The sequence below is a fragment of the Shewanella sp. NIFS-20-20 genome (assembly GCF_019209865.1).
GTDB lineage: Bacteria > Pseudomonadota > Gammaproteobacteria > Enterobacterales > Shewanellaceae > Shewanella.
Genome location: NZ_JAHUTT010000036.1, coordinates 1 through 41,374, shown reverse-complemented (window position 1 = coordinate 41,374; position 41,374 = coordinate 1). Strand labels below are relative to the sequence as shown.

The following is a 41,374-nucleotide window of genomic DNA, read 5'->3' as shown; positions in this document are numbered from 1 at the left end:
TGGTTATATTGCTTCCAGTTGCTGATTTTGTACTTTGCCTTACCCATCATCGTCACCCATCTCAAAGTTCTAATGATCTGATCGTGGTTCTGATGATTAGTTCAATGATTTAGGAAACAACGCCCTTTTTGAGGACAATCTAGCGCGGAACTCATCGTGGAGAGGGTGGTAGCACCTAATGAAGACTCCGAATACATTAGCGCAAACCAACCTCGTTATCGGAAATATCATTTGCAATAACGAGGCGGACCATACATTTTTATGGCTGATTTGTGCCTTTGTAGAGTTAACTGCTAGGCTAATTTAGTCTATGGGTTTAAAAAAGGTGAGTGATTATCTGCTCCGGCGATGAGATAGACAGTGCCCTGATCCATGCGGTTGCCTAGTGAGGCCGTATTTCTGTGATAAAGGAGAGCAATATGTTAGGTGAGAGCCACGCGCTAAATCTTGAATTTCCGCAATACCAAGACCTAATCGAAGAACTTAAACAAAATCTAGATGGGTTTGCTGCGTTAACTAAGCGTTATAATACCCTCGATCATAAAATCCGCAGTTTAGAATTGTCCAATGTCCCCACCTCAGATGCCCACTTTGTCGAATTAAAGGCCGAACGGGTTCTACTCAAAGATGAACTCTTTGGTATTTTACAATCAAAGGCGCCTTAGCCCTGCTCGAGGGGAGTGATTCGTTAGATTAACAATGGGCCGCTTGGCCCATTGTTTTATGCGGGCGAACTTTGTAGGCTCGCTCGTTGGGGGATCATCAGTGAGTAAATCACAGGAACCCAAATTAACGAAATTAAGGTAGTAAGTAAGGTGCCGCCGGCAATCGCGATTGCAAAGGGAGGCCAAAAGCCTCCGCCAGCGATAATCAGTGGCAAAAAGCCACCGATGGTGGTGATGGTGGTTGAGGCAATATGGCGACCACAGCTACTCACTGCCACTATGGTGCTGTCACAATTGAGCTGGGCGCTATCTATCTCTTGCAGCTCTGCCAAGATGACGATGGCGGCATTAATGGCCAATCCCATTAGCCCCAGTAAACCGACGATAACGGTAAAGCCAAACGGGTAACCAAACACATACACACACAATAAACCGAGACCGGCTGATTGCACCGCGCTTAACAGGATAATCAAGGTCAAGCGGAATGAATTAAACGATAACACTAAAGTGGCCAGTAAGGCGGTGATAACCAGAATTATGCTGGAAAGTAGATTGCCGACCGCTTCATTACGTTTAGCGCTCTCACCCCCAATTTCGATGTGGTAGCCGCTAGGCAACACTAAGGCATCTAACTCATGCTTAATATCCGTTAGGACCTTCGCCGGTAAGGTGCCTGTGGTGATATAGGCTTCGACGGTATTAATTCTATGGCCATCTCGCCGTGGGATGGCGCCGCGGCTCACCTTAATATCCATGCTCGCCAAGGCGCTTAGCGGAATATTGGAGCCTTGCGCTGAGTTGAGATTGAGATCCATCAAGGCGCGTTCATCGGTACGGGTTTGTTGTTCGACCCGCACACGCACTGGTAATGACTCGCTGGTTTCCAGCACGCTGCCGCCAAGGACACCCGTGGTGGCCATTTGGATTTGGCCCGCAATGGTTGAAAGATCTAAGCCACTGAGTAAACTCGCATCTTCATTGATATCTAACCACAACTTTGGCGCACCGGCGCTCAAGGTCGTGCGGCTATGCAGTACATTAGGGTGCTGGGCTAAGAGATAACGAACGTCATCCCCAATGGCGGTTAAGGTATCGAGATTCGGGCCAAAGATCCGCATTTCTATCGGCGCATTAAATGGTGGGCCTTGCTCTAATTTTCTAACCAATATCATGGCATTGGGATAATGTTGGTCGAGTTGTTGCTGCAACAGCGGAATGAGTCGATTGGCCTGCTGATAATCGGCCACCTTCACCATGGCTTGTGCATAGTTGGCCGCACCATTTTGACGCTGCGTGAGGTTGTAATAAAACGATGGCGTATTGCCGCCCACCAACCAGTCAAGCCGTAAAATGTCAGGGTTTGCGCGTAATTCGCTATCGATGGCTTGAATATCTAGACTGCTGGCCGCCACACTATGGTGGGCCGGAAAATACACTTCAATATGGAACATATCGCGATCTGACGGCGGGAAAAATTGTTCCGTCATTTGGCCAGCGGCCCAAAACCCTGATAAAGGCAACATGCCAATGACCACGCCCGCTAACAAAGGGCGTTTAAGGGCGACATTCAGACTGTGGCGAAATGCACGGCTTAACCAAGGCAAATCAATGCCGCGCTGGTACCAATGGCTTTGCTGTCCATGACTGCCAAACCGTCCGGCTAGCCCGGCAATTAAGGTGTGTGAGATCAAGTAGGAACCCAGCAAGGCAAAGATCACCGAAATGGCAATGCCACCAACAAACTCGCCAGCCGCTCCAGGCATCAGCACTATGGGGGCAAAGGCCAGCATGGTGGTAATGGTCGAGCCCGCCAAGGGCACCCATAAATGGCTTAAGGTATTGCGCACCGCTTCAATGGCGCTTTGACCTTCGCGGCGTCGCTGCGCGATAGCATCGACAATGACAATCGCATTGTCCACCATGATCCCGAGCGCCACCACCAATCCTGTGACAGACATTTGATGTATGGGTAAATTGACAATTTGCATGCACAGCAAGGTGAATAACGCGGTTAAAGGTAATGCTAGCGCCACGATCAACGCATTGCGAATGCCAAGGGTTAACAATAAGACCAATAGGATTAATACAAAACCTTGGATCAGGTTGACCACCAAATCCCCTAAACGTACCGTGGTGTATGATTCTTGTTCAAATAACCAGTCGATTTTGATATTACTTGGCAGTTGTTGCTCATACTCGCTCACTGTGCTTCTGACCGAGGATAACCAGTGATCAACCCGAGTATTATTGAGCATGCGCACCCCAAGCATGATGCCTTGTTCGCCATCGAGAAGGGCCAGATTATCTAACGGGGTTTTGACGGTGCGGCTGACCTTGGCGACATCGGCCAAGCGCACGACTTGCCCCGTGTCTGTGGTCTTTAAGGGCACTTGTTGGATGCGGGTGACTGAGTCGAGTTCGCCCGAGACTTCGATTAAGGCACGAAAATAATTATTGTTGATTTCGCCGGCAGCAACCTTGGGATCTGCTTGTTGCAAAATGGCGGCAACATGGCCCGAGGTGAGACCAATACGATTGAGCACATCGGCATTGAGCTCAACTAAAATTTCTTCACTCGGGGCGCCATATAAGCTCACAAAATCCGTGCCGCTTAGCAGGCGCAATCTATGTTGTAATTCTTTGCCATAGCGACTGAGAATCGCCACATTGTCGGTGTTAGTGGTCGAGTCTTGCCAACTAAAGCCTAAAATGGCGGTATTGGCATAGCCAAATTGATCATCCAAGGTGGCATGACCCGCCGCCGCAGGCAAAGCGTCGCTGGTGTCGGCGAGCAAATCACGGGCTCTTGACCACACAGGGTCGGTATTGATCACCGAATCTTTAAGCTCTAGCTGAATGACTGATATGCCCGGTCTTGATGTCGACTGCACCAGTTTGATTTCTTCCAGTCGGCGCAATTGATTTTCAATGACTTCGGTGACCAGTACCTCGACGCGTTCGGCAGAGGCGCCGGGATAGTGAGTGATAACCGAGGCAAAGCGGTTGGTGATATGAGGATCTTCCATCCGCGGTAATGTGCTTAATGCCCCTAATCCTGCCACTAATAACAGGGCGATTAATAAGCTGGCTAAGCGGCCATTTTCGACCAAGGATTTGACCATGGATCACCCCTTCATTGGCGTTGGGATGACCGCTTGGCCATTAACTAATTTATGTAGCCCTTGAGTCACAATGATGTCACCGGCATGCACGGCGCCGCTGATATAGGCTTTATCGGCTTGGCTGAATAATATCTGCACATCGCGGCGCTCAATGACTGATTGCCCTTGATTATCGACAATGGTTAAGACATTCCAGCGGCCTCGAATACCATCGGTGAGCGCGGCAATGGGGACCCAAAACCCAGGGGTAGCTGTCCAAGAGGGGTAACTTAAGTAGGCCAATTCCCCATTGTAGACCTTGGCGTTATGGGGTAAGGCAAATCTCAGTTCGACAGTGCGACTGACGGGATTAACTTGGGCACTGATCCCGGCTAATTCGGCGGCAAATACTTGCTCGCCCACCGTGAGTGTTAAGTTTTCACCGACCGTGAGCTTGGCGGCGACATCAATGGGCACGCCAATATAGGCCATTGGTTGGTCATGGCCGATTAAGGTAAATAACGGTGTGCCTTGGCTGACCACTTGGCCAAGGTTAGCTGACTTGTCGCTGACCACCGCATCAAAAGGCGCGAGGAGAGTGGATTTATTCAGTTGCAATTGGATCCGCTGTAAACTGGCGGTTTGTTGGCGTTTACTGGCTAAGAGTTTATTGGCTCGGCTTTGTAATTCATCGAATTGTTGTTCGGCAATAAATTGGGAGTTTTTCAATTCATTTGAACGGGAAACCGTGCGTTTGGCTAAATCAATGTCCACTTGATTTTGGGCGAGGGCGGCTTGCAACTCCCGTTCCATGGCTTCAAGCAAACTGGTATCTAAGCGTGCCAACACTTGCCCTTGTTTGACCTTGTCACCGCTGTCGACCGTTAACTGCTCAATTCGTCCGGCCAACTCAAAGCCGATGAGGGTGGTATTGGCAGCCCGGACAGAGCCGGTAAAACGTTGCTGTTGCTGAAAGCCTGGCGATAAGACGAGAGGTTGGCTGCTGACCGAGGTGGCAGCTTTGCTAATAGCCTCTGGCGCGGGTGGCTGGCAGCCGAGTAATAACAGGCTTACACTGATAATATATAACGCGCCAATCGTTGTTTTTATACTCATTGCTTGTCCTACCGCTCGGGTTGATGAGGTCAATCAATCTAACCGCACGAGTTGTTGCAAATTGGTTAACTAGACTTTGGAGTCTAGATTGACAAGACTGGACTGTCTAGTCTATTTTGTTAAAAAATTGTACGGCTTGAGTCTTGTTCGACATAGGGGATTGAATGATTGCAACCAGTCCGACGCGTAGTGATATGAAACGTCAACAAATCTTAGATGCGGCGATGACCCTGTTTTGCGTCCAAGGGTTTACTCAGACCAGCATGATTGAGGTGGCGAAACACGCTGATGTGTCTAAGCAAACGGTGTATGCCCATTTTGGCAGTAAAGATGAGTTATTTGTGGCAGCCATTGCGGCCAAATGCGCCATGCATCAGATCTCTGATTCGCTGCTTAGTGATGTCCATCAGGTTGAGAAGTGTATTCAAGGCTTTAGCCAAGCCTTTGCTGGGATGATCATCACTCCTGAAGCCATCGCGGTATTTAAAGCTTGCGTGGCGCAATCGGACAGTCACCCTGAAGTCTCAGCATTGTTTTATGACGCCGGCCCTAAACATGTGGTTGGCTTATTAAGCCAATATTTACAGCAGGTTAAGGCGTTAGGTTATTATGACTTTGGCGATTGCCATCATGCGGCAGTGCGTTTATGCCTGATGTTATTTGGCGAGCAAAAAATGCAAATGGAATTAGGGCTAGCCATTAGTGATACCGCCGAGCAACGGCAATGTTATGTCAGTCAAACCGCGCAGATGTTTTTACGGGCCTACCGCGTTAATTAGCCGGTAATAAAATGATCGAGATTGGCGCTTAACACGTATAAGCGCAAAACTAATTAGGGATAATTACCAATGAAATTGTGTCCACCTTGGCTTGGACTGGCGACTGTGCCGTTGATTTCCACCAGCTTGGCCATGCCGGCCATCGCCGCGGGCGCTCCAGAATATAGCCCTTTTAAGCTAACGGTCAGTAGTGTGACGACCCAAAAGGCTAGCGTTGGTGAAGACAGCTTGAAGCGGGGCACCTATCAGTTTGCTTTTAACGCCGGGATGCCACTATCTAAACAGTGGTCGATTGGTGCCAGTGTTGGCTATGACAGCCTTGATTACCGCTGGCAGACGCCGGACAGTGATCCACGGGTGTTGGCCAATAGCGTCGAAAGCTTTAGCAGTATTAACCGCTATAAACTGGGATTCTCTTTGATGTATCGCATGGATCAGCATTGGTTGTTTATGCTGGCACCAAAAATTCAGTACACGGCGGCCAATACGGCCAGCTTGTCTGATGCCAGAAGCTATGGGGTGGTGGCATCGGCCATGCACCGGTTCGATAGCGGCAATATGTTAGGGGTTGGCTTTGCCTATTTAAATGATATCGATGAGGTGCGCAGTATTCCCTATTTGGCCATTCGCTGGCAATTGGCCGACAATTGGACGCTGGCCAATCCGTTTGAGGCAGGGTTTAGCGGCCCGGCGGGATTGGAGTTAACCTATCAAGCCTCGCCTGAGTGGCAATTGGGATTGGGCAGCTCACGGCGTAGCCAGCGAATTTTACTGGCCGATGTCGATCAGCAAACCGTCGAGATTGAAGAATGGGTTTCTTTTTTGCGGGCGGGTTGGCAAATCAGTAAGCAAGTCAGAATTAACGGTTATCTCGGTTATTTTTTCAGTGGCGAGATGGAAGTGAATCAGCCTGCGGTTAACCTAGATATTGATAACCAAGGTGCGGGCGCGCTCTCGTTTGAGGTCAAGTTTTAAGCTTGAGATGAGCAAGGGCGGGCTGTCTCGTCCTAAACTCAGCTATATTAGCTGAGTTTAGGGCTAAAGATTACTCTCCTAACATGGCGTCTTTGAGGCTATCTTGGGCAGGCTCATCACCTAACCAAATCGCTAACAGCGCTTGGCCGAAGTCATCGCCGTGAATCGTGGCCAGTAATTGACCATTTTTATAACAGCTCACCCCTTCACCTTTAGTTACCATTAAGCTGAACTTATCACCAGGGACGATGGTGTCGCGAAATAGACTCATAAACTGCGTGATTCTGGTCGCCAGTGCCTCGGTATTGCCAGCGGTGGCTAAATCAAAGCCCTCGTTGATGGCATCTTTCATTTTGTCAGCGCTGATTAAGCTCGAAGTAATATCTAAGGTGATCATCACTTGCGGCTGCGAGCTAATGGCACTTAAGTCGTTGGCGGGGGCCATGACATAGAGGCTGCCGACATACAAATCCATAAAAAACTTACTGCGAACGCCAGCCCCATTGAGTGTTAGTTGCGTGTCGGCAACTTGCACTTGGGCTGGCAAATCAATGCCGGCAATTTCTTTGGCTTGGAGGTGTGGCGTGGCCAATAAACCCGCCACCAAGGTTAAGGATACGAGGGACTTCATAAACGCCTCTTGAGTTATTTGAGTCTTGTTGGAATAAGGCTAGCCGCGGCTGCCCATTTTATAATGACCGTTTTGTTCAAACATCACGGCTTGTTTTGATGACGGCGACACTAAGATTGGGCTGTCATCAAAAAAGAGGAAATTCTTCCAATGGCGGGCAAAAATGTCCCAACGGGTTTCGATGACTTGGTATTTTTCATAGCAAAAATACACCAGAGTATCATCAGGCCATTGAATAAAGTCGGCTAACATCTCGGGCAGTTGGGGTTCATCACTGTCCCAAGCTGACTGCCAAGCATCGGTTTTAGAAAATGCCTTGGGTTTCATTGGCCAATCGCCCTTGTGAAAATGCTCGGGGCTCACACTCTTGGCGCTAATGAATTGTTGCCATACCTGCATCGCACTTTTTTGGCTTAAAGGTTTTATCAGGGCTTTGTCCTGATCTGCGACGGGCATTTGATGGTGATTAAAAATCCATTTACGTGGGTATTCATCCAAAGGGATATAAGTATGAGTCAAACAAGGCTCCAAGTGTTGAGGTACGTTCGGTAATGTCTCACCGCAAAATCGATGCAAAAATACTGGGCGCTATTATACGCAGGCTTGGGGTGGAGTCCAAGCCTGCGCGGGTAGATATCAGCCGTTAGACAACTGAGACTGTGCTTGTTGCAATTGGGCTAAGCACTTTTGTATCAACGGATTGTCTGGATCTAAATTGGCAGCATGCAAAAACACATCGAGGGCACCTTGCACTTGGCCCAATTCAGCCAACATCTGCCCGAGCTTAATGTAGGTGATGACATCTTCTGGATACTTATCAAGGTAATCAAGATACGTATTGAGGGCTTGTTGATGTTTCCCTGCCAGCTTTTGGATGTGAGCCAATAAAGGTAAATAGAGGTGGCTCAAGCTCAGTAATTGGCTTAGGTATTCTTCGGCGGCCAATATTTGATGACTTTTTAAGGCCATCATCACCAATTGCTTGATTTCTATTTCTTCGCGGTATTGTGGCGCTAACTGCCTCAATACTTCAAAAGCTTGGGCGTAGTCTTGATTGATTTCGTGATAATAAGCCAAGCAGCGCGCTTGTAAGGTGAAGGCACGTTCATCCTTATCCTGATACCAGTCGAGTGCGCGATAGACTAAGTACAAGCCCTCGGCATTACCACTGGTGTATAAGTGATGGATTTTTTGCGGAGTTTGATTGAGCGATCTGACGATGAGTTTACCTTGATGATCGCGCTGCACTTGTTGCGCAAATTGGGCCTTGGTTGCGGCCTCAAGCATGGCAATGGCTTGTTGTTCTGCTGGGGTCAGCTGCTGTTGCCGGCTTGGCTGAGATGCCAGCCATAACACATAGCGCCGAGGTTGTTGCTGTTGTATCCATTGCTGGCTCAGCCAGACTAAATCAACCTTTGGATTATGTTCGGCTAAGCGGGTGAGTACCTTGTCATAGGACTGCTGACACAAGTGCAATAGCTCGTCACAGGTCGTCTTAATGGCGTGATAATAAATGCCTTGGCGCGCCACGATATCGGACTCTTGCCAGCTGTCTTGTTGGCTGGTGGTTAAAAATTGGCTGAAATGGCTGTAGCCATAAAACTTAATAAAGGCCATAAACAGCGAGTATTTATCATTGATAAGTTTCTCAATCTCATTGAGTTGCTGCTGGCTTGTTGGGGTAAATTGGTCGCCAATGGCAATGGCCCGTTTCGCGTGTTTGCTAATGGCTGCAAAATCCTGCTGCGCTTGAGTTAACTGTTGTTTTAGTGCCAGCAACGCATCTTTTGCTAATAAGTTGGGATGCTCTGTAATGATCTCGGCCAAGCGCGATTGCTTGTCATCGATGCCTGGCAAGACTATGTCTTCTTTCGGGACATAGCGAATGCCATCAATTTTGGCGGCGCTGGCGGCAAGATTGATCAATTGGGCGCCATTGAGATTCGCTGCCTGCTCAGCAAGCGATTGCATCGCCTCGAATAATTGCAAGGTGGTTTCTGCCAGTTTGCCTTCATAGGTGGTGACCCACTCTCCAATAAAGTCGAGCTTGGGACCTATGGTACCATGCACGCTTCCCGACGCATGACTGACGCCCATGGCGGAGTGGCATAAATCGACGCCAGTCAGCAAAATTTGCTGACAGCCCATTTCAACCGCTAAACGGATGGCGCTATTAGTCACGGTTGTGGCTACGGTCGGTACGTTGTCTTGCGGTTGCCAAGGTAATTGAGAGCCAGTATAAAAATGACTGTAAGGCCATTGCCCAACCAAAGATTCAACTCCGTGATCGGCATGGACAAGTATGCTGGTGGCCGGTAAGTCAAAAATCGGTTTACTGATTAAAAAGCTAATGGGCTGAGGATCGACCGTCAACACAAAGTCAATGTGTATACCAGCCGCTTGCACTTGCTTGGCAGCGCGCGACACCACCATCACCACTAATTGATGTTGATGCTCAGCAATCCAGTCAAGCGATTCATCTAAAGAGGGTCCACCGCCGATGACAATGGCGGTTTTGCCGACAAAGCGTTGCCGTAGCCGCGCGGCCGGGAAGCCATTATCCGCCATATTGAGAAATTGCTTTTCGATAAAGGACTTTTGTTTGTGGTTTTGAGCATGCCAAAAAAAGGCATGTTCAATCACTTGTTGGCAATGGGTTTTGAGATCTTGATAATCGCTGAAATAGGCGGTTGAGCAAGCCTGTGACTGCATCAGTTGAAACTGTTTTTTAGCCAGATAGACATCATATTCTATCTGGGCTAATTGCTCGGCTAATTGCTCGGGAGTAATAATGAGTAATTTATCGGCCACACTGGCGTCGATATCGATGGATAAGACATCTAATATTTGCGGATGTTCGACAAAAATATAGCGACTACCTTCGGCTAAGCCTTGTTCAAGGATATAATTGGCTAATAATCCTGAGTCAGTGCCCAAAATAACAAACAGCATATCTTTTTTAAGTAATGGCTGATATTGCTCAGTAAATATGCTTGCGGCACTTTGATGTTCAAACTGGTTACGATTTACCGCAGATAAATAGACTTCATCGAAAGCATTAATGCTGAAGTGCTGCAATACAGGGTTAGCCAATGACATGGTGTTCTCCACTGGAGGTGATTTATTTGAGTCAAAAAAATGACGTTATTTATTACGTAAACATGCTAGTCAAGTCGACTGGAACATCGCCAGCCTGGGCAATGACAGGCTGAGCTTTGGCACGAGTCACCAACAGAAGACGCCATGCGAGCGATTATAATGCAACATATGTGCCTGCTTGACCAAAGTGTGTTTTATCATTAGCTTAAGTATAGAAAATCGGCGTTTTTTTTGATTTATTTGTGGATGTCAACCATAAGTTGGATTGTACTTTAGTCATCTTGGTGACAGATTGGATTAAATTATGAACGTAATCTCAGCCATGACACACAATAGCGATTATTTTCTTCATCTTGGCACACTCTATGCTTTATTCTTACTATGGCCAATCAAACCTAGCTTGGTTGATTTCGATTCCAGAGGTTGAGAACTGCTTATGTTTAATAATAAATCAATTTTGATTACCGGTGGTACAGGCTCATTCGGGCAAATGTACACAAAAACACTTCTGGAAAACTATTCACCAAAACGATTAATTATCCTTTCTCGTGATGAACTCAAGCAATTTGAAATGCAACAAAGGTTCAATGCGCCTTGTATGCGTTATTTTATTGGCGATGTTCGCGACCGAGATAGATTAAATCAGGCCTTTAAAGGGGTTGATTATGTTATTCACGCCGCCGCATTAAAGCAGGTGCCCGCCGCGGAATACAATCCCATGGAATGCATTAAAACCAATATCAATGGTGCGGAGAATGTGATTCAAGCCGCGATCGCTAACGAAGTGGAAAAGGTGATTGCCTTATCCACTGACAAAGCGGCCAACCCGATTAATCTCTACGGCGCCACAAAATTAGCCTCAGATAAGTTATTCGTCGCTGCCAATAATATGGTGGGTAATGAACGGCCACGCTTTGCCGCTGTGCGCTATGGCAATGTGGTGGGCAGTCGTGGGAGTGTGGTGCCATTTTTTAAGCAGCATATTGCCAGCGGTGCCGATTTCTTGCCCATCACCCATGAAGACATGACCAGGTTTTGGATCACCTTGCAAGATGGGGTTGATTTTGTATTAAAGAATTTTGCGCGGATGCAGGGCGGAGAAATCTTTGTGCCTAAGATCCCATCGGTGCGGATAACCGACCTTGCCGCGGCCTATGGCCAAGCACTGGAGCAACGGATTGTTGGCATTCGCCCAGGGGAAAAAATGCATGAAATCATGTGTCCTGCCGATGATTCTCATCATACCGTCGAGTTTGATGATCACTATGTCATCACCCCGAGTATTAAGTTCTTCGGTAAAGAAATTGATTACACCATGAACCGGCTCGGTGAGCGCGGCCATCCCGTGGCCCAAGGCTTTGAATATCATTCGGGAAATAACCCTCATTTTCTTACTCAAGCCGAAATTTTGGCGCTGGATGACGGCCAATGATCCCCTATGGTCAGCAAGACATTAATCAGGCAGATCTTGATGCAGTGATGGCGGTGCTGACCTCTAGCCATCTTACTCAAGGGCCGCAGGTGCCGCAATTTGAGGCGGCCATTTGTGCGCTGACAGGAGCGAATTTTGCCGTGGCGGTTAATAGTGCCACTTCGGCGTTACATATTGCTTGCATCGCGTTAGGCGTCACGGCGGGGGATTGGGTGTGGACTTCTCCGATTACCTTTGTGGCCTCGGCCAATTGCGCCTTGTATTGTGGTGCCAACATTGATTTTGTCGATGTCGATAGGCATACGGGCAATATGTGCCCCGACGCATTAGCCCAAAAACTCGCGTGGGCTGCCAGTCACGGCACTTTACCGAAAGTGATTATTCCGGTGCATTTAGCCGGCCATAGCTGCGATATGCAGGCCATTGGCCAGTTAGCTAAACGCTATGGGGTTAAGGTGATTGAAGATGCCTCTCATGCGATTGGCGGCCGCTATCATTCCCGCATGATTGGCGCTTGCCAATACAGTGACATCTGTTTATTCAGTTTTCATCCGGTCAAGATTATCACCTCAGCCGAAGGCGGTATGGCTACCACCATGGATGCGGGGTTAGCGCAGGCGATGATGATGGCGCGCAGTCATGGTATCACCAAGGATGCGGAGCTGATGCAGCGCCCCGATGAAGGCGATTGGTATTATGAGCAGCACGGGCTGGGATTCAATTATCGCATGACCGACATGCAGGCAGCATTAGGGCGAAGTCAGTTAAGTCGGCTGCAAGAATTTGTCAGTCAACGTAATCAATTAGCGCAGCAGTACCACAGCTTACTCAGCGGTTTGCCATTGCAAACTGTGCGCCCTCTCCTAGGCAGTGTCAGTAGTTATCATCTGCAAATTGTGCGCTTGGATAATGCCGAGCGACGCCGTCAAGTCTTCGACGATATGCGTGCCTTAGGCATTCAAGTGCATGTGCATTATTTCCCAGTGTATTTGCAACCTTATTACCAAAAATTAGGCTTCAAAGCCGGTTTATGCCCGCAAGCAGAGCAATTTTATCAGCAGATCTTGACCTTGCCTTTATTCCCGCAATTGAGCGCGGAGCAACAAAATACTGTGGTTAACAGCCTCAAGCAGGTGTTGCAATGAGAGTCGCCATCATTCCGGCCCGAGGTGGCAGTAAGCGGATCCCCAACAAAAACATTAAAGACTTTTGTGGTAAGCCGATGTTGGCTCACGCCATTGACACGGCCCAGCGCAGCGGCTGTTTTGAGCGAGTGATCGTCTCGACCGACTGCCCGGAGATCGCAGCGATTGCGACCCACTATGGTGCTGATGTGCCATTTATGCGGCCGGCCTCGTTGGCCGATGATTATACCGGCACCACGGCCGTGGTGTGTCATGCCTTATCGTTTCTCGAGGCGCAAAATGTGACGGTGGATCTTTGCTGCTGTTTGTATGCTACCACCCCGTTATTACAAGCCGTCACATTACAGCAAGGCTTGGCGCAGTTAGCGGCCGATGCCAGTATAGATTTTGTCTTTAGTGCCTGCCATTTTAGCTTTCCTATCCAGCGGGCCTTGATCCAAACTGACTGCGGTGGAGTGGCCCCGTTTGATAGCGCAAGTATTGGCAAGCGCTCGCAAGATCTTACGCCAACCTATCATGATGCCGGCCAATTTTATTGGGGGCGACCAGCGGCCTTTTTGGATCCTGCGCGCTCAGTATTTGGCGCATCAGGACGCATGCTAGTGTTGCCCGCGCATAGAGTGCAAGATATCGATACGCTTGAGGATTGGTGCCGCGCCGAGCTGTTATATCAGCTATTACAACAAGACGAACCCCAGGGGGATGTCGAGTGAACATACTGATCCGCGCTGATGCCTCCGACACCTTAGGTTCTGGCCATGTGATGCGTTGTTTGACCTTAGCCGATGCTATCGCGGCGCATGCCGCGGTGTTGGCGGTCAGAGTCTCCATCAGTTTTATTTGTCGTAGCAGCCGCGGTCATTTACAACAGCTGATTCGTCAGCGTGGCTATCAGATCATTGCAATCGAGGAGTGTGTTGATCAGCGCCAAGATGCCGCAGCATGCCTTGCGGCCATTGACCAAGATTATGATTGTTTGATTGTGGATCATTATCAATTAGGCGCCGAATTTGAGGCGGCGCTGAGGTCACGTTGTCACACAGTGATGGTCATCGATGACTTGGCAAATCGCCCTCATCTAGCGGATATTTTGCTTGATCAAAATTTATTACCCGATGCGTCGCAGCGTTATCACAGCCTAGTGAGTGCTGAATGTGTGCTACTGCTTGGGCCTAAGTACACCTTATTGCGGGCTGAGTTCGATAGTGTCAATCGCCGCGCCAGCGCCGACTGTGAACGCTTATTGGTGTTCTTAGGTGGTAGCGATCCTGATAATCACACCGACAAGGTGTTAGCGGCCATCGCCCGTCTTGCCACGCCCATGCCAGTGGATGTGGTGCTTGGCCAACATAATCCATGGAACCAACAGCTGCTGGAGCGCTATGGGCACCATCCTTGGTTAACCGTGCATATTCAATGTGATTATATGGCCAAGTTAATGAGCGCTGCGCGCTTAAGCATCGGCGCCGGGGGCAGCAGTCATTGGGAACGCTGCGCGTGTGCCTTGCCCGCCATCGTGATGACCATCGCCGCCAATCAAGAGGCCACCACCGCCTATTTAGCTGAGCTTGGGGCCTGTATCAATATGGGCGATGCGGCGGCGGTATCGGCGGCGGCCTTAGTGGATGCCTTAGCGGCGCTGTGGGATGATCTGCCGCGGTTAGAGGCCATTAGCGCCCAAGCCAGTGAGTTAATCCCAGCTAAGGGCAGTGCGTTAGTGGCTTCGCAGCTAGTTGAATTTATTACTCAAGGGCGAGTCTTTGCCCCAGATATCGAGGTTGGAGAGCGTTATGTCTAAGCCGTCAGTAATGATGATAGGGGATCATCACATTGGAGCGGGTCATGCCCCATTTGTGATTGCCGAATTATCAGGAAATCATGGCCAATCTCTGGCCACGGCCAAAGAAATGATCAAAGTGGCGGCCGAGTGCGGTGCTCATGCCATCAAGTTACAAACCTATACTGCCGATACCATGACCTTAAATGTTCATCACGGTGAGTTTGTGATCAATGATGCCGATAACCTGTGGCAAGGTGAGTCTTTGCATGCGCTTTATCAAAAAGCCATGACACCATGGGAGTGGCATCAAGACTTGTTTGAGTATGCCGCCTCATTAGATTTAGTGGCCTTTAGTACGCCATTTGATATCAGTGCCGTCGAGTTTTTGGAAACCCTTGATGTGCCATGTTACAAGATAGCTTCGTTTGAAAATACCGATCATGGTCTGCTGCGCGCCGTCGCTCAGACTGGCAAACCTGTGATTATGTCGACAGGTATGGCGACCCAAGTGGAACTGGCCGAAGCGGTGGCAGTATTGCGCGAGGCGGGCTGCCAAGACTTGGTGTTGCTCAAGTGCACCAGTCATTACCCCGCCGATCCTATCGATGCCAATTTACTGACGATCCCGCATTTAGCGCAATTATTTCAATGCCAAGTCGGCTTATCGGATCATACCTTAGGTATCGGGGTGGCTATCGCAGCGACCGCCATTGGTGCCACTGTCCTTGAAAAGCATTTTGTGCTCAATCGCCATGACGGCGGTGTCGATGCTGATTTTTCCCTCGAACCGCAAGAGTTAAGCGCGCTAGTGACCGAAAGTCGCCGCGCGGCATTGGCCATGGGGCAGGTCAGTTATGGACCGGTGGGCCAAGAGCAAGACTCAGTTAAGTTTCGGCGGTCACTGTATATTGCCAAAGATATGAAAATTGGTGAGGTGTTTAGCGCCGCGAACATTCGCTCAGTGCGCCCAGGGCTCGGTTTAGCGCCTAAGCACCTTGATGCGTTTATTGGCCGCACCGTCAGCTGCGATGTCAGTGCGGGTACGGCATTAAGCTGGGATTTATTAGGGCGATGAGTCGCTATGTGATTGCCGCAGTGGGCGACTGGAATCGTGAGATATTCACTTCGTTTATCAACGAGATGCCAGGTGAATGGCGCTATGTTGATGCCCCGGAACAATTGAGTTATGCCTGGCTTAAAGATTGGCAACCCGATTATATTTTTTTCCCCCATTGGCGCTGGAAAGTGGCCAGTGACATAGTCGCGAAGTTTGAATGTGTGTGCTTTCATATGACCGACTTGCCCTATGGGCGGGGGGGCAGTCCGTTGCAGAATTTAATCTTAGCGGGGCAACAACACACTCAATTGACCGCCTTAAAGATGACCGATGAACTCGACGCTGGCCCTATTTATGCCAAAGTGCCGTTGGCGTTGGATGGCAGCGCCCATGCCATTTATCAAGCCTCATCAAGGCAGGTCATTACCCTTATCCAGCGGATTATCAGCCAGCAATTAACGGCGCAACCGCAGCAAGGCGAAGCCCATTATTTTCAGCGTCGAACCCCAGCGCAAAGTCAGTTGCCGAATGACTTGAATGCGGAGCAACTCTATGATTTCATTAGAATGCTTGATGCTCCTGGTTATCCACATGCCTATGTAGATATCGCGGGGTGGCGCTTAAGTTTGACCCAAGCAGAACGCGGCGATGACAGCATCGAAGCCCGAGTGGTGTTCACCAAGATAAAGGATGAGAGCGATGACGCATAAGGTATTAGTGGTAGCCGCGCATCCCGATGATGAAGTGCTGGGTTGTGCCGGCACCTTATTACGCCATCGACGCGATGGAGATCGGGTCGAATTACTCTTTATGACCAATGGTGTCGGCTCCCGTGATGTCGAACACAGTGAATCACAACTGCGCCAGCAAACGGCCTTAGCCGCGGCCCACAGCCTCGATTGCCCGCCACCGACCTTTTTAGATTTCGGTGATAATCAGATGGATGCAATGCCGCTGCTGACCGTGGTTAAGGCCATAGAAGCCAAGATTGCCAGTTATCAACCGGACATTATTTATACCCATTTTGGCGATGATTTGAATATTGATCATGCCGTGACCTATCGGGCGGTATTGACGGCTTGTCGCCCTCAGCCCGGTCATAGCGTGCAGGCGATTTATTGCTTTGAAGTGCCCAGTAGCACCGAGTGGGCCCTACAATCTCAGAGTGCATTTCGGCCGCAACGCTATGTGGATATTAGTGATTTTTCCGAGGCCATCGCCCGCGCGCAGGCGTGTTATCAACAAGAATTGCGCCCTTGGCCGCACAGTCGCTCAGTGGAGGCGATTAGCGCATTACGGCAATGGCGCGGGGCCTGCGTTGGCGTTCGTGCTGCCGAAGCCTTTATGGTCGAGCGGGAGATCGTATCATGAGCGCCGTTTGGCCGCCGCGCTTTGAGCGCTACGGGATTACGTTGCAGCCGATCACCGAGGCAGATCTTGAGATGGTGCGTTTGTGGCGCAATAGTCCTGAGATTAGCCAGCATATGCTCGATCAACGGCCAATCAGTCAAGCCCAGCAGCAAGCGTGGTTTGCCGGATTGTGTGGCGATGAACAGCGGGCCTATTGGGTCGCCTCATTTAAAGGTGAGCCGATTGGGGTCGCCTCCTTGGTTGCCATTGACCGCGAGCGTCGACAATGTGAACCGAGTATGTACATTTACCCCCAACACTACCGCAATAACATCGTGCCATTTTGTGTTGCTTTTGCGCTCAATGATATGGCTTTTTTTGAGCTAGGCATGGGCTTGTTAGTTGGCAAGGTGTTTCGCGAGAATGTCGCTTCGTTACGCTTTCATCTTAAGTGTGGCTATCAAGCGCAAGATGACCACCATGGTGAATTGATCCCGATGACATTAAGGGTGGTGGATTATCAAGCTGCGCGTGATCCATTGGCTCGATTTATCAGGTATTAGTTCAGTTAGGATAGACAACATGAATGGAATGTTAGCCGCAAAACAGGTGTTAATTACCGGTGCAACCCGTGGCATTGGCGCCGCCATTGCCACGACCTTTGCAGCGCAAGGTGCTCATCTGTATCTCAATGGTCGTCATTTACCCCAACTCGAAGCGTTAGCCCAAGAGCTGATAAACGACTATGGGGTTGAGGTCGAGTGTTTAGCCTTTGATGTCAGTGATGCCACTCAAGTCAAACAAGGCTTTCAGGCCTTATTTAAATTGACCAAACGTTTGGATGTGTTGGTCAATAATGCGGGGATTTTGGACGATGCGCTGCTGGCGATGGTTTCCAGCAGCCAAGTGCAACAAACCTTTGCCACCAATAGTTTTAGTGTGATTTATTGCAGTCAGTATGCCAGTCGATTAATGGCGCGCCATGGCGGTGGTAGCATCATCAATTTAGCCTCGATCATTGGCCGCGTAGGTAATGCCGGTCAAAGTGTCTATGGCGGCAGTAAAGCGGCCGTCATCGGCATCACTCAGTCGTTAGCCAAAGAGTTGGCGGCGCAGCAGATCCGCGTTAATGCCATTGCGCCCGGGTTTATTGATACGCCAATGACCGCTAACTTACCGGCCGATAAATACCAGCAACGACTCGATAGCATCGCGATGGGCCGTATTGGTTCGGCGCAAGATGTGGCCAATGTCGCTTTATTTTTAGCATCAGATTTATCCCAATACGTGACCGGCCAAACCTTAGGGGTTGATGGCGGCATGTTGATTTAATAGAGGAATTTTTAATGGATAACCCAACTTTAATCCAAGCATTTGCCACGGCATTAGCCCTTGATGCTAGCCAAATCACCGATGAGTTAACCTATAACAGCATCCCGCAGTGGGACTCGACAGCCCATATGATGTTGATCGCCGAAATTGAAGCTCAGTTCGATATTATGTTAGACACAGACGATATTATCGATATGAGTTCGGTGGCCAAAGCCAAGCAAATTTTAGCCAAGTATATCGATTAAGGTCGGCGGCGAATGAGCTTGTTAAACCGTATTTCGCAGCACATTAGTGATGGCCGAGGTCAGTCGATTGCTTGCTATTGTCAGGGTGAAGCTTTGACTTACCAAGCCTTAGCGGATGCGGTGGTTGAGCGTCAGGGGCAATTACAGCCGCAAGCGGCAGCGCGGCAGCTGTGTGCGCTTGCCTTGCAGGCGAATGTGGCCAACCTGATCACCTATTTAGCCTGCTTGGCGGCCAACATTCCGCTACTCTTGCTCGATAGCGAGCAAGCCCCAGCGCTGACGCAGAAATTGCTTCGCCAATATCAGGTGGCCTGGTGGTTAGATCGGGTTGAGCCTGGCGCCAATGCCGATAACGCATTGGTGCTTAAAGACGTGGCGCTGCCAATAGCGAGCGCGCTTGCTGCCCCCATTCGTGCCGATCTGGCATTGCTGATGAGCACTTCAGGCTCGACCGGTTCACCTAAGTGTGTGATGTTGTCTCAAGCCAACCTAGTCAGTAATGCCGAGTCTATTTGTCAGTATTTACCGATCACCGCCGCCCATTGCGCTATTACCAGTTTGCCGCTGCATTACAGTTATGGCTTATCGGTACTGAACTCCCATCTATGGTGTGGCGGCGCCATTGTACTGACACAAGAGCCATTAATGAGCCGTGAATTTTGGCGGTTGATGCAAGTGCATCAGGTCAATTCTTTAGCCGGCGTGCCTTTTAGTTATCAGATGCTCAAGACCTTGCGGATTGAGCGCATGTCACTGCCTAGTTTGCAGTACTTAACTCAAGCGGGTGGCAAGTTACCTGCGGCCTTGGTGGCGCATTTTACTCAGGTGGCTGCCACTGCCGGTTGGGAGTTGTACTTGATGTATGGCCAAACCGAAGCCACGGCGCGAATGGCGTATTTACCACCGGCGTTATTAGCTTGCCATGCTGATTGCATCGGTCAGGCTATTCCGGGCGGGCGTTTATGGCTTGAAGATGAGCAGGGACAAGAGATCACTGCCGCCAATGTGATGGGGGAGCTGCATTATCAAGGCGCCAATGTGATGTTAGGCTATGCCTTAGATGGCAATGATTTACTCGGTGATCAATATTGCTCGCAATTAGCGACTGGAGATCTGGCGCTCATGACGGCAGACGGCCTGTTTAAAATCGTGGGCCGCAAGAGTCGCTTCCTTAAGATCCGTGGCAAGCGTTTTGGGCTGGATCACATCGACAGTCAATTGCAGCAGATCAGCGCCGGCGCCATTGCCGTGACCGGACAAGACGAATTACTGATCATTGCCCATGAACACGCCAGTGATGCCGAGCTGATTACGGATTATTGCCACCAACTTGGCTTGCATCCGAGCTTGTTCGCTTGTCGTCATCTGCCGTCGCTACCTCGGCTTAGTAACGGTAAACTGGATTATCCAAGGATCAGGGCTGAGGGATTGGCATGAGTCTATTCAACGAGTTACCTTACGGGCTCAGTGCCTCAGTAAAGACTGAGGCTTTGTTGCAAGAGCTCAACGAATTAACCGCGCACCACCGAGCGCATTGCCCTGATTTTGCGCGGTTACTGCAATTACAGTGGCCACAATTAACCGTGGCCAAGAGTGTCGCCGAGTTGCCGTGGCTGAATGTGCGTTTGTTTAAACAATTCCAGTTGCAATCCGTGCCCCCTGAGCAGGTGTTTAAAACCTTGTATTCCAGTGGCACGACCGGCACGCCTTCTCGAATCGTGCTCGATGCCGAAACGGCGGCAATTCAGTCGCGGATTTTAGTCAAAGTGATGCAGCCTTGGTTAGGCAAACAACGCTTACCTATGCTGATCATCGACTGTCCTGCGACCGTCAAAGATAGGACCCATTTCAGTGCCCGCGGCGCAGGCATTCAGGGATTATCTTTTATGGGACGCCAGCATTGCTATGCCTTGAATGATGATATGAGCCTCAACTGGACGGCGATCACCGAGTTTTGTCAGCAGCATGGCTCTGGGCCGGTGTTGGTGTTTGGTTTTACCTTTATGGTGTGGCAACACTGGCTCAATGCCATGGCTGAGCGTGGCTTGACGCTGGATTTACCTCAAGGAATTTTATTGCACAGTGGTGGCTGGAAAAAACTCGAGCAAATCGCCGTGGATAATGCCAGCTTTAAAGCGCGGGTGACTGAGCTCACCGGCATGGCTCGCATTCATAATTTTTATGGCATGGTTGAACAGGTGGGGGCCATTTTTGTGGAATGCGAATATGGCTATTTGCACTGTCCAAGTTACGCCGATGTCTTAGTGAGAACGCCAGGTAGCTGGCAAGTGGCTGCTATGGGAGAAGGAGGGGTGTTGCAGTTACTGTCGAGCTTACCTAAAAGCTACCCCGGCCACAGCTTGCTCAGCGAGGATAGAGGCATTATTTATGGTGAGGATGATTGTGCTTGCGGTCGCCATGGCAAGTATTTTCATGTGCTTGGGCGCTTGGCTAAGGCCGAAGCGCGCGGTTGCAGCGATACCTTTAAGGCGGCAAGCCCGTCGGCCACTGCAACGAGCGGGGCGGAAAGCATGCCCCAAGAGTCACCATCGACTGGAGGTCGCGCATGAGTTGGCAGTGGATTAATCCGAGCGCAACATCTGGGGAAGCGGTCAGCGCATTTGCCAGTCAAGATATTGAATATTGTCATCAGTTAAGTCGCCGCTTACTAAGTTCAAAAGACATTAAGCAATTTCCCGATCTAGTGGCGTTAGGCTATTGGCTGAGACGCAGTAATATTGAACACTTGCTCGCGCCATACCAACAGGGTCCGTATCAGTGTCGGCCATTGGGGCGGGTATTTCACTCAACCCCAGCCAATGTCGACAGCATATTTGTTTACTCCAGCATATTAAGTTTGCTGTGTGGCAACCTTAATGTCATTCGTTTATCCAGTCGCAGTGGCGGCAGCAGTGAGCTGTTAGTGCAAGCCATGTTGGCACTTGCCGAGGAATTTGCGCCGCAAAATGCGCGAATGCAACTGGTTCGCTGTGATTATGATGCCCCTGAGCTATTGTCAGTGCTTAAGACAGCGGATGCGCGAGTGTTATGGGGCAGCGATGCCAGTATTGTTGCCCAGCGGCAACAGCCATTTACACCCCATGGCCGCGAGCTCAGTTTTGGTCATAAATTTTCGATATGTGCCCTTGATGCCAAGGCGGTAGCGGCGAGTCAGCCGCAGACTTTGTCCAAATTAGTTTATGATTTTATTAAAGATAATTACACCTTCGCCCAGCAAGCATGCAGCTCGGCCAAAGCCATCGCTTGGTGTGGCAGCTCGGCTGATATTACGGCAGCACACGCCAAGTTTTGGCCAGAGCTGTCGAGCCAAGTCGGGCAAAGTCCGACGCGCTCAGCCAGCGATCTCTATCAGGCCGAAGCCACGAGCCAAGCGCTGATCTTAGCCGATAACCACATCCATTCTTACCAGTCACAGGCCCATTTTATTCGTCTTGGCGCGACAGGATTAACTGAGCAACAGCTGCATCAACATGGCGGCAATGGCGTGTTTATTGAGTTAAGTCTAAATGATCTCAGTGAATTAACTCCTATGCTCACGCAGCAGCATCAAACCCTGAGTCATTGGGGCTTTGAGCCCCATCGTTTTCAGTGTTGGGCGGATGCCCAACTCCAGCTCGATAGAATAGTGGCGGTTGGTCAGAGCTTGCAATTTGATCCCCTCTGGGACGGTCAGGATTTAATCTATAGTTTTAGTCGCTTACGCCGGCGCTAATCAATATTTTGGCGGTCATTTTACCGAAATTGGTCTGATTTTTGCTTTATTTAGATAAACCGCAACCACCTGCCAGTATGTTGGCATTTTTATGGAATGGACATGACGTTATTAGCGAAGGGACAAGCGATATATATAGCCCCCGCCAACCCCGCCGGGCGGGCCTTAATGGCACGTTTATCTGGGCAATTTAGCGTCAGTGGTTTAGTCGATAATCTCAAGCAAGGAGACGGTATTTTCCCGCCAACTCAGGTGGTCGACGCTGGCGCCAAAATTGTTATCGCTGCCGGCGGATTTCAAGGCGCGGTGATCACCGGCTTGCTTGCCCAAGGTTTGACGGCCAAGAGTTTATTGATTGAAGATGAGGCCGGCCAATTACAGCCCTATCGGCGGCCATGGCTCGATCTCAACGCCCTGAGACGTAACACATACATTCGGCTATTGGGGTATTTGCGCCGCCTTCCTTGGCGGCTTAAGCGGGTGTATTACGCCGAAGCATTTGTCGATACCAATGTGATGTTGACGTTCGCGGCCCACCGCGCCCTTGATGCCAATGCAGCGGTGTTAGTGGTCGATAAAGACAGTGCTATTCCGTCTGGGCTCAGGGGATATTCGTTTGAGTCGCAGCCCCTGCGGGCCTTATGGCATATGGTGTTTGCGCGGTCATTTGTGATTGATCATGAATATCAATCACTGACGTTTACTACCTTAAGGCGCTCGGTGCCTGTGGTGCAGTTATGGCACGGTTTGCCGTATAAACAGATCACCGGCAATAGCCATTACCCCAATATTAATGATGCCTGTTTTATTTCAAGTTCCACTTGGTTTAATCAGCAAGTCTTTGCCGCGCGGTTTAATGCCGAGGATTACTTAGCACTCGGTTACCCAAGAAATGACGTGTTTTTTCAATCGCTGTCGCAGCGCTGTTGGCTCAACAGTGAACCGTTGCCGCGTTTACGCGAGGTCCAAGCCCAGTCCGGTGAATTGATTATCTATGCGCCGACCTTTAGGGACAATCAACACAATGATTATCCGCTGGATTTGGTGGCGATTAATCAGTGGTGTCAGCAACATCAGTGTGCATTTATTTTAAAGTTTCACCCATTTATCTACCGCTTAATGGCCGCCAATGGTCAAGTCAGTGCCAGTGATAGCTTGGTGAATTACCCCAACCTTGAGCATGTGTATATTTTTCCAAATGGTAAAAATGTCTATCCGTGGCTGGCTGAAGCAAAGATGCTGGTCACCGATTACTCGTCGATGGCATTTGATTTTATGTTGTCCGCCAAGACAATTGTATATTACCAGTATGATAAAGAAGAATATCAACAGGTTAGAGGGCAACCCCTCATAGGTGATCAGGCGTTTATTCAAGGGGAAGTGGCTTGCAATATGCCGCAACTGTTAACGGCGATGAGCGCCAGTCTCGAGACGGCGAACGTCGAGTATCGCGCCATAGCCGACTATAACAGCCAAGAACAAGCGTGTGTCCATGGGATATTAAAGGCCATCGATAAGATTGAGGGGCAGGGGTCATGACCGCAAAAATAGTAGTGACCTATGGCACTTTCGATATTTTTCATGTCGGGCATTTACGCTTATTGCAGCGGGCCAAATCCTTAGGCGATAAATTATACGTATTTGTATCTTCAGATGAATTTAATCAGGCCAAAGGCAAACTCAGTCTGTTTCCCTATGAGCAACGCGCCGAAATAGTGGCCGCGTGCGGTGTGGTGGATGGCGTATTCCCTGAGCATAGCTGGGATCAAAAAATAGAAGATATTCAAACCTTAAAGGCGAGCACCTTTGTCATTGGCGATGATTGGCGCGGTCAATTTGATTTCTTAACTCCCTATTGTGAGGTGGTGTATTTAGCACGTACCGATGGGATTTCGTCGAGTCATGTCAAACAAGCCATGACCTTGATAAATAACTTGAATAAAGCCATAGGATAAAGTGAATGACAGATCATCTGGTGACAGATTTCGTGGAGTTGGTCAAAGCCAGCGCCTTATATCAGGACTTTGTCGCGGCCATTGAGCAGCCGCACGTTACCCATGTGTCTTTTGATATCTTTGATACGGTATTACGACGTCGCTGTTTTGAACCTAAACAGATATTTGCGGATGTGATTGACCATTTGCCGCAAGCGCTTTATCACCAGTATGGTTTAGAGGCCGCGGATTATCAGCAGATGCGGATGGCGGCTGAGCGGTTAGCCCGCCAAGAAAGCAGCGCTGAAGAGATTAGTTTTGAGGAGATTTTTGCCCAGCTCGCGCTGACGGAAGATCAAAAAGCGCGGCTCAAGCAACAAGAACTGGCCGAAGAGTTGGCCCAAAGCTATGCCGATCCTGTGTGCGCCATCTTACTGGACGCAGTAAAACGCAGTGGTAAGCAACTGGTATTTATCTCCGACATGTACTTAAGCTCTAGTGTGATTAAGGGGTTGCTAGAGCAAAGTTGTCAGCTGGATGACTATCGATTATTTGTGTCTAGCGCTTATGGGGCGACCAAATTTACCGGCCAATTATTTATTAAGGTATTGGCTGAATTAGGCATTACTGCCAATGCCTTAGTGCATATAGGCGACCATGCCACCTCCGATGTGCGCTCGCCACAATTGATGGGCATTCACGCCATCGCCTTTAATACCAATCTCGATGTGAGCGAGATTGAACGTCGCGAAAAGCATTATCAAGTGCGCTTGCCAGCCAAAGTGACCTTAGCGCGTAAGCTCGCCATTTTGTTGCAACCTGCCAGCATTGATGCTGATACTGAGTTCTTTTATCAGATGGGCGCCAATATTTTTGGGCCGATAATCACGCAAATGAGTCAGTGGGTTTTGGCCGATACGCAGCGGCTGAAGATTGATACTGTGCTAGCCATGATGCGTGAGGGCGATATTTTTGCCGAATCCATTAATCGCCAACAGCAGTTACTGGCGCCTGAGTCGCTGGCTTGTCGCTGTATTCCTTTTTACGCCTCGCGTAAGGCCACCTATTTACCGTCCATGATTGCGGCGGATATCGAAGATAAGCTGGCAAAAACCTTAGTCAGAAAATGTTATACCTTAGGTGATATGTTGGCTGAATTTGGCATTAACGCGCCAGAATTATTGCCCTTAGTCTCGACCCCTGTCAGTAGCCTGACCAAAATCGATATTGGTGGCATTAATGGCTTAGTCAAAGTCAAGCAAGTGTTTGCCAATGCTGCCGCCGAAGTGAGCGCCAATATTCACGCGAGCCATCAGTTGTTTATCGACTATTTGCAGCAAATGTTAGGTCAGCAGTCTGAGGTGTTTGCCACCCTCGACTTAGGTCCGGGGGCAACCATTGCCCAGCAATTCTCGAAAGCTAGCCAACGACAAGCGCGGGTTAACTACTTGCTATTTGCCAGCGATCGCGGCTTTAGTAAAGCCAATGATATTGCGATAAAACCCTTTTTGCCGTTAACCGATGACACCCAAAAATCCATCGCCCTGTTAGTGCGTTCACCGGAAGTATTGGAGTATTTTTTGGTCGGAGCATCCGGCACCACCACGGGTTATCAGCGCGGCCCTAGCGGGGTCGAGCCTGTGTGCGAACCCAGAGACTTGTCGGCAGTAGATATTGACAGGCTATACGCGTTTAAACTCGGGGTGGCAGCCTTTCAGCGGCTGGCACTTACCTTGGAGCTCGAGCCCGCGTCGGTGGCGGAGCGTATCAGTTACTTGCAAATACTGGCCCGCTTAATCGATTGCCCAACCGCCATTGAAGTGGCCAATATTGGTCAATGCCAACACGAAGAAAACTTCGGTTCCCAAGGCAAATACAGCATTATCAAGGCTGACAACCTCGCCAAAGTACAAGCTCAAGGCGTGGCCGATTTTTATCAATATTTTTGCCAACAAGCCACGGCATTACAACGGGATATGCCTTGGCCGCAAGGGGTGATGACCCAAGTTAATGCCGATTACCTCAGCGGTATTGCCAGAGTGAATGCGCAAGAACATGTGCACTACAGTGCCGTACAAGCCTTGCTGTCGCTACTGCTTGCCGATGATATCAAAGAGATCATTGTGTATGGCGCCGGTGAGTTCTTTTTCTATCTGTATGATTTTTTAGTCGAACATAAGATTGCGGTGCGTGGGGTGATCGATAGACGCGCCGAATTTTCCTCGTTCAGCGTGCATGACATCGCCGTAAAGAGTTTAGCCGACACCGATGTCAATGATTGCCAAGCCATCGTCATCGCCTCAAGTGCCTTTGTCGATGAAATCAAACAAGATTTAGCTCAGAAAATTGATGTTGAGCACCATAAACTGATCTGTATTTAGACGGGAAACTGACCATGAATTTATCCATTATTATCCCAATGCATAATGCCGAACAGTCGATCACTGCGGCAATTGCGTCGGTTTACCAAGCCTTGGGCGATCGCGGTTTTGAAGTGATCGTTATCGATGATGCTTCAACAGATAACAGTGTTGCCGTGGTAACCGCGCTGCAAGCTCACTATCAAGAGTTGATATTGCTAAAGGTCAGCGACAATCAAGGAGCCGGTCATGCCCGTAACGTCGGTCTTGAAGCGGCACAGGGCGAGTACCTCACTTTTCTTGATGCTGACGATCATTATCTTGGCACGGCCCTTGGGGACGTCTTGCAGTTAACTCAGCAACATGATGCCGATGTCAGCCTCTTCTCTTATCAAGTGTTGGATTCAGGCGGCAATGTCAGTGAGCGCTTGCTGGCCAGAGATAATGAAGTGTGGCAATACTTACGGCCGCAATGCGATCGGATTTGCACCTTAACCGAGGCTTCTGCGAGTTTGCGGTTGGCTGGGTTTCCATGGAACAAAATGATCAAGAAATCCTATGCCGATAGTATCGGCTTACAGTTTTCAGAAACCATGGTGCTAAACGACTCGTTTGTCCATTTTCAATCGCTGCTGGCTGCGCAAAGAATGTTATTGCTCAACACTGAGGTCGTGGCTCATCACTATGAACCGTCGACGCAGCAATTAACTAATGTGCATGATATTCGTCGGATCAGTTCGTTAGTGGTGCTCGACCAATTAGCCAGCTTATATCAAGCGCATCCTGATTATGTCGCTTACTTGCCTTTTTTGTATGCGTTTGAAGATGATATCTACACTTGGATGTTTAAGCATACCACCCCAGAATTCAAAGACTTTTTGGCAGAAAAATATTTAGCGCTCAAGCAAGATCGTCAGTGCAATATTCAACATCAGATCAAAGTCTCAAACAAAAAAATCTTAGTGTATGGTCTGGGCTGGAAGATGATGGAATACTTAGATGCGATGAGTGAACACAATCAAATCGTTGGTTTTATGGACAGTGATTTATTAAAAGCGGGTAAAACGGTGTTTGGCTATGAAATCTTCCATCCATTACAAAAACACTTACCTGAATTTGATTTGATCGTGATTTGCAGTTCGTTTGAACAAGAAATAAAAAATAATATTCAAGGTGTCTCAATCGATAAGATTAAATCGGTCAATGATATTGTTGTTAACTTTATTATTTGATTGAGATTTAGCAATGAGCTTAGCGTGCTTAAGGATGATGATATGAAGAAGGTGTTGCATATTTTTTGGGAAACTCACCATCACAATCTATCCATCATTCGTTATTTCAGCGAATTATCACTCGCTGAGGTTCACCATGAATACCTAGTGTTTGATAGGCAACATCAGCTGGACATCTATGATGAATTTGCTCATGTCCCGATGCATTTTTTCTCATTAAATGCGCAGTTTTTGCCGTGGTTACGTGAGCAGCATATCGATTACGATCTGATCATTATCCATGGTTTTTTCAATCATGTGTTGTGGGAAGTGTTGAGAGAAAACGCGGCTATCTGCCAAAAGACCAGTTGGTTAATTTTTGGTGCTGATCTGCTCATTGATGATTATATTCCCGAGCAAGTCGAGTTTTTATCTCGAATGACCGCCATGCGTCGTGATTGTGTGGTTAACATGAAATCAGTGCTAACTAATATTTGTTCTGATGTCGATCAACCTATCTGCAATGATAAATACGGGACGCCATCATTAGCACTCAAGTATGCCTATTACCAAGATTATGTCGCCGACCCGACAGAGTTACCTGCACAGATAATGTCATTTGCCAAGGGTGATAATGTCATTGTGCTCGGCAATTCGGCCGATGTTAGTAATCGTCACATTGACATGATGGCCCAGTTACTTGAGTTAAAGCACGATATTCGTATTTTATGCCCGCTTAATTACGCGGGCGATGCTGAGTATATCCATCGCGTCATCGAGTATGGTCAGCAGCACTTTGGCGATCGATTTTTTGCCTTGACCCAGTTACTGAGTAATCAAGAATATTATTATTTATTGAGCCTGTGTGATGGTCTAATTTTAGCCCACAAGCGCCAGCAAGCTGGCCATCATTGGGTGTATTGGCTCAAGCAAGGTAAACCCATGTGGGGGGATTTGGATGCGCCCATCCCGAGGGATTTAGTCAATAAAGGTGCGGTGATTAATCACATTAATCAGTTACACCAGCTAAAAGATGATTTAGGGTCAAATCGAAGTTATCAGCAAAACGTAATGATATATCAAAAGTTTTTCTCTAAGGGGGAAATTGATAATCTTTGGCGTAACAATTTTAATGAGTTATTGGCATGAACCTAATAGCAAGATTACACCTTAGGTTAAGGACAACATCATGAGCAAAATTACCCCAGTAACTCAACCTTTCCTTCCTCCTTTGGAAGAGTTTATTCCTCTGCTTGAACAAGTATGGGATAACAAGTGGTTGACAAATAATGGTCCTTTTCATCAAGAATTTGAGCAAGCCTTGTGTGATTACTTGGGCGTAAAGCACATTTCATTGTTCACAAATGGCACGATTGCTTTAGTGACGGCATTGCAAGCGTTAAGAGTGACAGGTGAAGTGATTACCACCCCTTATTCATTTGTCGCCACCAGTCATTCATTATTGTGGAATGACTTAACCCCAGTCTTCGTTGATGTCGAACTCGACTCATTTAATATCGACCCCAGCAAGATTGAAGCCGCGATTACCGATAAAACCACAGCAATTATGGCGGTTCATTGTTATGCGAATCCATGCAAAATGGATGAAATACAACGTATTGCTGACATTTACGGGTTAAAGGTTATTTATGATGCGGCGCACTCTTTTGGCGTCAGCCAACAAGATAAAACCATCTTGAATAATGGCGATTTATCGATCTTAAGTTTTCATGCCACCAAAGTATTCAATACCTTCGAAGGTGGCGCCATTATTAGTTCGAGTTTACAGCTTAAGCAGAGAATTGATTATTTAAAAAACTTTGGTTTCGCCGATGAGGTGACGGTCACGGCGCCGGGGATCAATGGCAAAATGAGTGAAATCAATGCTGCCTTCGGCTTATTGCAGCTTAAATACATCGATGGCGTGATTAATAAACGCCAAGAAATAGACAGTGTCTATCGTGCAGCCTTAACCGATATTCCCGGCATCACCTTGCCACCGGTCAATGCTGAGGTGACGAGTAACTACTCCTATTTTCCGATTTTAGTGACGGATGATTTCCCCGTGAGTCGCGATGAGCTTTACCAAGCGTTTCGACAGCAAGATATCCATGCGCGTCGGTATTTCTATCCATTAATCAGTGATATGCCTATGTACAAAGCGCTACCTAGCTCTGATGTTAAGCGACTTGGGAATGCCAAATACTTGTCAGATAGAGTGCTGTGTTTACCCATTTTTAGCGATATAACGGTGGAACAACAGCAGGCCGTTATCAATGTCATTAGGAGTGTTTAATGTCTTTCTATAGTGATGAAGAGCTTCACAGTCTTGGATTTAAGTCTGTAGGTTGCGATGTCAAAGTCTCTAAGAAGGCGTCACTGTACGGCATAGAGCGTATTGCTATTGGCAGTCATGTGAGAATTGATGATTTTTGTGTGTTGTCTGCGGGCGCCGGCGGCATGGTGATTGGTGATTATGTCCATATTGCCGTGTTTGCGAGCTTGATTGGCCAAGGTCAAATTTACCTCGCCGATTTTTGCAGTGTGTCGTCACGGGTGTCGATTTATTCCAGTAATGACGATTATTCCGGGGCGTTTTTGACCAACCCCACGGTGCCGACGGCACTGACCAATGTGACCTCGGCGGACGTTATTTTGCACAAACATGTCATTATCGGCAGCGGCAGTGTGATATTGCCTGGGGTGACCATTGGCATGGGGGCGTCGATTGGGGCGTTATCGCTGATTGCTCGAGATTGTCAGGCCTTTGGCGTCTATTCAGGCAATCCCGCTCGGCATATGATGAATCGGTCAATGGATTTATTAGCGCTAGAGCAAACATTGCGAAATTCTTGAGGTTGTTATGTCAAATTGCATTATCTGTGGTGGTCTAACACGGTATTTCTTCAGTAAAGAATATACCACAGAGCCTTATGCCAGCTTTATGCACAAACTCGGCACCGTCGAATATCGTCAATGCCAGCACTGTGGGTTTGTCTTATCTGCAACCCACGCCCAGGCCAATCACCACGATTGGCAGGAGCTGAATGCCCTGCATCACAATTATGTCGAAACTCACTTTGGTTGTGACAATATCCCCAATCAACCGCCTTACCTTGAACAAGCCAGTATGTTGGCCTTGCTTAAGGGGCATGGGCTCATTTCGATGCAGTCGGGGGTCGATTTTGCCGGAGGCTATGGCAGACTAAGTGGCATTTTACATCAGTACTTTGCACTGGAATTACCCGTGTATGATCCCTTTGTTCAAAATAAAAATGGTCAGGTGAATTACCTCGAACATCTGGCGCCTCATGGCATGGATTTAGTGGTAAATTCTGCCATGTTTGAGCATATAAGATGCCGGGAAGACTTAGATCAAATCAACCGAGTCGTGGCGGATAGCGGGGCATTAGTGCTACATACCGTCATCTGTGAAAATATCCCGAACGATCCCCATTGGTTTTATCTTGACCCGCCAGTGCACAGTGCCTTTCATACCAACAAAAGTATGTCAGTACTGATGGAGCAATGGGGCTATGTCGCCTCTATTTATTCAGTGAAAGCCAAATCTTGGTGTTTACTTAAACAGGACTTAGACGATGGTGAGCGCGCGATAGCTAAGATCAATGAAGAGTTGCAACAACCCTTTTTCATCTATAAAAAAGGGTTTGTTGATTACTGGAAATAATTAGCTGGCAGGGTCAATTTTTTGCAATGCAAAACTTTGGCTTTCTGAGATATTCATGGTTAAGTAAACCAGCTTATATTGATAGGCAACACAAAATTCGTGTACCGCTTCTATCACACCATAACGTACTTGAGATGCCCAATTGCAGTGTTGATAATCATGGCCGCAAATAAAGCCATTGGCCTTAATTTTAGTATGCAATAGTTCGAGTTCTGTTTTGGTTTGTTGATAGCTATGAGTGGTATCAATATAGGCCCAGTCGAGGCTATTATCATCAAAGTCAGCCAAGGCGTGTTGCGACAGTTGGCGGTGGATCGCTACTTGATTATCTCTGACTTCAGCGGCAAACTTTTGGCTGACAGAGGCAAATAAGGCGTCGTTGTATCTGTTACTTCCCCAGATATCGACCAAATGCAATTTACTGGGTTGATTATACGTGAGAATTTGCTGGCTAAAGGTCCCTTGAGCCACCCCAAGTTCTACCGCCACCCCATGTTTTGGTAATAAGTTAAGTAACTCCACTCGGTTGGTAATTAAGCGGGTATCATGGATGTGTGCCGACGCTAACGGAATTTTGGGGATCTTGGCTTCTTCAATGGTGCGTATCTCACATTGCTGCGCGCAAATTTGCTGATGCAGCGCATGGATCTGCTCATCATCATCCAGATTTATAAAATTGTTAATCCCATAAGAAGCTAATGTCTTCGCTATCTCTTCGACATAACTGCTGGCAATAATAATCCGGTCATACTCGAGATTGTTAATTTGATCTGGGCTGTATAAGGGCTTATTTAACCATTGGCTTGCCTTGGGGGTGCTATCAATAAAGCCGATAATATTATGATTTATCGAAATAGCCGCCAAGTGGGTAAGTAATTTGCTCGATGTCCCATATATGAGTGTGCGCATGCCAAAATTGTCCATAATTTTCAATATCTATTGCTTAAGTTTAATCTGTTTTTATCAGTATGGTAAGGATTAATACTGGCGAATATTGGCGGCGATGATGCGGGTTGAGATGATCGTGTATGGCGTGATCGTGGCGGGGATTGTCTCCTAAATTGAGGCGTTCAAGGGGCAAACCGCCTGAATATATGGCTAACACAATAACGATGTCGGCGTTGGCGGGCAAGTTAGGCAGTCTTTGCCGGTTGGTCGGCGTTTCGCTCACATTTCCTGTGACAGCAGTTCCGCTTTTTCGCAAAAACGGGTACTCTGTGGCATCTTCGTGGCTAGTTAGAATTCAGAGTATGTTTAGCAATCAATCAACCCGATTAAATAAATACATTAGTGAAAGTGGTATTTGCTCGCGCCGTGACGCCGACAGGTACATAGAGCAGGGTAATGTGTTTATCAATGGCAAACGTGCGACCGTGGGTTGTCAGGTAGAGTTTGGCGATGTCGTCAAAGTCAACGGCCAGTTGATTGAGCCCCGTGATGCCGATGACTTTGTCTTTATTGCATTAAATAAACCCGTCGGCATTGTCAGTACCACCGAGGGCAGCGAAAAAAACAATATCGTGGATTTTGTTAATCACAGCGAGCGAATTTTTCCTATCGGCCGTTTAGACAAGGACTCGCAAGGCTTGATCTTCTTAACCAGCAATGGCGATTTGGTCAATAAAATTCTGCGTGCCGGTAACAAGCACGAGAAAGAGTACGTGGTCACAGTGAATAAACCGCTCACCGATGAGGCCATTACTGGCATGAGTGCTGGCGTGCCGATGCTGGGGGTGATCACCAAGAAATGTAAGATCGAAAGACTCTCGGCGCAAACCTTTAAAATCACGTTAGTTCAAGGTTTAAACCGCCAAATTCGCCGCATGTGTGAATACTTCAACTACGAAGTGACTAAGCTTGAGCGAGTGCGGATCATGCATGTCGATATGAAAGGTTTGCCGGTTGGCGAATGGCGTGACTTAACCGAAGACGAGTTACGTCTGATGCTCGATGCCGCTAAACACTCTTCATCAGAAGCCGCGCCCAATAAGAAAGATGTTAAGGCCAAGCAAAAAGCCAAAGCGAAGGCTAAATCTCCCGATCGCTCTAAAGAAGCGATCCAAGCCTTGATCCCGCAAACGCCAGGCTCACGCCGAGGTAAGCCTAAACCCAGCAATAATCCTAAGCACAGAAATCAACGCTTAGGGAAGAAAAAATCCTAACGGTTTAACAATCATCGACATTAAAGGCGCCAAGTGCGCCTTTTTTTATGGCCTTAATTCGCGCTGTCTTCACAGCGTGAGTGCGCGAGCAGGCTCACCATGCCCCTGTGTTATCCGCGTCCGCTTGTTATCCACGCCATGATGAACTTGCCACTAGCTCGCGCTGTAAACAAAAACTATGGCGCTTAGCAACAGATTGTCACTCGTCAGCTTTTTGCCCGTGGGATACAGTCATTGGCAACTTAGGAGGGCAACAAATGACGCATTCACACACCACACCGCCAACCCCCATATCGCAAGCGTATGTGAAGTTTAACCATGACTTTAGCCAAGCCGTGGTGATCAAAGGCGGTGATATACCGTTTACGCCAACCCCGATGGTGGGGGTTGAGCGCATGATGTTTGAACGTATTGGCGATGAGGTCGCTAGACGAGCCACCTCGTGTGTACGTTATCAGGCTGGCAGCCAATTTTCTGCGCATGTTCATAGTGGTGGCGAAGAATACTTAGTGCTCAGAGGGACGTTTTCTGATGAAAGTGGTGACTTTCCTCAAGGTTGGTATGTCCGCAACCCCGTCGGGAGTCGTCACGCACCTTTTACCCATGAAGGCTGTGAGATCTTAGTGAAATTAGCGCAAATGCCGGTTGACGAGACCGCCAATTTTTCCATGGATACTCAGGAGGGCGATTGGGCGTTGCAGGCGGGCGGCATGCGCGAATTAACCTTATGGCAATCAGCGTTTGAACACACGAGTTTACGGCAATTGCCCAGTCATTATCAGGGCGAGCCTGAACAATTTGATGAGGTGTTTGAATTATTTGTCATTGCGGGTGACATCAGGCTTAACGAGCATCAATTAGGTGCGCGCTCATGGTTACGTTTACCCGCTCATCACCCCATTGCCATGTCATCGGTAACGGGGGCGACTGTGTATATCAAAATTGGTAAAGGAGTGGTTAGAGAATAGCGAGCTTTTGCTCGCTAGCGATTGACCACTAATGTTGAGTTTACTACGCGCGATATGCGCTAAGGCATAACAATGGAACAAGCAGATAAGTTGACCGTTTATGAAACGACAGGTTTTCCTAATCCAGCCCGAGTTAGAGCTGCGCTGGCGGCTAAGGGGGCAGTCGAACAAGTGACGTTTATCGAAGTGGATGTGATGGCAAAAGAGCACCGAACACCGGAGTTTTACCTCATCAATCCACTAGGCACAGTGCCAGTATTGCGCACCCCTGAGGGGATCTATTTGACGGATTCGACGGTGATTATTGAGTATCTCGATAATATCTTACCTGGACCAAATCTCAGCGGTACCACACCATTGGAGCGCGGCATAATCCATATGATGCAGCGACGGGCCGAGGTCATGGTGATGGACGCTGTGGCGGCTTATTTTCACCATGCGACCACAGGCTTAGGGCCTGAGCTTGAAACCGCCCCTTGTCAACCTTGGGGGGAACTCCAAAAGCTCAAGGCGCAAGCGGGGTTGGTCTATTTTAATCAGCACTTGCAAGATCAAGCGTTTGTGGCTGCTGACCGATTGACGATGGCCGACATTACCTTGTTTTACGGATTGGCGTTCGCGGACTTTAGTGGCCTTGAGATCCCAGCGCACTTACGCCATTTAGCGGCATGGCGAGAGCGAATGGCTCAACGCCCTGAATTTAACGGCTAGGCAAACCAAGGGTTTCATGGGCAAGAATGCCGGAGTCATATGGCATGATGGCGCTGATGGCTCGGCGCCATCATGATGAAAGTGGATTTTATGCAGGGGCCGCTTGCTGCGTGACGGGCGCCGCGGCTTGCTGTTGTAACCAATGACGAAAGTCAATCATGGCTTGATTACAGGGCCTGTCTTGCTGCCATACCACATGGTATGCCATGGCGGAGGTGATGGCCGCTGCGCTGCCAAATGGGCAGACCAGGGTGCCACTGGCAATGTCATCTCGGACCAGTACTTCTCTGCCTAATGCCACCTCTTGCGCACGAATGGCCGCCGCAATGAGATCGGCCGAGCTGTTGATTTGTAAGCCGACATTGTTTGGTAATGGCCTATGTTGTTGGCGAAACCAACAAGACCAAGAGGGGTAGTTAGGGTTATTGGCCACCGAAGTATCATGTAATAACGGGTATTGACTTAAATGCTCGATACGTTGCAATCCTTGCGCGACTAGCGCTGGGGCACAGACAGGAAAGACGGTTTCAGCCATCAAGTACTCCGCCGCTAATCCCGGCCATTGTCCTTGGCCGTAGCGCAAGCCGATATCAATCCCTTCTCTTGCATAATCAATTAGTTGTACTTGAGTTTCTATCTTGAGTTGTCAGTGCGGATAGCTTTGTTGAAAGTGATGTAGCCTCGGCATTAACCACTTGGCGGCAAACGACGGACTGACTGAAATGGTCAAGGATTGTTGCAAGAGTGGACTATATAATTGTTGCAGCCCATTGAGCATCAAATCAAAACTGCGTTTGATATCGGGGTAGGCCGCTTGGGCCGCTGGGGTCATGGTGAGTCTAGCTTGACCACTATTGCTGCGAATAAACAAGGTGACCCCAAGCCATTCTTCGAGTTGGCGAATTTGTTGGCCGATGGCCGCCGGAGTGACATTCATCTCTTTAGCCGCCAAGGTAAAGCTTTGATGCCTAGCGGCGGCTTCAAAGGCTTTAATGCCATTTAAGTGCGCAAGTCGAAACATGGTGTCCTCAATAAACAATATCTATACCGTAAGCCTAGTTCTTATGATTTGTAAGTACAGCGCCAAATTAGCAGTATAGAGGCCATTAAGCCATCACTCATGAGTCGATTGGCAGGGCAAAGCGAACGTCGCGCGGACTTGCCGTGGGCTACTTGCATTACTGAGTCGTTAACTAATGAGGCATTCAATTGAAAAAAAATCATTCAGGCAAAGAGGTAGTGATTGTCGGTGCTGGGTTAAGCGGTATCTATGCCGCCTATTTATTGCAGCAACAGGGGATTAAGGTCACAGTGCTGGAGGCGGCCGCGCAGGCTGGCGGCCGCATTCAGGTATTTTCTCCCGCTGAAAAAGGCGATGCTAAGGCGCATTTTGATCTGGGACCTGCCTGGTTTTGGCCACAGATGAATCCCATTTTCCAACGCTTAGTCAGCCAATTCTCCCTGCATTCATTTCGGCAATTTGATCAAGGTGATAGCTTGGTTGAACTGGACAAAAATAAGGCGCCGCGTGTTCAATCATCCCCCTATAGCAGCGCGCCTAGTGCCTACCGTTTACAGGGCGGCATGCTGAGCCTAGTGACTGCCTTGATGCAAACACTCGCGCCGCAAACTCTGAGATTAGCGACAAAAGTCACGGCGATAAGCCGTATTGATGATGCGCAAAGCGGTGGCTATCGTTATCAAATTACCGCTGACAGCGCAGCGGGCGAGCAAACAATGTCGGCAGATTATGTGATTTTTGCAATGCCGCCAAGACAGGTTGCCGCTCAGCTCACGATAACACCGAGCTTGGACGATGACCTGATCGACACATTGGCCGCAACGCCGACTTGGATGGCGGCCCATGCCAAAGTAGTGGCGGTATACCCTCAAGCGTTTTGGCGGGCAAACGGAGCCTCTGGCACCGTGATGAGTCATGTGGGGCCGCTGATCGAAATACACGATGCCTCAGAAGAGTTCACCGCCACAGGCGATGGGCTCGGGGCATTATTTGGATTTTTGGGGATCAATGCGCCCGCGCGTAAAACGGCAGGCAAAGACGCCCTATTAGCAATGGCATTACAGCAACTTATCCGCATTTTTGGCGAGCAAGCCGCACAGCCACTCGCCATGGAAATAATGGATTGGTCGCAGCAGTCGCTGATTGCCCACCGCAATGACTTTTCAACTCTTCTCCATCCCCACTATGGTTTATACCCGGCCAACGGCGGTGAGCAACATGGGCAACTCATCTTTGCTGGCACTGAGGCGGCGACATCTAATGGCGGCTATTTGGAGGGCGCACTAGAGGCGGCAGAAACCGCAGTCGCGATGATCACATCGGCGTGAGTCTTGCTACTCATTTGAACACCAATAGTATTTGATGTTATTGATAACTTAGCGGTATGTTGGATTAATAATTGTGCAGTCAAGGGACGCAATGACAGAGTATAAACCCGCAAGTGACACCAAGGCATTGGCGTCTATGTTCAATGCTGGTCCATGGCAAAGGTGCCGGCATGTGCTCACAGGAATGGGGCCTGGCCTATTAATGGCGGCTGCGGCCATTGGCGCCTCACACTTGGTGGCATCGACCCAGGCCGGGGCCGAGTTTGGCTGGCAACTTGCCTGGTTAGTGGTCGTGGTTAATCTGCTTAAGTATCCCTTTTTTGTGGCGGGCACTCGTTATACCGCTGCCTCCGGTGAAAGCTTATTGCATGGATATCTCCGCCAAGGGCGAGGCTATTTACTGCTGTTTACGGGTTTAAATCTTATTGCGGCCATCGCCAGTACTGCCGGAGTGACCATGTTAACGGCCGCCTTATTGAGCCAATTTGTCGCCTTACCCATCAATGTGTTGGCCATATGCGTGTTGTTATCCTGCCTCTTGTTGTTGCTGTTTGGTCAATATCGTACCTTAGATAAACTGTCTAAAATTATTATGTTAGCGTTAAGCCTGTCCACCCTGTTGGCCGTGATATTGGCATGGGGGCAAGCGGCGCCTATCAAAGAGGCTATCACCCCTTCTCCGTGGCAATGGGCCTATGTTGGTTTTCTGATGGCCATGATGGGCTGGATGCCGGCGCCGATTGAGGTCAGTAGTTGGAGTTCACTGTGGCTGCTGGAAAAACAGAAAACTCAAGCGGTCACGCCCAAGCAAGCCGTCGCTGATTTTAACCTCGGCTATGGCATCACCGCGCTATTGGCATTGCTGTTTCTGACCCTTGGAGCATTAGTGATGCATGGCACTGGCCAGCAATTTTCACCATCGGCGGTGACCTTTGCGAATCAACTCATTGGTATGTATGGCCAAGTCATGGGCCCAAACAGCCGTTATCTCATCGGGTTTGTGGCACTCTTGTGTATGTTGAGTACCACAGTGACTGTGATTGATGGCTATAGTCGTACCTTAGATGTCGGGCTACAAATACTCAGCCATAATCCTCCATCCTCGCGACAACGACTAACTATCATGCTCGCTATCAGTGGCCTTGGCTTGATTGTGATCATATTTTTTAAAGGCGCATTACTGCCATTATTGGAAGTGGTGATGACACTGGCCTTCTTCACCACCAGTATTTTTGCATGGCTCAATTACCGTTTGATGACGGCGACGTGGTTAGCACCGCAACATCGCTTTGGCCGGTTTATGATCGGACTCTCTTGGTGTGGCTTGATCTATCTATTCGGGTTTATGGGGCTCTTTGGCTATTGGTTGGTGGCGATGAAGGCATAACGAGCGACTTGAGTAAGCAGTAAACCTCGCAAGTTAACGGATAGATAAGGAGTGTGTATGCTAAACATTAAGACCTCATTGCTTGCACTGCTGTGGATCTCGCCAAGTTGGCTGCAGGCCAGCGAAATTTGCGAGGTGATCGCTTCCAAGGATTATCAGATTAAGGTGTCAACGATAGCGACGGGCCTTGCTCACCCGTGGTCAATGGCATTTTTACCCAGCGCCAAAGCGGAACAATGGCAGATGCTGATCAGCGAACGTAATGGTCAGCTGAAACGGGTGGATCATCTAGGTGAGGTCACGCTCATTGCTGGCGCGCCCAGTGCCCAACAGCTCGGGCAAGGTGGCTTATTAGGCGTGGCAATCTCCCCTGATTTTTCTACAGACAAGCAAATCTTTATTGCCTATTCGCAAAGTGCGGCCAATGGCGCTGCCAATACCGCCATTGCGCGTGCGACGTTAGCGGGGGATGAGCTCCACAATGTTCGTACCATCTTTAGTGCTAAGCCGCTCCATCAAGGCGGTCGTCATTTTGGCGGGCGCTTGGCCATTCGCGGCCAATGTCTGTTGTTATCTCTTGGCGATCGCGGTGATAGAGAGCAAGCGCAAGATTTACAAACCCATACTGGCAGTTTGGTGGCGGTGACATTTGCCGGTTTACCATGCCCATCTAACCCCACCTTCGCCAGCGCTGCCTTGGCGGAAATAGTCAGTTACGGTCACCGCAATATTCAGGGCCTCACCCTCGATGATAGCGGCAATATCTGGACCCATGAGCATGGGCCCCAAGGGGGTGACGAACTGAATCTTATCAAACCCGGTGCTAATTACGGGTGGCCAACGATTACTTATGGAAAAAATTACGGAACCGGTACCGCGATTGGCATTGGCACTGAGCGTATGGGTATGCAACAACCGTTATATTATTGGGTGCCATCGATAGCTCCCTCGGGCTTGCTGATCTATTCAGGGGGGCTTTTTAGTCAATGGCAGGGCGATGTGTTACTGGGATCCTTAAAGTTTGGTCTTTTAGTGAGGTTACAGCGTCAAGGGGATCGCATTATTGATGAAGAACGCTTGCTAGGTAATCAATTTGGGCGAATTCGAGATGTCGCACAAGGACCTGAGGGGGCCATATATCTACTCACTGACAGTGCCAATGGTTCATTACTCAAATTAACGCCATACGCGCTTAATCGCCATCCAACGGCTGAGAGTGAGGCTAGGCAATAACAGCTGTGTGGCAGCGGTAAGCATTTTCTTCCTGCTATGCGTCAGTTGTTATCATCATTGCCGTTGACAGCATCCAGTGTTAACGACTTGTTGCGCCCATTGCGCTTGTGTATAATTTTGCGCCACCGCAAAGCATCGATGTAAATTCATCAGTCAATGGAGTGATTTATGCTTATTTAGTTAACGATTGAACTGCCAATGAGGTCAACGTGAAACCACATAATATAAAAACAATGAAAGATTTTTGTTTAATTTTTCTGGCGTTAATGCTGCTCCAGCCAGGTATCGCTATCCTCTTTGATGTCCCCAGCTCTTTGTATGTCTATAAACAGATGGCAGACTTTCTCGGGGCTCGTTGGATAGAGGAGGAGGGGCGTTATTTGGTAGCCGTGATCGCTCTAATCGTGGTCATATTGCTGTATATCAGTAAATATCGACCGCTGGCATTAAAATTATCACTGGTTATGTTTATTGGAGCTATCATAAGTCATATCGTTTCGGGCATACAGTTACCTTACTTTGGTGACGCTCAAACCTCCATGTACGGCATGATCGACACTGGCGATTTTTTTAACGCGGTGGCCGAGGCGAGAAATCATGGTTTCACTCGTGAGGAGGTATTATTAAGCCCCAATGGTTATAAAATGTTCGTGCCTCAAGGGTATGATTCGGGTTTCTCATTTGTTTTATATTCGATTGCCTTTGCCTTAAATGTGGTGTTGTTAAAGTTTATTGGCGATGACAAGCATGGGTTGATGAATTCGGCTGTCGAGCAAAAATAATTCTACCCTGAGTCGTGTTCAATGGCGTTGTTGATCAAATAGTTCACGTAACGTACTGATCTAATGACACTTACTCTAATTACTCAACTCGGTAACTAACAGGCATACCTAGTCTTATGACTTTGTTCATTGCCTTGACGTTAGCTAAC

Annotated in this window: 39 protein-coding genes; 31 read left to right on the top strand and 8 right to left on the bottom strand. The window is 48.6% G+C overall.

The window, feature by feature from the left end; all coding sequences use genetic code 11:
* The first annotated feature begins 419 nt into the window (after positions 1-419).
* On the top strand, positions 420-665 hold the full coding sequence (locus KU855_RS12165; RefSeq protein ID WP_218530554.1) for a YdcH family protein: 246 nt from the start codon (positions 420-422) through the stop codon (positions 663-665).
* Between the two features lie 56 nt (positions 666-721).
* On the opposite strand, the gene KU855_RS12160 is transcribed toward KU855_RS12165, so the two are convergent.
* A complete protein-coding gene (locus KU855_RS12160; RefSeq protein WP_218530553.1) occupies positions 722-3,787 on the bottom strand; it encodes an efflux RND transporter permease subunit in 3,066 nt (1,021 codons plus the stop codon).
* Positions 3,788-3,790: 3 nt separating this feature from the next.
* Positions 3,791-4,882 carry an efflux RND transporter periplasmic adaptor subunit gene (locus tag KU855_RS12155; protein WP_218530552.1) on the bottom strand — a complete coding sequence of 364 codons (1,092 nt, stop codon included), beginning with the start codon at positions 4,880-4,882 and terminating at the stop codon, positions 3,791-3,793.
* Between the two features lie 164 nt (positions 4,883-5,046).
* On the opposite strand from KU855_RS12155, the gene KU855_RS12150 reads away from it, so the two are divergent.
* Complete coding sequence (locus tag KU855_RS12150; RefSeq protein ID WP_218530551.1) at positions 5,047-5,661, top strand: TetR/AcrR family transcriptional regulator; 615 nt, start codon at positions 5,047-5,049, stop codon at positions 5,659-5,661.
* Positions 5,662-5,730: 69 nt separating this feature from the next.
* Positions 5,731-6,636: a DUF6268 family outer membrane beta-barrel protein gene (locus KU855_RS12145; protein WP_218530550.1), complete on the top strand. Its 906-nt coding sequence runs from the start codon at positions 5,731-5,733 to the stop codon at positions 6,634-6,636.
* A gap of 70 nt (positions 6,637-6,706) precedes the next feature.
* On the opposite strand, the gene KU855_RS12140 is transcribed toward KU855_RS12145, so the two are convergent.
* The 3 genes from KU855_RS12140 to KU855_RS12130 all read right to left on the bottom strand — a co-directional run bounded on the left by KU855_RS12140 (position 6,707) and on the right by KU855_RS12130 (position 10,366).
* Positions 6,707-7,267 (bottom strand): chalcone isomerase family protein, encoded by a 561-nt coding sequence (locus KU855_RS12140; RefSeq protein WP_218530549.1) that lies wholly within the window; start codon positions 7,265-7,267, stop codon positions 6,707-6,709.
* A 39-nt stretch (positions 7,268-7,306) separates the two neighbouring features.
* Positions 7,307-7,786, bottom strand: coding sequence for a DUF2947 domain-containing protein (locus KU855_RS12135; RefSeq protein WP_218530548.1), 480 nt, complete (start codon positions 7,784-7,786; stop codon positions 7,307-7,309).
* Between the two features lie 117 nt (positions 7,787-7,903).
* Entirely contained in the window at positions 7,904-10,366 is a 2,463-nt protein-coding gene (locus tag KU855_RS12130) for a 6-hydroxymethylpterin diphosphokinase MptE-like protein (RefSeq protein WP_218530547.1), read from the bottom strand.
* A 436-nt stretch (positions 10,367-10,802) separates the two neighbouring features.
* Between KU855_RS12130 and pseB the strand changes: the two genes are divergently transcribed.
* The 21 genes from pseB (at position 10,803) to KU855_RS12025 (ending at position 31,633) form a co-directional block, all read left to right on the top strand.
* Complete coding sequence (pseB, locus tag KU855_RS12125; protein ID WP_218530546.1) at positions 10,803-11,798, top strand: UDP-N-acetylglucosamine 4,6-dehydratase (inverting); 996 nt, start codon at positions 10,803-10,805, stop codon at positions 11,796-11,798.
* The gene (pseC, locus tag KU855_RS12120; RefSeq protein WP_218530545.1) at positions 11,795-12,943 is read left to right on the top strand and encodes a UDP-4-amino-4,6-dideoxy-N-acetyl-beta-L-altrosamine transaminase; all 1,149 of its coding nucleotides are present in this window, start codon (positions 11,795-11,797) and stop codon (positions 12,941-12,943) included. The genes pseB and pseC overlap by 4 nt, the downstream gene beginning before the upstream one ends.
* Positions 12,940-13,656 (top strand): pseudaminic acid cytidylyltransferase, encoded by a 717-nt coding sequence (pseF, locus tag KU855_RS12115; protein WP_218530544.1) that lies wholly within the window; start codon positions 12,940-12,942, stop codon positions 13,654-13,656. The genes pseC and pseF overlap by 4 nt, the downstream gene beginning before the upstream one ends.
* Positions 13,653-14,741 carry a UDP-2,4-diacetamido-2,4,6-trideoxy-beta-L-altropyranose hydrolase gene (gene pseG, locus KU855_RS12110; RefSeq protein WP_218530543.1) on the top strand — a complete coding sequence of 363 codons (1,089 nt, stop codon included), beginning with the start codon at positions 13,653-13,655 and terminating at the stop codon, positions 14,739-14,741. Before pseF ends, pseG begins: the two co-directional genes overlap by 4 nt.
* A complete protein-coding gene (pseI, locus tag KU855_RS12105; RefSeq protein WP_256261005.1) occupies positions 14,734-15,798 on the top strand; it encodes a pseudaminic acid synthase in 1,065 nt (354 codons plus the stop codon). Before pseG ends, pseI begins: the two co-directional genes overlap by 8 nt.
* Entirely contained in the window at positions 15,795-16,490 is a 696-nt protein-coding gene (locus KU855_RS12100) for a methionyl-tRNA formyltransferase (protein WP_218530542.1), read from the top strand. The genes pseI and KU855_RS12100 overlap by 4 nt, the downstream gene beginning before the upstream one ends.
* Complete coding sequence (locus KU855_RS12095) at positions 16,480-17,151, top strand: PIG-L deacetylase family protein (protein WP_218530541.1); 672 nt, start codon at positions 16,480-16,482, stop codon at positions 17,149-17,151. The genes KU855_RS12100 and KU855_RS12095 overlap by 11 nt, the downstream gene beginning before the upstream one ends.
* Positions 17,148-17,693 (top strand): GNAT family N-acetyltransferase, encoded by a 546-nt coding sequence (locus tag KU855_RS12090; RefSeq protein WP_218530540.1) that lies wholly within the window; start codon positions 17,148-17,150, stop codon positions 17,691-17,693. The genes KU855_RS12095 and KU855_RS12090 overlap by 4 nt, the downstream gene beginning before the upstream one ends.
* A gap of 19 nt (positions 17,694-17,712) precedes the next feature.
* A complete protein-coding gene (locus tag KU855_RS12085) occupies positions 17,713-18,462 on the top strand; it encodes an SDR family NAD(P)-dependent oxidoreductase (RefSeq protein ID WP_256261004.1) in 750 nt (249 codons plus the stop codon).
* A gap of 14 nt (positions 18,463-18,476) precedes the next feature.
* On the top strand, positions 18,477-18,707 hold the full coding sequence (locus KU855_RS12080; protein WP_218530539.1) for an acyl carrier protein: 231 nt from the start codon (positions 18,477-18,479) through the stop codon (positions 18,705-18,707).
* A 12-nt stretch (positions 18,708-18,719) separates the two neighbouring features.
* Positions 18,720-20,144 carry an AMP-binding protein gene (locus KU855_RS12075; RefSeq protein WP_218530538.1) on the top strand — a complete coding sequence of 475 codons (1,425 nt, stop codon included), beginning with the start codon at positions 18,720-18,722 and terminating at the stop codon, positions 20,142-20,144.
* The gene (locus KU855_RS12070) at positions 20,141-21,277 is read left to right on the top strand and encodes an acyl-protein synthetase (protein WP_218530537.1); all 1,137 of its coding nucleotides are present in this window, start codon (positions 20,141-20,143) and stop codon (positions 21,275-21,277) included. Before KU855_RS12075 ends, KU855_RS12070 begins: the two co-directional genes overlap by 4 nt.
* A complete protein-coding gene (locus KU855_RS12065; RefSeq protein ID WP_218530536.1) occupies positions 21,274-22,440 on the top strand; it encodes an acyl-CoA reductase in 1,167 nt (388 codons plus the stop codon). The genes KU855_RS12070 and KU855_RS12065 overlap by 4 nt, the downstream gene beginning before the upstream one ends.
* 102 nt (positions 22,441-22,542) lie before the next feature.
* The gene (locus KU855_RS12060) at positions 22,543-23,979 is read left to right on the top strand and encodes a CDP-glycerol glycerophosphotransferase family protein (RefSeq protein ID WP_218530535.1); all 1,437 of its coding nucleotides are present in this window, start codon (positions 22,543-22,545) and stop codon (positions 23,977-23,979) included.
* A complete protein-coding gene (locus tag KU855_RS12055) occupies positions 23,976-24,395 on the top strand; it encodes an adenylyltransferase/cytidyltransferase family protein (RefSeq protein WP_218530534.1) in 420 nt (139 codons plus the stop codon). Before KU855_RS12060 ends, KU855_RS12055 begins: the two co-directional genes overlap by 4 nt.
* Positions 24,396-24,400: 5 nt before the next feature.
* A complete protein-coding gene (locus KU855_RS12050; protein ID WP_218530533.1) occupies positions 24,401-26,755 on the top strand; it encodes a hypothetical protein in 2,355 nt (784 codons plus the stop codon).
* Positions 26,756-26,769: 14 nt separating this feature from the next.
* Positions 26,770-27,966, top strand: coding sequence for a glycosyltransferase family A protein (locus KU855_RS12045; RefSeq protein ID WP_218530532.1), 1,197 nt, complete (start codon positions 26,770-26,772; stop codon positions 27,964-27,966).
* A gap of 42 nt (positions 27,967-28,008) precedes the next feature.
* Positions 28,009-29,094, top strand: a complete 1,086-nt coding sequence (locus tag KU855_RS12040) for a TDP-N-acetylfucosamine:lipid II N-acetylfucosaminyltransferase (RefSeq protein ID WP_218530531.1) — start codon at positions 28,009-28,011, stop codon at positions 29,092-29,094.
* A 40-nt stretch (positions 29,095-29,134) separates the two neighbouring features.
* Entirely contained in the window at positions 29,135-30,241 is a 1,107-nt protein-coding gene (locus KU855_RS12035) for a DegT/DnrJ/EryC1/StrS aminotransferase family protein (RefSeq protein ID WP_218530530.1), read from the top strand.
* Complete coding sequence (locus tag KU855_RS12030; protein WP_218530529.1) at positions 30,241-30,801, top strand: acyltransferase; 561 nt, start codon at positions 30,241-30,243, stop codon at positions 30,799-30,801. Before KU855_RS12035 ends, KU855_RS12030 begins: the two co-directional genes overlap by 1 nt.
* 7 nt (positions 30,802-30,808) lie before the next feature.
* On the top strand, positions 30,809-31,633 hold the full coding sequence (locus KU855_RS12025; RefSeq protein ID WP_218530528.1) for a methyltransferase domain-containing protein: 825 nt from the start codon (positions 30,809-30,811) through the stop codon (positions 31,631-31,633).
* On the opposite strand, the gene KU855_RS12020 is transcribed toward KU855_RS12025, so the two are convergent.
* Positions 31,634-32,542, bottom strand: coding sequence for a class I SAM-dependent methyltransferase (locus tag KU855_RS12020; RefSeq protein ID WP_218530527.1), 909 nt, complete (start codon positions 32,540-32,542; stop codon positions 31,634-31,636). It lies immediately after the preceding gene.
* A gap of 341 nt (positions 32,543-32,883) precedes the next feature.
* Between KU855_RS12020 and rluF the strand changes: the two genes are divergently transcribed.
* The 3 genes from rluF to KU855_RS12005 all read left to right on the top strand — a co-directional run bounded on the left by rluF (position 32,884) and on the right by KU855_RS12005 (position 35,474).
* A complete protein-coding gene (rluF, locus tag KU855_RS12015; protein ID WP_218530526.1) occupies positions 32,884-33,795 on the top strand; it encodes a 23S rRNA pseudouridine(2604) synthase RluF in 912 nt (303 codons plus the stop codon).
* Between the two features lie 257 nt (positions 33,796-34,052).
* Positions 34,053-34,763, top strand: coding sequence for a cupin domain-containing protein (locus KU855_RS12010; RefSeq protein ID WP_218530525.1), 711 nt, complete (start codon positions 34,053-34,055; stop codon positions 34,761-34,763).
* Positions 34,764-34,853: 90 nt separating this feature from the next.
* Positions 34,854-35,474, top strand: a complete 621-nt coding sequence (locus KU855_RS12005) for a glutathione S-transferase family protein (RefSeq protein WP_218530557.1) — start codon at positions 34,854-34,856, stop codon at positions 35,472-35,474.
* Between the two features lie 88 nt (positions 35,475-35,562).
* On the opposite strand, the gene KU855_RS12000 is transcribed toward KU855_RS12005, so the two are convergent.
* Positions 35,563-36,111 carry a LysR substrate-binding domain-containing protein gene (locus KU855_RS12000; RefSeq protein ID WP_218530556.1) on the bottom strand — a complete coding sequence of 183 codons (549 nt, stop codon included), beginning with the start codon at positions 36,109-36,111 and terminating at the stop codon, positions 35,563-35,565.
* Positions 36,112-36,120: 9 nt separating this feature from the next.
* Positions 36,121-36,495 carry a LysR family transcriptional regulator gene (locus tag KU855_RS11995; protein WP_218530524.1) on the bottom strand — a complete coding sequence of 125 codons (375 nt, stop codon included), beginning with the start codon at positions 36,493-36,495 and terminating at the stop codon, positions 36,121-36,123.
* Between the two features lie 188 nt (positions 36,496-36,683).
* On the opposite strand from KU855_RS11995, the gene KU855_RS11990 reads away from it, so the two are divergent.
* The 4 genes from KU855_RS11990 (at position 36,684) to KU855_RS11975 (ending at position 41,225) form a co-directional block, all read left to right on the top strand.
* On the top strand, positions 36,684-37,823 hold the full coding sequence (locus KU855_RS11990; protein WP_218530523.1) for an FAD-dependent oxidoreductase: 1,140 nt from the start codon (positions 36,684-36,686) through the stop codon (positions 37,821-37,823).
* Positions 37,824-37,959: 136 nt separating this feature from the next.
* Entirely contained in the window at positions 37,960-39,210 is a 1,251-nt protein-coding gene (locus KU855_RS11985) for an NRAMP family divalent metal transporter (protein WP_218530555.1), read from the top strand.
* A gap of 57 nt (positions 39,211-39,267) precedes the next feature.
* On the top strand, positions 39,268-40,443 hold the full coding sequence (locus KU855_RS11980; protein WP_218530522.1) for a PQQ-dependent sugar dehydrogenase: 1,176 nt from the start codon (positions 39,268-39,270) through the stop codon (positions 40,441-40,443).
* Between the two features lie 209 nt (positions 40,444-40,652).
* Positions 40,653-41,225 carry a hypothetical protein gene (locus tag KU855_RS11975; protein WP_218530521.1) on the top strand — a complete coding sequence of 191 codons (573 nt, stop codon included), beginning with the start codon at positions 40,653-40,655 and terminating at the stop codon, positions 41,223-41,225.
* Positions 41,226-41,374: the final 149 nt, after the last annotated feature.

Coding starts and splice junctions, on each gene's coding strand:
- KU855_RS12165 (WP_218530554.1), top strand. CDS start 420: ATGTTAGGTGAGAGCCACGCGCTAAATCTTGAATTTCCGCAATACCAA.
- KU855_RS12160 (WP_218530553.1), bottom strand. CDS start 3,787: ATGGTCAAATCCTTGGTCGAAAATGGCCGCTTAGCCAGCTTATTAATC.
- KU855_RS12155 (WP_218530552.1), bottom strand. CDS start 4,882: ATGAGTATAAAAACAACGATTGGCGCGTTATATATTATCAGTGTAAGC.
- KU855_RS12150 (WP_218530551.1), top strand. CDS start 5,047: ATGATTGCAACCAGTCCGACGCGTAGTGATATGAAACGTCAACAAATC.
- KU855_RS12145 (WP_218530550.1), top strand. CDS start 5,731: ATGAAATTGTGTCCACCTTGGCTTGGACTGGCGACTGTGCCGTTGATT.
- KU855_RS12140 (WP_218530549.1), bottom strand. CDS start 7,267: ATGAAGTCCCTCGTATCCTTAACCTTGGTGGCGGGTTTATTGGCCACG.
- KU855_RS12130 (WP_218530547.1), bottom strand. CDS start 10,366: ATGTCATTGGCTAACCCTGTATTGCAGCACTTCAGCATTAATGCTTTC.
- pseB (WP_218530546.1), top strand. CDS start 10,803: ATGTTTAATAATAAATCAATTTTGATTACCGGTGGTACAGGCTCATTC.
- pseC (WP_218530545.1), top strand. CDS start 11,795: ATGATCCCCTATGGTCAGCAAGACATTAATCAGGCAGATCTTGATGCA.
- pseF (WP_218530544.1), top strand. CDS start 12,940: ATGAGAGTCGCCATCATTCCGGCCCGAGGTGGCAGTAAGCGGATCCCC.
- pseI (WP_256261005.1), top strand. CDS start 14,734: ATGTCTAAGCCGTCAGTAATGATGATAGGGGATCATCACATTGGAGCG.
- KU855_RS12100 (WP_218530542.1), top strand. CDS start 15,795: ATGAGTCGCTATGTGATTGCCGCAGTGGGCGACTGGAATCGTGAGATA.
- KU855_RS12095 (WP_218530541.1), top strand. CDS start 16,480: ATGACGCATAAGGTATTAGTGGTAGCCGCGCATCCCGATGATGAAGTG.
- KU855_RS12090 (WP_218530540.1), top strand. CDS start 17,148: ATGAGCGCCGTTTGGCCGCCGCGCTTTGAGCGCTACGGGATTACGTTG.
- KU855_RS12085 (WP_256261004.1), top strand. CDS start 17,713: ATGAATGGAATGTTAGCCGCAAAACAGGTGTTAATTACCGGTGCAACC.
- KU855_RS12080 (WP_218530539.1), top strand. CDS start 18,477: ATGGATAACCCAACTTTAATCCAAGCATTTGCCACGGCATTAGCCCTT.
- KU855_RS12075 (WP_218530538.1), top strand. CDS start 18,720: ATGAGCTTGTTAAACCGTATTTCGCAGCACATTAGTGATGGCCGAGGT.
- KU855_RS12070 (WP_218530537.1), top strand. CDS start 20,141: ATGAGTCTATTCAACGAGTTACCTTACGGGCTCAGTGCCTCAGTAAAG.
- KU855_RS12065 (WP_218530536.1), top strand. CDS start 21,274: ATGAGTTGGCAGTGGATTAATCCGAGCGCAACATCTGGGGAAGCGGTC.
- KU855_RS12060 (WP_218530535.1), top strand. CDS start 22,543: ATGACGTTATTAGCGAAGGGACAAGCGATATATATAGCCCCCGCCAAC.
- KU855_RS12055 (WP_218530534.1), top strand. CDS start 23,976: ATGACCGCAAAAATAGTAGTGACCTATGGCACTTTCGATATTTTTCAT.
- KU855_RS12050 (WP_218530533.1), top strand. CDS start 24,401: ATGACAGATCATCTGGTGACAGATTTCGTGGAGTTGGTCAAAGCCAGC.
- KU855_RS12045 (WP_218530532.1), top strand. CDS start 26,770: ATGAATTTATCCATTATTATCCCAATGCATAATGCCGAACAGTCGATC.
- KU855_RS12040 (WP_218530531.1), top strand. CDS start 28,009: ATGAAGAAGGTGTTGCATATTTTTTGGGAAACTCACCATCACAATCTA.
- KU855_RS12035 (WP_218530530.1), top strand. CDS start 29,135: ATGAGCAAAATTACCCCAGTAACTCAACCTTTCCTTCCTCCTTTGGAA.
- KU855_RS12030 (WP_218530529.1), top strand. CDS start 30,241: ATGTCTTTCTATAGTGATGAAGAGCTTCACAGTCTTGGATTTAAGTCT.
- KU855_RS12025 (WP_218530528.1), top strand. CDS start 30,809: ATGTCAAATTGCATTATCTGTGGTGGTCTAACACGGTATTTCTTCAGT.
- KU855_RS12020 (WP_218530527.1), bottom strand. CDS start 32,542: ATGCGCACACTCATATATGGGACATCGAGCAAATTACTTACCCACTTG.
- rluF (WP_218530526.1), top strand. CDS start 32,884: ATGTTTAGCAATCAATCAACCCGATTAAATAAATACATTAGTGAAAGT.
- KU855_RS12010 (WP_218530525.1), top strand. CDS start 34,053: ATGACGCATTCACACACCACACCGCCAACCCCCATATCGCAAGCGTAT.
- KU855_RS11995 (WP_218530524.1), bottom strand. CDS start 36,495: ATGTTTCGACTTGCGCACTTAAATGGCATTAAAGCCTTTGAAGCCGCC.
- KU855_RS11985 (WP_218530555.1), top strand. CDS start 37,960: ATGTTCAATGCTGGTCCATGGCAAAGGTGCCGGCATGTGCTCACAGGA.
- KU855_RS11980 (WP_218530522.1), top strand. CDS start 39,268: ATGCTAAACATTAAGACCTCATTGCTTGCACTGCTGTGGATCTCGCCA.